This window comes from Streptomyces luteolus, from assembly GCF_029968015.1.
GTDB classification, from domain to species: domain Bacteria; phylum Actinomycetota; class Actinomycetes; order Streptomycetales; family Streptomycetaceae; genus Streptomyces; species Streptomyces luteolus.
This window is the reverse complement of sequence record NZ_JASCIS010000017.1, coordinates 115,344-169,276: the sequence shown is the minus strand read 5'-3', so window position 1 is coordinate 169,276 and position 53,933 is coordinate 115,344. Positions and strand designations below refer to the sequence as shown.

At 69.4% G+C, this 53,933-nt stretch carries 49 protein-coding genes and 2 tRNA genes (1 of these 51 only partly in view); 18 read left to right on the top strand and 33 right to left on the bottom strand.

Translation table 11 applies throughout. From position 1 onward, the window contains the following. Positions 1–154 precede the first annotated feature (154 nt). The 4 genes from QIT00_RS18910 to QIT00_RS18895 form a co-directional block, all read right to left on the bottom strand. A complete protein-coding gene (locus tag QIT00_RS18910) occupies positions 155–841 on the bottom strand; it encodes an HAD family hydrolase (RefSeq protein ID WP_282536464.1) in 687 nt (228 codons plus the stop codon). Between the two features lie 80 nt (positions 842–921). Continuing rightward, positions 922–1,902: an AfsA-related hotdog domain-containing protein gene (locus QIT00_RS18905; protein WP_282536463.1), complete on the bottom strand. Its 981-nt coding sequence runs from the start codon at positions 1,900–1,902 to the stop codon at positions 922–924. Between the two features lie 54 nt (positions 1,903–1,956). Then, the gene (locus QIT00_RS18900; RefSeq protein WP_282536462.1) at positions 1,957–3,156 is read right to left on the bottom strand and encodes an MFS transporter; all 1,200 of its coding nucleotides are present in this window, start codon (positions 3,154–3,156) and stop codon (positions 1,957–1,959) included. A gap of 53 nt (positions 3,157–3,209) precedes the next feature. After that, on the bottom strand, positions 3,210–4,490 hold the full coding sequence (locus QIT00_RS18895; protein WP_282536461.1) for an aldo/keto reductase: 1,281 nt from the start codon (positions 4,488–4,490) through the stop codon (positions 3,210–3,212). 174 nt (positions 4,491–4,664) lie between these two features. On the opposite strand from QIT00_RS18895, the gene QIT00_RS18890 reads away from it, so the two are divergent. The 3 genes from QIT00_RS18890 (at position 4,665) to QIT00_RS18880 (ending at position 6,935) form a co-directional block, all read left to right on the top strand. Then, a complete protein-coding gene (locus tag QIT00_RS18890) occupies positions 4,665–5,144 on the top strand; it encodes a helix-turn-helix domain-containing protein (RefSeq protein ID WP_282536460.1) in 480 nt (159 codons plus the stop codon). Positions 5,145–5,361: 217 nt separating this feature from the next. Next, a complete protein-coding gene (locus tag QIT00_RS18885) occupies positions 5,362–5,745 on the top strand; it encodes a toxin (RefSeq protein ID WP_282536459.1) in 384 nt (127 codons plus the stop codon). Beyond that, positions 5,742–6,935 (top strand): MAB_1171c family putative transporter, encoded by a 1,194-nt coding sequence (locus QIT00_RS18880; RefSeq protein ID WP_282536458.1) that lies wholly within the window; start codon positions 5,742–5,744, stop codon positions 6,933–6,935. Before QIT00_RS18885 ends, QIT00_RS18880 begins: the two co-directional genes overlap by 4 nt. Positions 6,936–6,944: 9 nt before the next feature. Here QIT00_RS18880 and QIT00_RS18875 read toward each other — a convergent pair whose 3' ends face one another. After that, a complete protein-coding gene (locus QIT00_RS18875) occupies positions 6,945–7,187 on the bottom strand; it encodes an SMP-30/gluconolactonase/LRE family protein (protein ID WP_408909802.1) in 243 nt (80 codons plus the stop codon). Positions 7,188–7,446: 259 nt separating this feature from the next. Next, positions 7,447–7,519 (bottom strand) — tRNA-Ala (locus tag QIT00_RS18870). Positions 7,520–7,678: 159 nt separating this feature from the next. Between QIT00_RS18870 and QIT00_RS18865 the strand changes: the two genes are divergently transcribed. Together QIT00_RS18865 and QIT00_RS18860 are read left to right on the top strand one after the other, a co-directional pair. Further along, complete coding sequence (locus tag QIT00_RS18865; RefSeq protein ID WP_282536457.1) at positions 7,679–8,227, top strand: helix-turn-helix domain-containing protein; 549 nt, start codon at positions 7,679–7,681, stop codon at positions 8,225–8,227. Positions 8,228–8,294: 67 nt separating this feature from the next. After that, positions 8,295–9,680: a serine/threonine-protein kinase gene (locus QIT00_RS18860; RefSeq protein ID WP_282536456.1), complete on the top strand. Its 1,386-nt coding sequence runs from the start codon at positions 8,295–8,297 to the stop codon at positions 9,678–9,680. 57 nt (positions 9,681–9,737) lie between these two features. Here the strand turns inward: QIT00_RS18860 and QIT00_RS18855 are convergent, their stop codons facing one another. Continuing rightward, positions 9,738–11,093, bottom strand: a complete 1,356-nt coding sequence (locus QIT00_RS18855) for a hypothetical protein (protein ID WP_282536455.1) — start codon at positions 11,091–11,093, stop codon at positions 9,738–9,740. Positions 11,094–11,342: 249 nt separating this feature from the next. Beyond that, positions 11,343–11,471: a DLW-39 family protein gene (locus tag QIT00_RS18850; RefSeq protein WP_010467770.1), complete on the bottom strand. Its 129-nt coding sequence runs from the start codon at positions 11,469–11,471 to the stop codon at positions 11,343–11,345. A gap of 303 nt (positions 11,472–11,774) precedes the next feature. On the opposite strand from QIT00_RS18850, the gene QIT00_RS18845 reads away from it, so the two are divergent. Both QIT00_RS18845 and QIT00_RS18840 read left to right on the top strand, forming a co-directional pair. Beyond that, complete coding sequence (locus tag QIT00_RS18845) at positions 11,775–12,158, top strand: DUF6344 domain-containing protein (RefSeq protein WP_282536454.1); 384 nt, start codon at positions 11,775–11,777, stop codon at positions 12,156–12,158. Positions 12,159–12,176: 18 nt separating this feature from the next. Then, positions 12,177–12,425, top strand: a complete 249-nt coding sequence (locus QIT00_RS18840) for a hypothetical protein (protein WP_282536453.1) — start codon at positions 12,177–12,179, stop codon at positions 12,423–12,425. 370 nt (positions 12,426–12,795) lie between these two features. Here QIT00_RS18840 and QIT00_RS18835 read toward each other — a convergent pair whose 3' ends face one another. Together QIT00_RS18835 and QIT00_RS18830 are read right to left on the bottom strand one after the other, a co-directional pair. Next, a complete protein-coding gene (locus QIT00_RS18835; protein ID WP_282536452.1) occupies positions 12,796–13,530 on the bottom strand; it encodes an SDR family oxidoreductase in 735 nt (244 codons plus the stop codon). 97 nt (positions 13,531–13,627) lie between these two features. Then, positions 13,628–14,134, bottom strand: a complete 507-nt coding sequence (locus QIT00_RS18830; RefSeq protein WP_282536451.1) for a nuclear transport factor 2 family protein — start codon at positions 14,132–14,134, stop codon at positions 13,628–13,630. Between the two features lie 125 nt (positions 14,135–14,259). Between QIT00_RS18830 and QIT00_RS18825 the strand changes: the two genes are divergently transcribed. Then, the gene (locus QIT00_RS18825) at positions 14,260–15,165 is read left to right on the top strand and encodes a LysR family transcriptional regulator (protein WP_282536450.1); all 906 of its coding nucleotides are present in this window, start codon (positions 14,260–14,262) and stop codon (positions 15,163–15,165) included. A 407-nt stretch (positions 15,166–15,572) separates the two neighbouring features. Here QIT00_RS18825 and QIT00_RS18820 read toward each other — a convergent pair whose 3' ends face one another. The 14 genes from QIT00_RS18820 to dnaA all read right to left on the bottom strand — a co-directional run bounded on the left by QIT00_RS18820 (position 15,573) and on the right by dnaA (position 33,772). Next, complete coding sequence (locus QIT00_RS18820) at positions 15,573–16,181, bottom strand: DUF6461 domain-containing protein (RefSeq protein WP_282536449.1); 609 nt, start codon at positions 16,179–16,181, stop codon at positions 15,573–15,575. A 77-nt stretch (positions 16,182–16,258) separates the two neighbouring features. Next, positions 16,259–18,052 (bottom strand): hypothetical protein, encoded by a 1,794-nt coding sequence (locus QIT00_RS18815; protein ID WP_282536448.1) that lies wholly within the window; start codon positions 18,050–18,052, stop codon positions 16,259–16,261. A 607-nt stretch (positions 18,053–18,659) separates the two neighbouring features. After that, positions 18,660–19,934 carry a LacI family DNA-binding transcriptional regulator gene (locus QIT00_RS18810; protein WP_282536447.1) on the bottom strand — a complete coding sequence of 425 codons (1,275 nt, stop codon included), beginning with the start codon at positions 19,932–19,934 and terminating at the stop codon, positions 18,660–18,662. A gap of 22 nt (positions 19,935–19,956) precedes the next feature. Next, positions 19,957–20,211 carry a DNA-binding protein gene (locus QIT00_RS38960; RefSeq protein WP_408909799.1) on the bottom strand — a complete coding sequence of 85 codons (255 nt, stop codon included), beginning with the start codon at positions 20,209–20,211 and terminating at the stop codon, positions 19,957–19,959. Continuing rightward, positions 20,099–20,632 (bottom strand): AAA family ATPase, encoded by a 534-nt coding sequence (locus tag QIT00_RS38955; RefSeq protein ID WP_408909798.1) that lies wholly within the window; start codon positions 20,630–20,632, stop codon positions 20,099–20,101. Before QIT00_RS38955 ends, QIT00_RS38960 begins: the two co-directional genes overlap by 113 nt. A 10-nt stretch (positions 20,633–20,642) precedes the next feature. Further along, a tRNA-Ile gene (locus tag QIT00_RS18795) sits at positions 20,643–20,716 on the bottom strand. Between the two features lie 99 nt (positions 20,717–20,815). Continuing rightward, the gene (locus tag QIT00_RS18790; RefSeq protein WP_282536446.1) at positions 20,816–21,457 is read right to left on the bottom strand and encodes a DUF3566 domain-containing protein; all 642 of its coding nucleotides are present in this window, start codon (positions 21,455–21,457) and stop codon (positions 20,816–20,818) included. 17 nt (positions 21,458–21,474) lie between these two features. Then, complete coding sequence (gene gyrA / locus QIT00_RS18785; RefSeq protein ID WP_282536445.1) at positions 21,475–24,093, bottom strand: DNA gyrase subunit A; 2,619 nt, start codon at positions 24,091–24,093, stop codon at positions 21,475–21,477. A 42-nt stretch (positions 24,094–24,135) separates the two neighbouring features. Next, positions 24,136–26,196: a DNA topoisomerase (ATP-hydrolyzing) subunit B gene (gyrB, locus tag QIT00_RS18780; RefSeq protein ID WP_282536444.1), complete on the bottom strand. Its 2,061-nt coding sequence runs from the start codon at positions 26,194–26,196 to the stop codon at positions 24,136–24,138. Between the two features lie 499 nt (positions 26,197–26,695). Then, complete coding sequence (locus tag QIT00_RS18775; RefSeq protein WP_282536443.1) at positions 26,696–27,274, bottom strand: DUF721 domain-containing protein; 579 nt, start codon at positions 27,272–27,274, stop codon at positions 26,696–26,698. Continuing rightward, on the bottom strand, positions 27,271–28,392 hold the full coding sequence (recF, locus tag QIT00_RS18770) for a DNA replication/repair protein RecF (protein ID WP_282536442.1): 1,122 nt from the start codon (positions 28,390–28,392) through the stop codon (positions 27,271–27,273). The genes QIT00_RS18775 and recF overlap by 4 nt, the downstream gene beginning before the upstream one ends. Before the next feature lie 168 nt (positions 28,393–28,560). Beyond that, a complete protein-coding gene (gene gnd / locus QIT00_RS18765; protein WP_282536441.1) occupies positions 28,561–29,436 on the bottom strand; it encodes a phosphogluconate dehydrogenase (NAD(+)-dependent, decarboxylating) in 876 nt (291 codons plus the stop codon). A gap of 148 nt (positions 29,437–29,584) precedes the next feature. Then, on the bottom strand, positions 29,585–30,715 hold the full coding sequence (gene dnaN, locus QIT00_RS18760; RefSeq protein ID WP_282536440.1) for a DNA polymerase III subunit beta: 1,131 nt from the start codon (positions 30,713–30,715) through the stop codon (positions 29,585–29,587). 948 nt (positions 30,716–31,663) lie between these two features. Beyond that, positions 31,664–33,772, bottom strand: a complete 2,109-nt coding sequence (gene dnaA, locus QIT00_RS18755) for a chromosomal replication initiator protein DnaA (protein ID WP_282536439.1) — start codon at positions 33,770–33,772, stop codon at positions 31,664–31,666. Positions 33,773–34,149: 377 nt separating this feature from the next. Here dnaA and rpmH point away from each other — a divergent pair, with 377 nt between their 5' ends. The 9 genes from rpmH to QIT00_RS18710 all read left to right on the top strand — a co-directional run bounded on the left by rpmH (position 34,150) and on the right by QIT00_RS18710 (position 41,112). Further along, a complete protein-coding gene (gene rpmH / locus QIT00_RS18750) occupies positions 34,150–34,287 on the top strand; it encodes a 50S ribosomal protein L34 (protein WP_016644655.1) in 138 nt (45 codons plus the stop codon). Positions 34,288–34,307: 20 nt separating this feature from the next. Further along, positions 34,308–34,679: a ribonuclease P protein component gene (gene rnpA / locus QIT00_RS18745; protein ID WP_282536438.1), complete on the top strand. Its 372-nt coding sequence runs from the start codon at positions 34,308–34,310 to the stop codon at positions 34,677–34,679. After that, positions 34,676–34,984: a membrane protein insertion efficiency factor YidD gene (gene yidD, locus QIT00_RS18740; RefSeq protein ID WP_282536437.1), complete on the top strand. Its 309-nt coding sequence runs from the start codon at positions 34,676–34,678 to the stop codon at positions 34,982–34,984. The genes rnpA and yidD overlap by 4 nt, the downstream gene beginning before the upstream one ends. Positions 34,985–34,987: 3 nt before the next feature. Continuing rightward, entirely contained in the window at positions 34,988–36,289 is a 1,302-nt protein-coding gene (gene yidC / locus QIT00_RS18735; RefSeq protein ID WP_282536436.1) for a membrane protein insertase YidC, read from the top strand. A 17-nt stretch (positions 36,290–36,306) separates the two neighbouring features. Further along, positions 36,307–36,822 carry a Jag family protein gene (locus QIT00_RS18730; RefSeq protein WP_282536435.1) on the top strand — a complete coding sequence of 172 codons (516 nt, stop codon included), beginning with the start codon at positions 36,307–36,309 and terminating at the stop codon, positions 36,820–36,822. Between the two features lie 97 nt (positions 36,823–36,919). Continuing rightward, positions 36,920–37,642 (top strand): 16S rRNA (guanine(527)-N(7))-methyltransferase RsmG, encoded by a 723-nt coding sequence (gene rsmG, locus QIT00_RS18725; protein WP_282536434.1) that lies wholly within the window; start codon positions 36,920–36,922, stop codon positions 37,640–37,642. A 368-nt stretch (positions 37,643–38,010) separates the two neighbouring features. Further along, positions 38,011–39,087, top strand: coding sequence for a ParA family protein (locus QIT00_RS18720; RefSeq protein WP_282536476.1), 1,077 nt, complete (start codon positions 38,011–38,013; stop codon positions 39,085–39,087). Beyond that, positions 39,084–40,184, top strand: a complete 1,101-nt coding sequence (locus tag QIT00_RS18715) for a ParB/RepB/Spo0J family partition protein (RefSeq protein WP_282536433.1) — start codon at positions 39,084–39,086, stop codon at positions 40,182–40,184. The genes QIT00_RS18720 and QIT00_RS18715 overlap by 4 nt, the downstream gene beginning before the upstream one ends. A gap of 310 nt (positions 40,185–40,494) precedes the next feature. Further along, a complete protein-coding gene (locus tag QIT00_RS18710; RefSeq protein ID WP_282536432.1) occupies positions 40,495–41,112 on the top strand; it encodes a GNAT family N-acetyltransferase in 618 nt (205 codons plus the stop codon). Between the two features lie 110 nt (positions 41,113–41,222). Here the strand turns inward: QIT00_RS18710 and trxA are convergent, their stop codons facing one another. The 7 genes from trxA to QIT00_RS18675 all read right to left on the bottom strand — a co-directional run bounded on the left by trxA (position 41,223) and on the right by QIT00_RS18675 (position 51,395). Beyond that, positions 41,223–41,549, bottom strand: coding sequence for a thioredoxin (trxA, locus tag QIT00_RS18705; protein ID WP_282536431.1), 327 nt, complete (start codon positions 41,547–41,549; stop codon positions 41,223–41,225). A gap of 47 nt (positions 41,550–41,596) precedes the next feature. Next, positions 41,597–42,559, bottom strand: a complete 963-nt coding sequence (trxB, locus tag QIT00_RS18700) for a thioredoxin-disulfide reductase (protein WP_282536430.1) — start codon at positions 42,557–42,559, stop codon at positions 41,597–41,599. A 217-nt stretch (positions 42,560–42,776) separates the two neighbouring features. Next, on the bottom strand, positions 42,777–43,820 hold the full coding sequence (locus QIT00_RS18695) for a hypothetical protein (protein WP_282536429.1): 1,044 nt from the start codon (positions 43,818–43,820) through the stop codon (positions 42,777–42,779). Continuing rightward, positions 43,817–44,566, bottom strand: a complete 750-nt coding sequence (sigM, locus tag QIT00_RS18690; RefSeq protein WP_282536428.1) for an RNA polymerase sigma factor SigM — start codon at positions 44,564–44,566, stop codon at positions 43,817–43,819. The genes QIT00_RS18695 and sigM overlap by 4 nt, the downstream gene beginning before the upstream one ends. A gap of 197 nt (positions 44,567–44,763) precedes the next feature. Next, positions 44,764–46,566 carry a protein kinase family protein gene (locus QIT00_RS18685; RefSeq protein WP_282536427.1) on the bottom strand — a complete coding sequence of 601 codons (1,803 nt, stop codon included), beginning with the start codon at positions 46,564–46,566 and terminating at the stop codon, positions 44,764–44,766. Positions 46,567–46,694: 128 nt separating this feature from the next. Further along, positions 46,695–48,908, bottom strand: coding sequence for a murein biosynthesis integral membrane protein MurJ (murJ, locus tag QIT00_RS18680; protein ID WP_282536426.1), 2,214 nt, complete (start codon positions 48,906–48,908; stop codon positions 46,695–46,697). Positions 48,909–48,956: 48 nt separating this feature from the next. Further along, the gene (locus tag QIT00_RS18675) at positions 48,957–51,395 is read right to left on the bottom strand and encodes a DUF6049 family protein (protein WP_282536425.1); all 2,439 of its coding nucleotides are present in this window, start codon (positions 51,393–51,395) and stop codon (positions 48,957–48,959) included. A gap of 320 nt (positions 51,396–51,715) precedes the next feature. Here QIT00_RS18675 and QIT00_RS18670 point away from each other — a divergent pair, with 320 nt between their 5' ends. Beyond that, positions 51,716–53,182 (top strand): CCA tRNA nucleotidyltransferase, encoded by a 1,467-nt coding sequence (locus tag QIT00_RS18670; protein ID WP_282536424.1) that lies wholly within the window; start codon positions 51,716–51,718, stop codon positions 53,180–53,182. Positions 53,183–53,312: 130 nt separating this feature from the next. Here the strand turns inward: QIT00_RS18670 and QIT00_RS18665 are convergent, their stop codons facing one another. Both QIT00_RS18665 and QIT00_RS18660 read right to left on the bottom strand, forming a co-directional pair. Then, complete coding sequence (locus tag QIT00_RS18665; RefSeq protein ID WP_282536423.1) at positions 53,313–53,780, bottom strand: LppU/SCO3897 family protein; 468 nt, start codon at positions 53,778–53,780, stop codon at positions 53,313–53,315. A 112-nt stretch (positions 53,781–53,892) separates the two neighbouring features. Further along, on the bottom strand, positions 53,893–53,933 hold the 3' portion of the coding sequence (locus QIT00_RS18660) for an MFS transporter (protein ID WP_282536422.1). It continues 1,222 nt past the right edge of the window; 41 of the gene's 1,263 nt are visible here — the last part of the coding sequence; its start codon lies off the right edge, out of view; it ends in the stop codon at positions 53,893–53,895.

The window sequence follows — 53,933 nt, the reverse complement described above, 5'->3', positions numbered from 1 at the left end:
CCCCCCCGGCCCCCCCCGGGCCCCCGGGGGGGCCCCCCCCCCCCGCGGGGGGGGGGGCCCCCGCCCCCCCCCCCCCCCACGGCGTTCTCACTCGGTCAGGCTCCATCCCCCTCGATCCCCCTCGATCCCCCTCGATCCACTGTGGCGGCGTGGGTCAGGCGGGGACGCCCGCCAGGCGCTGCCAGCCGCACCGGCCGGCCTCCGCCAGCAGCTCCGGGTGATCGCCGATGACGACCGAGTGACCGACAAGGCGAAGAAGCCCCAGGTCGGACACGTGATCGCCGTAGGCGTGGCACTCCTCGGGGAGGATGTCGCGCTGGTGCAGGAGCTCTCGGGCTGCCTGGGCCTTGGCGTCGCCGATCATCGTCGTCAGCACGTCCCCGGTGTACACCCCGTCCTGGATCTCCGGGCGGGTGCACAGCACCACGTCGGCGCCGACGTGGGCGGCCACGGGATCCAGGGCGGCGGGGAAGGAGCCGGAGACCAGGACGGTGGCCAGCCCTCGCTCCTGGTGGGCCGTGAGCGCTTCGAGGACGTCCCGGTGGAAGAAGCCGCCGTGCCGGAGGTGCTGTGCGAACCACGCCCGGCCGGCGGCCTCCGTCTGCTCGTACCGGTAGCCGGCGAATCGCCGGTAGAAGAGCCGGTTGCCCTGTTCCCGGGGCATGCCGGGGCGCAGCAGGTCGCGGGCGTCCTGGCGGAGCCGTCGCTGCTCCTGCGGGGTGTGCCCGACGGCTTCCAGGAAGAAATCGTAGAAGTCGAACATGGTCTTGACGGTGGTGAGCGTCTCGTCGACGTCGAAGAACGCGACAGCGTGCGTGGTCGTCGGCAGTGCCGTGGTCACGGAGGACTCCGGAGGCGAGAAGGGAAGAGGAAAGTGGAAGGGGGCGGGCAGAGGGGCGGGCAGCGGGGCGGCCGGAAGGCTCAGCCCAGCGCCACGCGCACTTCGGCCACCGTCTCGTCCTGCTGGACGGCGCTCATGCGGAAGGTCTCCTGGCCGCCGTCTCCCTCGCGTGCGGCCGTCAGACACACCGCGTCGTCCAGTTCGGCGAACTTCAAGAAGCGGCCGTGCAGCCGCAGCACGCGTCCGGCGTCGGTTTGCGGCGTGACGGTGTCCTCCACGCCGAGCAGCAGGGCGCACTGGCGGGCCGCCTCGCTGAAGACCATGGCCGGGACGTGGTCGTAGGGGTGGTCGTACATGCTGCGATTGCGGTGCGTGCGGGGGCTGAGCCGCGCGGTGAGAGTGCCTGGGTCCAGCTGTACGGCGTCGAGGACGGTGTTCGCCGGGTCGAGTCGGCGTACCCGGGCCGGGTCGACGGGCACTCCGGCGGGCTCGGCGGGCAGGGTGAACGCCGTGGGGACGGTGGTGCCGCGCTGCATATGGCGCAGTGCGTGGTACTGGTCGGTGGGGGTGCAGTTGGTGTCCATGGTGAGCCGGCCCAGGGTGCGGCCGTCGAGCGTGAGGTCCATGGCGAAGGCCAGTCGGCGCAGCCGCCCGCCGCGTCGGCCGCGTTGGGTCACCTCTGCGTCCATACGCAGTTCCCCGGGGCGTTCACCGCATCGGAGCGCTTCCGGCTCGGTGATGTCGAGCGTCCAGGACGTGACCATGAACGTGGTGTCCTGGGGCACCTCCTCATGGAGGTGCGAGGCGTAGGTGACTGCCTGGCGGCAGCTCTCCAGGACGAGCAGCGGGTCGTGGAAGCTCCGACCGGCCGCGTGGTCGCGGAAGTACCCGTGAGAGAGCGGAAGTTGCGCGGCGGCGGTGAAGGTGCCCTCACCGGTGGCGACGGAATCGGTGAGGAACACCTCGGACAGGGCCCAGCGGTGGACGAGCGCGCGGGACACGGTCCGGTCGTAGGCGGGAGTGGTGGGGCTGCGGGGCGCGTCGAGGACGGAGGCTTCCACGGTGACTTCCCTTCGTAGCAAAGGCGTTCAGTTCAAGGCCTCAGTTCAAGGCGTTCAGTGCGCGGCGGCGCTGCCGCTGGATGCGGGGACGGCGGGCGGCGTGGCGGCGCGCTCCTTGCGCTCCGCTGCCACACCGAGGCCGGCGAGGAGAAGTCCGACGAAGGTGACCAGGGCCCCGGCCCAATTGAGGGCGGGGTAGCCGAGGCCGGCGTCGATGATCGTGCCGCCGAGCACTGGGCCGGCGGCGTTGGCGAGGTTGAAGGCGGCGATGTTCGACGCCGACGCCAGTGTGGGGGCGCCGCCGGCCTTGGCCATGATCCGCATCTGGAGCGGGGAGATGGTGGCGAAAGTGGCCGCGCCGAAGAGGAAGACGGTCACGCAGGTGGCAGTTTTGTCGTGCACCGTGAAGGTGAACGCACCGAGGATGAGGGTGAGTAGCGCCAGTGCACCGCACATGGCGCTCCTGGGGGCGCGGTCCGCGACGCGGCCGCTGATCAGGTTGCCGACGAACATGCCGACGCCGAACAGCACCATGATCAGGGTGACGGCGCCGTCACCGAAGCCGGTCACCTCGGTGACCATTTCTGCGATGTAGGTGTACGAGGTCATGACGCCGCCGAAGCCGAGCACGGTGGTGAGCAGGACCAGCAGTACCTGCGGGCGGCGCAGCACCTTCAGTTCGGAGCGCAGCCCGGTGCCCTCGGGCGCCGGGGTCCTGGGAACAAGCGATGCAATGCCCGCCAGGCCCACCGCGGCGAAGAGAGCGACCATCCAGAAAGCCCAGCGCCAGCCGAAGTGCTGGCCGATGAACGTGCCCGCCGGGACGCCGAGGATCGTGGAGAGGGTGAGCCCCGCGGCGACCATGGACACGGCGCGCCCCTTGCGGTCCTGGGGGACGAGGTCGGAAGCGACCACCATCGCGACACCGAAGAATGCGCCGTGGGCGAGGGCGGAGAACACCCGTCCCGCCATGAGCAGCCCGTAGTTGGGGGCGAGGGCGGACAGAACCGTTCCGGCGAGGAAGACCAGCATGAGCCGGATCAGCAGGGCCCTGCGTTCGGTGCGGGCACACAGAACGGTGAGACCGGGGGCGCCGATGACGACGCCGAGCGCGTATCCGGACACCAGAAGTCCCGCGGTGGGGATGGAGACGGAGAGGTCGGCTCCGATGTCGGGGAGGATCCCCGCGATGATGAACTCGGCGACTCCGATGGCGAAACCGCTGAGGGACAGGGCGATGACGGCAATGGGCACAGCTGTGCTCCTGGGTTGAGCTTCGGCAGAACGATGAGGGGAGGCGGCCGCGGTCAGGGCAGGATGTCTCCGGGCAGATCCCGGTCACCGGCGATCGCACGCATGTGCCAGTACGGGTAGGGCGCGGGCCGGTCGCTCGCCGCGTCCAGGCGCTCCCGCTCCTCGGCGGTGATCTCCCACTCGACGGTGCCGAGGTTGTCCTGGAGCTGGCCGGGGCGGCTGGCGCCGAAGACCACGGACGTCACGGCGGGCTTGCTCAGCACCCAGTTGAGGGCGACCTGGGCAATCGAGACACCGCGCTCGCGGGCGATGCCGTCGAGCACCTCCACCACGTCGTAGGCCTGCTCGCGATCGGTGAGCGGGGCGATGGAGGCGGGGCCCTCGTGCGCCAGACGGAAGTCCGCGGAGACGTCCTGGCGGCGCCGGTACTTCCCGCTGAAGAAGCCGCCCGCCAGCGGGCTCCAGACGGTGATGCCCACACCCTGGTCGGCGGCGGCGGGCACGATCTCGTGCTCCAGTTCACGGGCTCCCAGGTTGTAGTAGCCCTGGTAGGTCGGCGAAGCGGACGAGGCTGCGGCGGTCGGAGATGTCGAGCCGTCGGTGTCGCGCAGTCCGGTCACCAGGCCGCGCGTGAGGGTGATGGCCTCCCGCAGAGCGTCGTGGACCGCCGCGAGGTGCCGGTCCGTTCCCCGGGCGTCCGCGTCCGCGGACGGGGTCTTGAGCCGGTGGAGCTCCAGGTGGCGAAAGGCCAGGGCGAGGCTGCCGCCCAGGTGGTCGTGGACGTCGCGGGCCATGCGACCGCAGCAGTCGTCGCCCGGCGCCGGCCGGTGCGCCCGCAGCCGGGTCGCATAGCCGTGGGCAGCGGCTCTGGTGCACCGGGCGAACACCCGCCGTGCGATGTCCGCCGCACCGGCGTCGCCCGTCTCCCGGCCCGCTTCTTCCACCGTCGCGACGAGCGCCTCCGTGAGCCGGTCCAGGGCAGCCAGACAGTCGGCGAGCCCGAGGTCCACGGCGGCCCACCGGGCGCCGAGCGCGCGGAAGGACACCTCCGTGCCTCGTACGTGGTCCGGATGTCCCCCCGCCTGGGACAGGCCGGGTGCGTCGAGGGCGCGGGAGCACTCCGCGACGGCCAGTGCCAGCTGGGCGCGGGTGTCCCGCCACAGCTCCGGGAGCTGCACGAACGGATGCCCCTCTGCCCGCAGGGCGGCCGCGCAACCGGCCAGCACGTCGGCGGCGGCCCGCCTCAGGCGCGCGCCGAGCCGGTCCGGCACAAGATCCGCACAGCCCGCCGCACGGTGCGTGACGGTCCGTTCCGACGCAGAAACGCTCCCCACCCAAGCCTCCCGAATCTGGCACCGCAGCAGCGGCCGACTGGTAACAGCTGTCAGCGAGGGCCTACTTGTCCATCTCAGCTGACGGTGCGACGGTAGGTGCGAGACGGAAGGCTGTCAACTACGATGAGCTGTCGCCACCTAGCCGGTTCACACTGGCGAACAGAAGGAGTGTTGATGCCCCCCTTGGCCGACAAGATCGACAAACTTTTCAGGACGATCCGCACCAACGGCCAGGAGTACACCTACGAGGAGGTCGCTCGTGGCTGCAGCGAACTGAGCGGCGGCACCTTCTCCAAGACGTACGTCTGGCAGTTGCGCACCGGCCAGCGGGACAACCCCACCAAACGGCATCTGGAGGCGCTGGCGGCGTTCTTCCGGGTGCCTGCCGCGTACTTCTTCGACGACGACACCGCCGAGCGGGTCGACGCACAGCTCGCCATCGCCTCGGCGATGGGCAACGCCGAGGTCCGTGACATCGCCCTGCGCGCCATGAGCATGGACGACTCCGGCCGGAAGCATCTGGCGCGCATCATCCACGAGGTCAGCCTGATGCGCTCGGCGGCCTCCTCCGGCGGGCAGTCGGGCGGCGGCAACGGAACGGCCGACGACCCGGAGGGCAGAGACACCAGCGGCACGGCGGGTGCCGGGGGATAGACCGCCGATGCGATTCCTGCAGCGACTCCGGCGCCGATCCGACCTCCGGGAGCCGATGCGATTCCTGCAGCGACTCCGGCGCCGGTCCGACCTCCGGACGCTGCGCCGGGAGAGCCGACAGCGACTGGCCGCCTCCGGGTTGCCCAAGTCCTACGACCTCATGACCCTGTGCGACCACCTCAGCAGCTCTCGGGGCCGACCCATCCATCTACTGCCCATGCCCTTGGACGCCGCCGGTCCGTGCGGGCTGTGGCTGGCCTTCTCGGACGCCGACTACGTCGTCTACGAGCAGCACACCAGCCGACACCACCAGGAGCACATCATCGCCCACGAGCTGGCGCACATGCTGTGCTGCCACCGCAGCGGGACCGCCGATTCGGCGGCCGTAGCCGAGCTGTTCCCGGACCTCGACCCGTCGCTGGTGCAGGACCTGCTGTCCCGGGACAGCTACTCCGACGCCCAGGAGCGGGAGGCGGAGGTGATGGCGTACCTCATCGGTGAGGGTCTGCGTTCGCACCCCGGCGCGGACGTCACCGAAACGGACGGGGTGCTCGGCAGAATCCAGGGGTCCCTCAACTGGCGCCGCCGGAACCGGACATGAACGGTGTCCGCTACCCGCTGGGCGCGGCGATCTGCTGCCTGGCGTTCGTCCGCACCCTCCCGCCCGCCCTGCGCCGCGGCTCGGAACAGGCGGTCGTCGCCCTGTGCGCGTCCTTCGGCTGCCAGGGCATGTACCTCGCCATGTCCGCCCCCACCAGCCTGACCGGGACACTCTTCGGCACGGTCACCTGGTACAACGTTTCCGTCCAGATGTGGATCATCGCGGCGATCGCCTGCCAGCAGGTGCTGCTCATCCACTGGCTGCATGCGCCGGAGGAGGCCCGGGTCCGCGCGCGCCGACGGCTGGCGCTGCTGGCCTGTGTGCCGTTGGCGATGGCGGTCCTCTTCGAGCTGTCCGTGCTGCACGGACACCCCCGGAACAATTTCGCACACCCTCGGGAACAGCCGTACTTCGTGGCCTACCAGGTCGTCTACCTCACAGCCTTCACCCTCGGGAAGGCCGTGGTGGCGAAGGCGTGCTGGTTCTATGCCCGGCTGACCGAGGATGTCTGGCTGCGGCTCGGACTGCGGACTGCGGCGGTCGGTGCGTGCCTCGACCTCGTCTATGCGCTCGGCCGCTTCGCGGACGTGTTTCTCGTACACCGCGGATGGGACCCGTCCACGTGGGCGGACGTCACGCGGACCTGTCTGACCCTGGGGATGATCCTGAACACCATCGGCTGGACCGCGCCGTTGTGGGGTCCGCGGGTGCGGGCGGTACAGGTGTGGTGGGCCGACTACCGCCGCTTCCGCAAGCTGCGCCCGCTCTGGTACGCCCTGTATCGGGCGCACCCCGAGACGTCCCTGCAGCCCGCTCCCCGCAGCGACCTCTTTGCCCTGTGGGACCTGCGTTTCCGCCTGCACCGGCGGGTGATCGAGATCAGAGACGGCTGTCTGGCTCTGGGCGGGCAGGTCTCCCCCGGACTGGCCACGGCACCGGGGCCGGACCGGAGCGCGGAGGAGCGGGCGCAGTGGGAGGCGGCACATATCGCGGCCGCCCTCGCGGCGCCGCCCGGACAGAGCGGCGGGGAAGCGGGAGAGAAGGCAGCGGGCGGCGCCGGACCCGCGCCGGTGATGAGCCCGGAAAATATGGATTTCTCCGCCGATGTGCGGTGGCTGGTCCAGGTCTCGCAAGCCTTCGCCTCCTCCCTCGCCGTACGGCCGGAGGGCGACCGCGCGGCCGCACCGTGACCGTCTTCCTCAGCCGGCGAACGCCGGGGGAGCGAGGCCGTGGCCCGCGCCGGGCACGACGAAGACGCTTCCCGCGAGCGGCTCGTCGTGGTCAGGCGCACGCCGTGCCGTGGTGACGTAGAGGTCGGTCAGGTCCGTCCCGCCGAAGCCGCACGCCGTGGTGAGCGCGGCGGGGAAGCAGATCTCCCGGTCGAGCGTGCCCCCGGCCGTGCAGCGGCGGGTCGCGCCGCCACGGTAGAGGGCCACCCACACACCGCCGTCGGCGGATCCCGACCACGCGAAGGGCAACAGGCTGCGCCTGACGGTCGACGCGGGGCTCCTCCCCGACGGATATACCGTCCGGGGCCAGGTCCGGTCCGTGGGTCCGTACGTGTGGACGACCGTGCTGCTCCAGGCCGGCGTCGGCCCCTCGTGAGCGCGCTCGACGTCACCGCGCGAGCGATACCCGTCGGAAACCGACACAAAAACACCCCCTGCCTGCGTTCCCGCAGGTCAGAGGGTTATGTGCAAGTGGAGCCTAGGGGAGTCGAACCCCTGACATCTGCCATGCAAAGACAGCGCTCTACCAACTGAGCTAAGGCCCCGGAAACGGCTGATCGACCGGAAGAACCCCGGTCGGCCGTGCACCGCAGACCAGAGTACCGGGTCTTCCCCCGAGTCTCGCAAAAAGATTGGGGGTCCCGGTAAACGACCACTCTCCGTAAGATGCTCGGCGAGGTTCGCAGCAGCGAAGGGGAGACGCCATGGACACCGCACAGCAGGAAGCCACCGCAAGAGCCAGGGAGCTGCAGCGCAGCTGGTACGGGGAGCCGCTGGGGGCGCTCTTCAGGCGGCTCATCGACGATCTGGGGCTCAACCAGGCCCGGCTCGCCGCGGTCCTGGGGCTCTCGGCGCCGATGCTCTCCCAGCTGATGAGCGGTCAGCGGGCCAAGATCGGCAACCCCGCCGTGGTCCAACGGGTCCAGCACCTGCAGGAGTTGGCCGGTCAGGTGGCGGACGGCAGCGTCAGTGCCGCCGAGGCCGCCGAGCGCATGGAGGAGATCAAGAAGTCGCAGGGCGGCTCGGTTCTCACCAACGGCGGTCAGACGGCGATCAGTTCGGGCGCTCCGACGGTCAAGCGCGTGGTCCGCGAGATCCAGTCGCTGCTCCGTTCCGTTTCGGCCGCGGGGGACATCATCGAGGCCGCGAACGCCCTCGCCCCGAGCCACCCCGAGCTGGCAGAGTTCCTCAAGGTCTACGGCGCCGGCCGCACCTCGGACGCCGTGGCCCACTACGAGGCGCACCAGAGCTGACCGAGACGCTCCTGCTGAACGGTTTCAGCACGCCCGGTCCAGGACGAAGGGGGAGTGCAGCAGGGCCATGGGTGAGGTCTTCGCCGGCCGGTACGAACTGGTCGACCCGATCGGCCGCGGTGGCGCGGGTGCCGTGTGGCGCGCCTTTGACCACCGTCGGCGCCGCTATGTCGCCGCCAAGGTCCTGCAGCAGAGCGACGCGCACACCCTGCTCCGCTTCGTCCGCGAGCAGGCCCTGCGCATCGACCATCCGCACGTCCTGGCCCCGGCCAGCTGGGCGGCCGACGACGACAAGGTCCTGTTCACCATGGACCTGGTCAAGGGCGGCTCCCTGGCCCATGTGATCGGGGATTACGGGCCGTTGGCGCCCGCGTTCGTCTGCACGCTGCTCGACCAGCTGCTCGCCGGGCTCACCGCGGTGCACGAGGAAGGCGTCGTGCACCGTGACATCAAGCCGGCCAACATCCTCCTGGAGGCCACCGGCACGGGCCGGCCGCATCTGCGCCTGTCCGACTTCGGCATCGCCATGCGCAAGGGCGAGCCCCGGCTCACCGAGACCGACTACGTGGTGGGGACGCCCGGCTACTTCGCGCCCGAGCAGATGCTCGGCGAAGAGCCCGACTTCCCCGGCGATCTCTTCGCGGTGGGCCTCGTCGCGCTGTACCTCCTGGAGGGCGCGAAGCCGGACTCCAAGGCGCTGATCCAGCGCTTCGCCGCCCACGGCACCCCGGACGCCCCGCAGGGCATCCCGGGACCGCTGTGGCAGGTCCTCGCGACGCTGCTGCAGCCGGATCCGGACGCGCGATTCCGTACGGCGGCGGGTGCGCGCAAGGCCCTGCTCGCGGCGGCCGAGCTGCTGCCGGAGCCCGGTCCCGACGACGAGATCGTCGAGGTCTTCGACCAACTCGGGCCGCTGCCCCCGGGATTCGGCCCCGAGGGCCCGCGGGGTCGCCCCGCCGCGGCGGCACCCCCGCCCCCGCCGCAGGCCCCTCCCGCCCCGAGCGCGGCACCCGCACCCCGCGGGCCGGCCGACGACTTCCACCTGGCACCGCCGGGCGGTACGCCGAGTGGGCACCCCGGTGCGGCGACCCCGGCCGCAACGCCCGTACCCCCGGCCCCACTCACCCCGCCACAGCCCTCGACGCCGCCCACACCGCTGCCGGTCCGGCCACCGGACCCTCCGGGCCCTCCGGAGCCACCGGCCCACCGGTTCGACGAGGACGGGCACACCTACCCGCTCACCCGCCCGTACACAGCACGGCCCGTCCCGGCCGGGGAACCCACGCCGCCGACGGCACCCGCGCCCGTACCCGTGGGAGCACTCGCGGCCGACGGTCCGCGCCCCCACCGGCGCAGGCGCCGCCCCGGCCCGCCCGCGAAGGTGGCCGTGCCGGTGCTGCTGCTCGCGCTGGTCAGTTACGCGGTGGGGTTCTGGGCCCTGAGCCGGCTCTAGGCCGCAAAGTTCGGGGAGGCGGGCCCTGGAACGGGCTCTGCACCGGTAGCGCCGGGCTCAAGCGCTCTCGTCGGCCGTCCGGCGCGCGGCGACGCGGCGGGCGAGCAGCGTCCACAGCACCAGGACGAGCACCAGTCCGGTACCCGTGCCGATCCCCGCCGTCGCCACCACGGACAGCACCCCGCGGCCCAGACCGAAGGCCGCGGCGTCGTCATCGCCTCCGGCCGCCCCGCCCGAGCCGCCGACCGGCGCGTCCGTGCCGTCCTCGGCGACCCGGAAGGGCCCCGCGTCACCCTCGTACGCGACATCCGTCTTCCGCTCGCCGGTCACGCCAACGCGCAGGGTCAGCGTGAGACCGTCCTCGCCGTACCGCTCCCGCAGTTCCGGGTCGAGGGTCACTTTCAGGTAGTACGAGCCGGGGAACCGCATCTGCTTGGTCTCGGGCCGTGCCGCGTACCGGTTCTCGTACGCCACCGGCGCCAGGGCTTCGAGGGCAGTGGTGACCGGGTCGCCGCGGTAGCTCTCCCCGTCCGAGGTCACCGTGGCCCTGGCCGGGTTGTGGACGCTCACGTTCAGCGCCTTGGGCACACTGCTTGGCACGCCGCCCCCGCCGCCCTTCGCGCCCTTCGCGCCCTCCAACTCGACCTGCGCGGAAAGCTGTTGACCCCAGCCCACCGGCACCCGGTAGAACCGCGTCCGGCCGGGCCGGACGCGGTCCTGCCACACGCCGTGCCCGAGGAGCCGCGCGTCGTTGAATCCGGTGCCGCCCTCGGCTTCCTCGGGCGCCCCGGTGGGGAGCGGCGGGGCGACCGGGTCCTGGGCCTCCGCCGGCGCCTCGGTGGGCGGGCTGCCCGCGAGCCGCGGCTCGGCGGCCAGGCTCAACTCCAGGTCCCAGGCGGCCCGCGACGAGTCGTCGGCGCTCCCGCGCTGGACGACGACGAAGTACGTGCCCGTCTCGCGGCAGCGCGTACCGCCCCCGTCGATCAGCCGCTCGGCGGTGGCCGCGAGCGGAGTCGCGTAGTCCGCCGCCCCGAACGAGGCCTTGTCGGAGCCGCAGGTGTTCCCCTCCTGGTCCTGAAGGGTCACCGCGATCCGGTCGCCGTACGCCACTTCCGTGCCGAAGCCGGGGACGGCGACGGCGGACGCGTAGACGCTGGAGTCCGAGTCCAGCTCGACGGCGTAGTACAGCGTCCGGCCCGGACCGATGGAACTGCGGTAGGTGGAACCGGAGTTGAGCTCCTGCGCTCCCGATCTGGCCTCGGCTCCCTCGACGCGCTGCGCGCCGGAGGCGAACACATACGGACGCGGATCCTCCGCCGCGTGGGCCCCTTGCGCCGGCAGCAGCAGTGAACCCGCCGCCAGCCCCCACAGCGCCCCGCGCCCTGTCCAGCGCCCGGTGCCGCGCCGCTCCATCCCGCCCCCTCCGTCGTCGCCCGGCCGCGACCATCCTGCACCGCGGGTCGCCGCGGTGTCTGCGCCGGGACGGAATCCCTTACCCCTTTGCTCCTGCAAGGAATTACTTAACGCAGGCAAATCGCCACGTGCTGTACGCCACAGACCGAACGGACCGAACGCGTACACCGCAGACCCGAACCCCGCCACCGCACCACAAAGCCCCGGCCGCTTGCGGCGACCGGGGCTTTGTGAAGAGTTTTTCGGGACTCACGAACCTGCGGGCACGGAGTCAGTCGCCTCCGTCCACAGATCCTGCTCGGCGCGATCCGCCTGGATCTGGCGGTACACGAGGAGCCCGCCGATGGCGGCCAGTGCGACCAGGAGAAGCTTCTTCACCGCGCTACCTCGTCTTTCCTTGACGTAGGGGACCTCTGGCGCCCGACTATACACACCGATCGATACCGATCGGTGACCTGCCGCCGACTCAACTCCCGCCCCGCGTACAGCAGTAGACGTCCTCACGATGCGCACCGATCCCCCCACGGAACGTAACACTTTGACGCTCTTGGGCGCTTTGAGCCCATACGGGTGGTGTTCATCGGAAGATCCGCGAATCACGGGTCGGGCTCCCGCACTTCTCGGGCCTCGTACACATCATGAGGAAAGTACGCAAATCCTCCGACCCGAAAGTGAGAGATCGTGGCTGCCAACAAGGTCACCCGTATCTGGTCCGTCGTCGTCGCCGCCCTCCTGGCCTTCTTCGCCTCCCTGGGCCTCATCACCACCGCCACCGCCGCCCCGGCCGCACCGCGGCAGGACACCGCCGGCAACAGCAGCACCGAGACCCCGGCCAGGGCGCCGTACGTGGCCCCCGCGCCGAAGGCGAAGCCGTACGAACTCTCCCGGCCGCCCACGATGAAGCAGCGCATCCGCGCCGAGGCGCACGGCACGTCCCCCAGCAGCCGCGGTCTGACGCTCGCCACGCCCCTCTCCGACGTGAACCAGGTCGACGCGGCCACGGAAGCGGACGTGGTCGACCGGGAACGCGTACGACCCGCGCACCCCGCAGAGCTGGCCTTCTGACCCGGGCAAGCGGCAGAGGTGACGTACCTCTCAACGCCCTTACGAGCAAGCCCAGTTCACGCCACCGGCACAGGACAACCCCGCCCGGCCCGCCTGAACGACCTGCCCCTCCTGATCCACCCGCAGTACCGGCAGAACCCGCAGCACCCGCAGCACCCGCGCGACCTGGACCACCCGTACGCCCTGAACCACCCGCATCACACCGGACAGACCGCCGACAGACAGACCACCGGCAGACGCCCGCAGCACAGCACCACCGGCCAGTGACCGGCAGCCCTTCTCCCCCACACAGGGAGCGCCACGGGGCCCCGCGCCACCGGTCCACCTGACGTTGCCCAGCAGCCTCCGCGGCCCCTGAAGGCGCCTCCGAGGACCACGTACACCAGGTACACCAGGTACACCAGGTACACACACCAAGCCCGTTCCGGCCACAGAGCCTCCGACGAACGGGCCGCTCGCATGCGCACCGCCCTCCCGCACGGGAACGGTGCGCTCAGCCATGTCCGGGCCAGGTGACGCCGCCCTGCACCGGACCCCGCACCGCGCCCCGCGCACCCGCCCCCAGGAACGCCGAAGACCCCCCACCAAGGTGGTTGGGGGCCTTCGTGCTGGTGGGGCTAACAGGATCAGATCGCGATCAGGCGGCGAGCCAGTCGCGGTAGTGCGTGGGGGCGATGTGCGCGCCATCTGTAGCGGTGAGGGCGTCGCCGGATGCGGCGGCGAAGGGACCAGCGGTGTCGTCTGTGAGGGTGGCACGGCCGTTGCCGTGGACGGCGAGGGTGATCCTGCCGAGCTCGTCCAGGGGGAGGACGTCGGGACCGGCGACGTCGCGGATGCCGTGGAGGGGCGCGCCGGTGGCGATGTCGGCGACTGCGCGCGCGGCATCGGCGGCGGCGATGGGCTGCAGCAGGGTGGTGGGCAGCCGGACGGTGTCGCCCTCAGCAGTCCAGGACATGATCTCGTCGATGTACTCGAAGAATTGGGTGGCGCGGACGATGGAGTAGGAGACCGGTCCGGCCTTGAACAGCTCCTCCTGCAGGACCTTGGCCCGGTAGTAGCCGAGGTCGGGCACCCGGTCCACGCCGACGATGGACAGCAGGACGGCGTGCTGGACACCGGCCACCTCGGCCGCGGTGAGGAGGTTGGCCGTCGCGGTCCGGAAGAAGTCGGCGGAGGCGGCGTCGGCGGTGGGCGACTGAGTCGCGTCGATGACGACATCGACGCCCGTCAGCGCCGGGACGAGCCCCTCGCCCGTGAGGAGGTCCACGCCGGTGGATCGTGCGTGCGGTACGGCTTCGTGTCCGTCCTTGGCGAGGGTCTCCACGATCTTGGACCCGATCAGCCCGGTTCCGCCGATTACTGCGGACTTCATGGCACACCTTCCTGGAAGAGTTGGGTGGAGTTAGCGAGGGGTATGGGGTCGGCCAGCAGGACGGGACTGCCCTCGCGCGGTCCTGCAGGTCCGGGGATCAGCCGAAGATGGCGGTGGGTTCGCCGACGAACCACGTGTTGTCGATGACGAGCCGGCGGATGACCCAGCGGTCGCCGTCGCGGACCAGGTCGACGGCGTAGGGGTTTTTCAGGAGCGCGTGCTTGGTGTGGTCGGCGCTGAGCAGGTGCTGGGCCTCCACCAGGGCGGTGAGGTGGGCGGTGTCGCCGTCGATGGTGATCCGCGCGTTGGTGATCTGGTGGGTGGTGTCCACCCGGCCGGTGAACATGCCCAGGATGGTGGTGACGATGGTGTCGCGTCCGGACATCAGCGGGGGCTTGGCGCCCCACTTGGCGGCGGCCGGGCGGAAGTCCAGCTCGGCGTCGGCGGCGAAGGCCGAGGCGAACAGTTCCTTGTCCTTGAGGTCCTGGCCGAGGCCGAAGCGGAGGAGCGCGTCGGTGATCTCCGTGCGGTCCCTGAGTTCCGCGACCACCGCGGCGCTGTCATGGGCGGGGGCGGTCAGGGCGCGGTCGCGGTTGACGTACATGATGTTCTCCGGTGCAGGTCAGGTGGTGTTCCGACGCCTTTGATACTGGTGCGGACCGGACGGGGCATCAATGCGCACCTGCGCAACGATCGTGAAGCCCGGGTTAACGATGGAGGGGTGCGGGGATGTTGGAGCGGTACGAGCTGGAGGCGTTCCTGACGCTCGCCGAGGAGTTGCACTTCGGCCGCACCGCCGAGCGGCTGCACGTGTCCACGGCCCGGGTCAGTCAGACGATCGCCAAACTGGAGCGGCGCATCGGCGTCCCGCTGTTCCACCGCACCAGCCGCAGGGTGGAACTGTCGCCGGTGGGACGGCAGTTGTACGAGGAGACGCGGCCCGCATGGGACCAGATCGCCGACGCGTTCGGCCGGGCCGTCGATGCCGGACGCGGCCTGACCGGAGTGCTGCGGGTCGCCTTCAACGGGCCGGCGGCGGGCCAGCTGCTGGTCGGGGCAACGCAGGCATTCCGCACCCGGCACCCCGACTGCGACGTCCAGATCCGCGAAGCACGACTGCCGGAAGTCCTGCCGTGGCTGCGCAACGGGGAAGTGGACATCGCGCTGACCTGCCATCCGATGCAGGAGGACGGCATCGTCATGGGGCCGGTCCTGGTGCGCGAAGCACGCATGCTCGCCGTCCCGACAGGCCACCCCTTCGCCCGCCGCACGACCGTCTCCATGGAGGACCTGGCCCGCGCCACCGTGCTACAGCTTCCCGAGACGCTGCCGAACTCCCTGCGCGACGATCGCACGCCGCGCCAGACCCCCGCCGGACGGCCGATCGCACTCGGCCAGTCGGCCATGACGTTCACCGAGATGCTGACCCTCGTCGGCGCAGGGGCAGGCGTCGCCGCTGTCGGCGCCCACGCCAGACGCTACTTCGCCCGCCCCGACGTCGCCTATGTGCCCTTCACGGATGCCGCACCAGTGGAATGGGGCCTGGTATGGCTCGCCGAAGGCGCCACCGCCCGTGTTCGGGCCTTCAGCAAGGCCGCACTCGACCTGGTGCAGGATCCCGCACTTGCCTTGTAGAGGTTGTTCGATCTGCTCGCCAAGCCCATCCGCTCGTCCATGAGGACCTTGGGTGTGCCCAGTTCCTCCATGTGCATCTTGTGGAGCAAGCACCACCCGGCCCACGTCGACCACCGCACACCAACGCAAACCAACACCGCTCACGAACCCGAAACGCAGAGAAGCCGTGTCCCACCAGGGGAAACGGCTTCTCTTCTCACACTTCGAAAGTGGGGCTAACAGGATTTGAACCTGTGGCCTCATCCTTATCAGGAACGGTCGGGCGCCATCCTGAACCCTCATATGCGCAGGTCAGGGGCATACTCTCCCATCCCAAGATGACCGTTTGGGAGAATTTTGGGAGAGTACAGCATCCGGCAGACTCTCGCCCGTCGTCCCGAGCCCGGCGGACCACCCCGCCGCGAGCGTTAAGCGTTCCCGATGATCGCTGTGGGCAGTTCCCCCTGCAGGACGGTTTCCTTGGGCAGCGTAAGCCCGAACCGCTCCCCGGCGATCATGAGGGACTTCTCGTGCGCCGTGCCTCGGTTTTCTTCCCTCGGGACGCCGGCCGCCTCAAGGTCGGCGCTCAACGCGCGCACCAGCTCGGGGCTGTCCCCCTGCACCTCGATCGTGTCCATGGAGAAGCTGCACAGGTACTCACCGTCGCGCATGTACGTGAATTCGGGCGGGGGCAGCTTCGGGTTCTCCGTCTCGTAGTAGAACTGGAATACCTCCACGCCACCGTTTGAGAGCCCGTCGGTGTATCCGGGGCCCATCTCCCCGGGCCAGGCTCCATGCGCCACAGCGAACGAAAGACCCCCATCCGTCTGCCCGTACCGCACAGCGAAACTCTCACTGCCATCGGTCTCCAGGCGGTCTTCCAGGTCATCAGCCGTGAGCTCCTCCAGTGCTTCAACCTCATAACCGTGCGCGAGCCGGGCCACCAGCTCCTCAGGGCCTATGCCTCGGGCCAGGGTCACGCAGTACCCGAACTCCGACAGGTCAGCACGGGCGATCCACGCAATGCCATCACTCATCTTGATCCCTCCAACGGAGACGGAAACGGGAACGGGGGGTGGCCCTCGGGCCGCCCCCCGTCATGCCTACCGGACTGCTAGCGGATGTCGCACTTCACCACGGCACCGGAAGCATCACACTTCTCGAAGCCGGGAGTCCTGACGAAGTACGCGTCCTGGTCCAGGAGGTGGAACTTCTTCGCGAAGGCCGGGAAGCGGCTCATCGACGTGGAGTTGATCCAACCCGACATGGTCGAGCGGCCGCACTTCTCGTTGAACGTCGGGGCGGCCTGGCGGTCGTCGTCGAACAGGTGCCAGTTGCCGCTGGACGTCAGCTTCCGTGAGAACGTCTGCAGGCACTCATCGCCCGAGCCAACCGGGGCGGTCTGGCCGCCCTCAATGTGCGCGGGTTTCATGGCCTTGGGCATGCCGCCGGACTGGTAGCTGGCCGCGAAGGTGAACTCATCACAAGAGGGCAGGTCGCCCGAGGAGATGTCCGTCACCGCGGTGGTCCCCGGGTGTCCGTGGTCCTTGGCCCAGCCGTCCGGGCAGATCACCTTGCGGTTCGCGTCCGGGTCACGGTCAAAGGCGTTGCGCTCACCGTGCACGCCGGTCGTACCTCGGCGGTCCGGGAGATAGTTCAGCGGAGCCTGACCGCGGATCTTCTCCTGCATCAACCATGCATGAGCAGCAGCCGCAGGGGTCTTCTTGGTGTTGAAGACGTAGCCGGGCATGTACTGCGGCATCACACACCCAGGCTTGGTGTACACCGTGTCGCACCGGACGTAGGCCGGGTTCCCGATCTGGCCGTGGCTCTCGCTCACGTCCCAGTTGCCCGGGACACTGGTGGAGAACTGACCGTAGGGCGCGAACGACATCATCAGCGTGCGCTTGATGTCCTTGGTGCTCGCCGCGTCCGTGACCGCCCCCGACCACGTCAGCGTTTCGGTGCCGGTCTCCTCGTGCGGGTCGATGTCGAAGGAGCCGCCCCACATCAGCTGTCCCGACCAGTCGTACGAGGGCTTGTCCTCGCAGCCCTCGCACTGCGGAGAGATCGTCAGCTTGATCGCTCCGGGCTGCGCCGGGAATGGCTTCTTGCCCTCAGGCATCGGCATCGGCGTGAGCCGGGACCACAGCTGGATCGACTTACCCGCCATGTCCGTCTGCATCTGGTAGGACGTGAGGAACCGCTGGAAGTGCTCTTCCTGGTTAGTCGCCTTGTCCTTGAGGCTGACATCGAGGACTTGGTACATGCAGGCGCGGTCACGCTTGAGAAGCGACAGGTACTTGCCGACCGAGACGTCCTCACACTCCGCGTGCAGGGGCGGAGTCAGGGCGCGGGTGGACTTCATCTTGGAGCGGGCTTCCTCCGCCACCTCCAGGTCATCCTTGGTCGCGGGCCGTGTGTTGAGGCACTTCTCGCTCTTGCCGTCCGTGGAGGTCTCGCAGTGTTCCTCCCGCTCGGGCTTGGTGGTCTTCCTGGCAGGGTTGCTCCAGTCGACCGTGCCCCAACCGGGCATGGGCTGCCAGGAGTCGTCGTGCGCGGGGTTCGGCGCGGCCTTGTCAGGGGCGGGAAGGATGATGTCCACGGCCCGCTCACGGAGCTTGAACTTGGCCCACGGGGACCATTCCGTCTCGTAGAGGCTTCCGTCATGCGCGGAGGTGTGGAACGTGTACGTCTGGCCCGGGCTCAGCTTGCCCCACGGAACCGTGATCTCCGCGTTCTTGCCCGAGGCGACGGGCTCCGAGACGATCACGCCGTAGGGGTTGTCGTTGTTCAGGTTGACCTTGGTCTTCGGCTTACCGGCCGCATCGGTCGTCCACACCTCGAAGGTGACGGTCGACTTGTCGCCGTCGGGGTCGGTGACCTTGTTCTTGAGTGTGGGCGTCATGTTGTTGACCTGCCACACGTCGCCGACCTGCGTGAACGCGGGTCCAGCCGACGGGTTATTACCCGACACCGGTCGGCCGCCACCTGCCTTAGTGTGCGATTCGGGCCCGGCGGCCGGCCGTGACGACGGCGGCGCATTCGGGTCGGGGTTGGATATGAAGCCATCGTCGGCTGCGCTCGCCACCCCCGAGCCCAGCAGAAGGGCGGTCGTGGCGGCACCTACAACGATGCGACGGACGGCCGTGGGTCTTCTCTTTCTGAAACGGGACACGAACACTCGGTCCTCTCACGCCGCGCCCCGCGATTCATCCTCCCGGGGTGCGGCTTCGTTGGTGATCTGTCGCGCCGTCAGACTGTCTACGCGGGCTTGAGACCAGCCAACAGGCCCTGAAAATAGGGCGATTGTGACCATCAGAACGCATCGGGAGTGACCATGAACACGGTTGCACCATGAGCGTGCGGGAGTTGTGAAGGTCCCGCCCGAAGACTCCGACAGGTAGCCCCCTGAGGCTGCCGCCGCCGCTTGCAACAGAAGAGGGGTGCTCCCAGTGGAAGCACCCCTCTACATGTGTCGACTGCTCTACCGAGGTTCGAGCTGCTCGGCAAGCTCATCCGCGCGAGCTAGCAGCAGCATGTCCAGTAGGCCAACGGCTGACCGTGGGCTCATGGCCAAGCGAGCGTCCAACGCCACGTTCCAGTTGGTGTCCAGCCCCCCCCCAAGAAGGCGGCTCCGCATCGCGTCCGAGACGTGCGAGTAGCGCGCCGAGACCGAGCCGTCGATGTGACCCATCCGCTCGTCCATGAGGACCTTGGGTGTGCCCAGCTCCTCCATGTGCATCTTGTGGGAGTGACGCTCGCCGTGCGGCGTGAGGCCCGGGGCGATCGGCGCCCAACAGGCCGTTGCCCGGGCCTCGGCCTTGCGGCCCTGAACCAAAGTGCCCGGCATGCACGGGGCGGCCTGGATCGGTACGAGCGGCCCGAGCTTGTCCCCCTTTCCTTCCTCGGGGAGGTACCTGCCGTGCGCGGCCGGATAGAAGAGGCGGATCCGAAGGACGAGCGGCGCCAGTGGGCCGCTGTCTCTTCGACGTTCGTCCCCTCATGTAGTCGAGCTCGGCGATCACCTCGGTCACACGGAGGCGGGTCTCTTCTCGGACGACCTCCGGGTGATTGAGCACGTTCGAGACCGTGCCCGTGCTCACGCCTGCCGCCTTCGCCACGTCCTTGAGCGTCGGCCCTCCGCCTCGCCCCCAGCGCCGGACCGTGCCGAAGCTGTCGAAGAGGAATGCCCTGCCGTGGCAGGGACAAGGCTTCGGCTGTTTCTGCGCGATGAAGGCACGGAGAAGGTCGACGAGCCAGGCGTTCGCGTCCAGCGTCCGGTAGCTGTCGTCCTTCGGCGGGACCAGTTCGAGTTCGCCGGAGTCGAGCTCGACGAGCTGCTGTTCGACGCGGATCTCGTCGTCTCGTACGTACTGGGGCTCCAGGCCGACGAGTTCGCCGTACCGCATCCCCGTGTACCCGATGGTGACGTTGGCGACGAACTCGTCATCGCGGCCGGAGAGCACCGCCATGCGCTCGGCGATGAGCAGGATTCCCAGCGGGGACGTGGTCACCTTTTCAGGGCCGCGGTTGCCGATCCGGCCGGCGCGGCGTCCTCTATTACGTCGGCGGGTGGCCGGATTGGCGTCGATCAAGCCCTCGTCCATCGCATCTGCCAGAACAAGGTGCAGCCGCGAGCGGTACGTCGTGATGCTCTCGTGCGCGTACCCCGCGTCCCTGGCCCTCTTCTCCCACGCGCTGACCTGCCGCGCAGTGATCGACTTGAGAGGGCTGTCTCCGAACTCGGGGAGCAGGTGCCCTTGGATGTCCCGCCGGTAGTTGTCCATGGTGGTCGACGCGAGGTCGACCTCACGCGGCGGTGACGCACTGCGCCTGGCGCATGCGTCGGGGAAGTCGGGCCACGAGGGGAGTCCCTGAAGCCGCTTCCGTCGGGCGGGGTTCCTTCCGGCGCGACTTGCGACGCCCGACGTCCGGACCGCCAACCCCGTTCTCAGGGCGCTCCTCGAAGAGCCGGACGATCTCCGCGAAGTGCTCCGCCGTGAAGCGGTACGCCCCACCGGGGCGAGTGAAGGGGATGCGCTTCTTCCTCGCCTGTTCCTTCACCCACCACTCGGAGACTCCGAGCGCATCGGCGACCTCGGCCGGGCGGTAGAGGTCGCTTGAGGACGAGCGTGGCGTCCGCGGCGCCCGCGAGGCCGTTGGTACCGGAGACCTCCGCGAGGAAGTCGTCCGAACCGGCCTTGCGGACGTGGTGGACGAGGACGATCGCGATCCCGTAGCAGTCCGCGATGCGCTTCGCATGGCCGACGGCCGCGTAATCCGCGTCGTATGCGGAGGAGCCCGGCGCCGACGTGCCGCGCATCTTGGCGAACACGTCGATCACGATCATCCGGGCCTGCGGATTGCGCTCGCACCACTGGGCGATCAGCCTGGAGTGAGCGCGGCCAGCGGCCTGGGAGACGCCCCACGAACCCCAAACGCAGAGAAGCCGTCTCCCACCAGGGGAAACGGCTTCTCTTCTCACACTTCGAAAGTGGGGCTAACAGGATTTGAACCTGTGGCCTCATCCTTATCAGGGATGCGCTCTAACCAACTGAGCTATAGCCCCGCCGCGCTCTGCGGTGTATGTCCCGCGCGCTGACCTCTGAAGATTAGCGCACGACGCGGCCAGTCCCAAAATCGGTAACCCAGGAGCCTTCGGGGACGCTCACTCGTCCTCGGCGAGCGTCAGCTCCACGCCGCCCACGAAACCGGCGGACAGGTTGTAGATGAACGCGCCGAGCGTCGCGAGGGCCGTGGCCAGGACCACGTCGAGCACGGCGATGATCGAGGTGAAGAGGAGCACGCGCGGCAGCGACAGGAAGGACTGGAGGTCGAAGCCGTTGGACTCGTTGGAGCCGGTGGCCTCGGCGATCGTGCCGCCGACCGTAGAGAAGACGCCCATGGCGTCCATGACCATCCACAGCACGGCGGCCGCGACGATCGTGCAGATGCCCAGGGCGATGGAGAGCAGGAAGCTGACCTTCATCACCGACCAGGGGTCGGCCTTCGCGACGCGCAGCCGTGCCTTGCGCGTACGCGGCGTCGTGCGCGCGCCCGTGCGGGGCTTGCGGGCCGTGCCGCCCTCGGAGGGGTAGGCCTGCGGCGGGTGGTACGCCGTGGGCTGCTCCTGGGCGGGCGTGCGCTCGCTCGGGAGGGCGCCCGCGCCGGAGGCGCCCGCGTACGCCTCCGGCTGTGGTTCGCGGGTGTCCGTCACGGTGCCCCCCTGAGCCCCTTGCGGGTCAGTGGCGGGGCCACGGCCGCCGTCCGATCCGTTGGTGCCTGCTGAGGCGCCCGTGGCTCCACTCAAGACCTACACTCCTCGCGCTACTCGGACTCGGTGCCTGCGCCCTCGTCCGTGCCGTCGACCGGGGTCGGCTCGTCCGACTCGTCGACGTCGCCGTCGACTTCCTCGGCCTCGCGTCCGGCCTCGGCGTTACGTGCGATGCCGACCACGGCATCGCGCTTGCCCAGGTTGATCAGTTGGACGCCCATGGTGTCACGGCCCGTCTCCCTGACCTCGTTGACTCGCGTACGAATCACACCGCCGGAGAGCGTGATGGCGAGGATCTCGTCGGTCTCCTCGACCACCAGCGCGCCCACGAGTTCGCCGCGGTCCTCGACGATCTTGGCGGCCTTGATGCCGAGGCCGCCGCGGCCCTGGACGCGGTACTCGTCGACGTTGGTCCGCTTCGCGTACCCGCCGTCGGTGGCGGTGAACACGAACGTACCGGGCCTGACGACATTCATCGAGAGCAGTTCGTCGCCCTCGCGGAAGCTCATGCCCTTGACCCCGGAGGTGGCGCGGCCCATCGGGCGCAGGGCCTCGTCCGTCGCGGTGAAGCGGATCGACTGGGCCTTCTTGCTGATGAGGAGCAGGTCGTCCGCGGAGGAGACCAGCTCGGCGCCGATCAGCTCGTCGTCACGGCCGTCCTCCATCTCGCGGAGGTTGATGGCGATCACGCCGCCCGAACGGGGCGAGTCGTAGTCCTTCAGGGCCGTCTTCTTGACGAGGCCGGCCTTGGTGGCGAGGACCAGGTAGGGCACCGCCTCGTAGTCGCGGATGGCGAGGATCTCGGCGATCTGCTCGTCCGGCTGGAAGGCGAGGAGGTTCGCCACGTGCTGGCCGCGGGCGTCGCGTCCGGCGTCCGGGAGTTCGTACGCCTTCGCGCGGTAGACGCGGCCCTTGTTGGTGAAGAACAGCAGCCAGTGGTGGGTGGTGGACACGAAGAAGTGGTCGACGATGTCGTCCTGCTTGAGCTTCGTGCCGCGTACGCCCTTGCCGCCGCGCTTCTGCGAGCGGTAGTCCTCGGTCTTGGTGCGCTTGATGTAGCCGCCGCGCGTGATCGTGACGACGATGTCCTCTTCGGCGATCAGGTCCTCGATGGACATGTCGCCGTCGAACGGGACGAGCTTGGAGCGGCGGTCGTCGCCGAACTTGTCGACGATCGCGGCGAGTTCCTCGCTGATGATCTGGCGCTGCTTCTCCGGCGAGGCAAGGATCGCGTTGTACTCGTTGATCTTCGCCTGGAGTTCGTCGTGCTCCTGGGTGATCTTCTGGCGCTCCAGGGCGGCCAGGCGGCGCAGCTGCATCTCGAGGATGGCGTTGGCCTGGATCTCGTCGATCTCCAGGAGCCGCATCAGGCCGGTGCGGGCGACGTCGACCGTGTCGCTGCGGCGGATGAGCGCGATGACCTCGTCGATCGCGTCCAGGGCCTTGAGCAGGCCGCGCAGGATGTGGGCGCGCTCCTCGGCCTTGCGCAGGCGGAACTTCGTACGCCGGACGATGACCTCGACCTGGTGGTTGACCCAGTGCCGGATGAAGGCGTCGAGGGAGAGGGTGCGGGGCACGCCGTCGACCAGGGCCAGCATGTTGGCGCCGAAGTTGGTCTGCAGATCGGTGTGCTTGTAGAGGTTGTTGAGGACGACCTTGGCGACCGCGTCCCGCTTGAGGACGATGACGAGGCGCTGGCCGGTGCGTGAGGAGGTCTCGTCGCGTACGTCGGCGATGCCGCCGATCCTGCCGTCCTTCACGAGGTCGGCGATCTTCTGCGCGAGGTTGTCCGGGTTGACCTGGTACGGCAGCTCGGTGACGACCAGGCACTGGCGGCCCTGGATCTCCTCGACCTCGATGACCGCGCGCATCGTGATGGAGCCGCGCCCGGTGCGGTACGCCTCCTCGATGCCCTTGCGGCCGACGACGAGGGCGCCGGTCGGGAAGTCGGGGCCCTTGATGCGCTCGATCAGGGCGTCCAGGAGCTCCTCGTGGGAGGCCTCGGGGTTCTCCAGGTACCACTGGGCCCCCGCGGCGACCTCGCGGAGGTTGTGCGGCGGGATGTTGGTGGCCATGCCGACCGCGATGCCCGCCGAGCCGTTGACCAGGAGGTTCGGGAAGCGGGCGGGCAGGACCGTCGGCTCCTGGTTGCGGCCGTCGTAGTTGTCCTGGAAGTCGACGGTCTCCTCGTCGATGTCCCGGACCATCTCCATGGACAGCGGGGCCATCTTGCACTCGGTGTAGCGCATGGCGGCCGCGGGGTCGTTGCCCGGGGAGCCGAAGTTGCCGTTGGAGTCGACCAGCGGCATCCGCATCGACCAGGGCTGGGCGAGGCGGACGAGGGCGTCGTAGATCGAGGAGTCGCCGTGCGGGTGGTACGTACCCATGACGTCGCCGACGACGCGGGCGCACTTGTAGAAGCCCTTCTCGGGACGGTACCCGCCGTCGTACATCGCGTACAGGACGCGGCGGTGGACGGGCTTCAGGCCGTCGCGGACGTCGGGGAGCGCGCGGGAGACGATGACGGACATCGCGTAGTCGAGATACGAGCGCTGCATCTCGGTCTCGAGTCCGACGGGCTCGACGCGCATGCCGACGCCGGGGACCTCGGGGTCCTCGGGCGTGGGCAGGTCGGGCGTGACGGGGTTGTTCGGGGTGGTCTCGTCGGCCATTGCTGGTCAAAGTCCTTTCGAGCTGCGGCTGGTGCGGCCGACTCAGATGTCGAGGAAGCGGACGTCCTTGGCGTTGCGCTGGATGAACGAGCGCCGGGCTTCGACGTCCTCGCCCATCAGGACCGAGAACAGGTCGTCGGCCTGCGCGGCGTCGTCGAGCGTCACCTGGCCGAGTACGCGGTGGTCCTGGTCCATCGTCGTGACGCGCAGCTCCTCGGCGTTCATCTCGCCGAGACCCTTGAATCGCTGGATGGTGTCGTCGCGGAAGCGCTTGCCGGCCTGCTTGCCGAGCTCGACCATGGCGTCGCGCTCGCGGTCGGAGTACGCGTACTCCACGTCGTCCTTGCCCCACTTGAGCTTGTACAGCGGCGGGCGGGAGAGGTAGACGTGGCCGGCCTCGACCAGCGGGCGCATGAAGCGGAAGAGGAAGGTCAGCAGCAGGGTGTTGATGTGCTGGCCGTCAACGTCGGCGTCCGCCATCAAGATGATCTTGTGGTAGCGGAGCTTCTCGATGTCGAAGTCCTCGTGCACACCGGTGCCGAAGGCCGAGATGAGGGCCTGGACCTCGGTGTTCTGCAGGATCTTGTCGACCCGGGCCTTCTCGACGTTCAGGATCTTGCCGCGGATGGGCAGGATCGCCTGGTACTCCGGGTTGCGGCCGGACTTGGCGGAGCCGCCCGCGGAGTCGCCCTCGACGATGAAGATCTCGCACTTCGTCGGGTCGTTGGACTGGCAGTCGCTCAGCTTGCCCGGCAGCGAGGCGCTCTCCAGGAGGCCCTTGCGGCGGGTGAGGTCGCGGGCCTTGCGGGCGGCGACGCGGGCCGTCTGGGCCTGGATGGCCTTGCGGATGATGTCCGCGGCCTCGTTGGGGTTGCGGTCGAACCAGTCGGTGAGGTGCTCGTGGACCACCTTCTGGACGAAGGTCTTCGCCTCGGTGTTGCCCAGCTTGGTCTTGGTCTGGCCCTCGAACTGGGGCTCGCCGAGCTTGACCGAGATGATCGCGGTGAGGCCCTCGCGGATGTCCTCGCCGGAGAGGTTGTCGTCCTTCTCGCGGATCAGCCTGCGGTCCCGCGCGTACCGGTTGACCAGGGAGGTCAGCGCGGCGCGGAAGCCCTCTTCGTGCGTACCGCCCTCGTGCGTGTGGATCGTGTTCGCGAAGGAGTAGACACCCTCGCTGAACTGCGTGTTCCACTGCATGGCGATCTCGACCGAGAGCAGGCGCTCCTTGTCCTCGGCCTCCACGTCGATCACCGTGGGGTGAATGACGTCGCCCTTGCGGGAGTTGAGGTACTTCACGAAGTCGACGATGCCGCCTTCGTAGTGGTACGTGACCGTGCGCGCCTGGTCGTCCTCGGCACCCTCGGCGGAGTCGGCGCCGGTGGTGGCCTTGGCGGACTCGCGCTCGTCGGTGAGGCTGATGGTCAGGCCCTTGTTGAGGAAGGCCATCTCCTGGAAGCGCCGCGAGAGCGTCTCGAAGGAGTACTCGGTTGACTCGAAGATGTCCGGGTCGGCCCAGAACGTCACTGTCGTGCCGGTTTCGTCGGTGGCCTCGTGCCGTTCGAGGGGCGCGGTCGGGGCGCCGCCCTTGTAGTCCTGCGTCCAGCGGTAGCCGTCGGTCTTGATGTCGACGGCCAGCTTGGTGGAGAGCGCGTTGACCACGGAGACGCCGACGCCGTGCAGACCACCGGAGACGGCGTAGCCGCCGCCGCCGAACTTGCCGCCCGCGTGCAGCACGGTGAGGACGACCTCGACGGCCGGCTTCTTCTCGACGGGGTGGATGCCCACCGGGATGCCACGGCCGTTGTCGACGACCCGCACGCCGCCGTCGGCGAGGATCGTGACGTCGATGGTGTCCGCGTGGCCCGCGAGAGCCTCGTCGACACTGTTGTCGACGACCTCCTGGACCATGTGGTGCAGGCCCCGCTCACCGGTCGAGCCGATGTACATGCCGGGTCGCTTGCGGACCGCGTCCAGCCCCTCGAGGACGGTGATGGCGCTGGCGTCGTAGGACACCGGTGCCTCGCCGTTCTCGCCGGCGGGAGACGGAATGTTCTCGTTGGGGTTGCCGGAATCGGCCACGAAGCGCCCTTTCTGGCACAGCACAAGCCGAGCTCCCGTGTGACGGGAGCGGCTGCGTCGTTCTGTGTGTCGACTGGTGGTCGGCTGAGTGGACAGCCTGGTGCAGCGTTCTCGCGTGTTTCCTGACCGCGCCCCACGAATGGGGCGAGATTAGGCTTCAGTCTACCGGTAGCGCCGACAGTGATGGGCGTTTGGCGGTACCTGAGTCCGCATGTGCCGCCCTGAATCGGCCGCTGCCGACTCCCCATATGTGGAAAGGGGCTCCAAGAGGCTCACAGCGGCACTCAGCGCTTCGGGCTGTCAACCTTCCGCTACGGTGCGGTAGCACCCGATTTGGCTGGCCGTGCGTGGGGCGTGCCGGGGGCGGTGCAAGGGGCCGTCGGTGCGCCGCCGCCGGGGTCTCCTCGGACCTCTCCGCCGGCCTCTCCGCGGACCTCTCCGTCGGCCTCTCCGCCTGGCCTCTGTCGGCATCGCTCGGCCGCGGTCTGCATCGATCGGCTTGCTCGGCCGCGGTCGGCCTCGGTCAGCCGTAGGTGTCGCCGGGGCCCGTGCTGCCGGGGGCGCGCAGCGGGCCGAAGCGGCGGGCGGGGCCCTGCGGGCCGTGCACCTTGATCAGCTTCACGGTGCCGTGGCCGAGGTCCTGGTTGAGCCGCGCCACCAGCTGCGGCGCGAGCAGCCGCAGCTGCGTCGCCCAGGTCGTGGAGTCGCACTGGACGGTGAGGATCCGCTCCTCTTCGTCGTACCGCTGCGGTACGCAGTGCTTCGCGAGGTCGTCGCCGACGATCTGCGGCCAGCGGCCCATGACGCCGCCGACCGCGGCCGGGGTCTCCCAGCCACGCTCGGTGATCAGGCGGTTGATGGCGGCGCCGAGCGGCTGCGGGTCGCGCCCGTCCGCGCGGGCGCCCGACCTGAGGCCGCCGCGCCTGGCCTGCTTCTTCTGCTCCGCGGCGGCGCCGCGCGCGCGGGCCTGCTCCTTCGCGGCGCGCAGCGCGACCCGGGCCAGGTCGACACCGCTGGGCTCGGCGGGCTTGGGGTTCTCCCCAGGCTGACCGGGCTGACCGGACTGGTCAGGCTGACCGGGCTGACCGGGCTGATCCGTCATGCCCGGGTCACCTCACCGGCCGCGACCACGTACCGCGTGCCCGCCAGGACGGCCGGGACGTCGTCGTCCACAGCGGCCGTGACCAGGACCTGCTCGCCCGGCGCGACCAGCTCGGCGAGGCGTTCGCGGCGGCGGGCGTCCAGCTCGGCGAAGACGTCGTCGAGCACGAGCACCGGCTCGTTCCCCTCCGCGCGCAGCAGGTCGTACGAGGCGAGGCGCAGCGCGAGGGCGTACGACCAGGACTCGCCGTGGCTCGCGTACCCCTTCGCGGGGAGCTGGCCGAGCTTGAGGAGGAGGTCGTCGCGGTGCGGGCCGACGAGGGTGACGCCGCGCTCGATCTCCTGCTTGCGGACTCCGGCGAGTGCCTCGATCAGCTGCTCGTACAGCTCTTCGCGGCTGTGGGCGGTGCCTTCCGCGGACGGGCGGTACTCGAGGGCGAGCGGGCCGCCGCCGGGGGCCAGCTGCTCGTACGCCTTGTCGGCCAGGGGCTGGAGCGTGGCGATCAAGTCGAGCCGCTGGGCGAGGAGTTCGGCGCCGGCGCGGGCCAGATGCTGGTCCCAGACGTCGAGCGTGGACATGTCCATCGAGCGGCCGCCGTGCCTGCGGGCCATGGCGGCGGACTTGAGCAGGGTGTTGCGCTGCTTGAGTACCCGGTCGTAGTCGGAGCGGACTCCGGCCATGCGCGGGGAGCGGGCGGTGACCAGCTCGTCGAGGAAGCGGCGGCGCTCGCCGGGGTCGCCCTTCACCAGGGCGAGGTCCTCGGGCGCGAACAGGACGGTGCGCAGGATGCCGAGGACGTCACGCGGTCTGACCTGCGAGGACCTGTTGATGCGGGCGCGGTTGGCCTTGCCCGGGTTGAGTTCGAGCTCGATCAGCTGCCGGCGCTCGCCCTGGCGGACGGCGGCGCGGACGATGGCCCGCTCAGCGCCCATGCGGACCAGCGGGGCGTCGGACGAGACGCGGTGGCTGCCGAGGTTCGCGAGGTATCCGACGGCCTCGACGAGGTTGGTCTTGCCCTGGCCGTTCGGCCCCACGAAAGCGGTGACGCCCGGTTCGAGCGGGACCTCGACCCGGGCGTACGAGCGGAAGTCGGCCAGCGACAGATGCGTGACGTGCATGGCCGTGGACCGACCTCCCCCAAGTGTGGACAGCCCTGTGGATCCGCGTGCTGCGGATCCACAGGCTGTGGATCCGTTGACTGTTCTCTGCGTACTACTGCGTCTGCGTCTGCTTCTGCTTCTGCTTCTGTGCGTACTACGGCTACTCCGCGTCCTGGTGCCGCGGTGCTACTTCTTCTCCACCGCGTGGCCGCCGAACTGGTTGCGCAGCGCCGCGATCATCTTCATCTGCGGCGAGTCGTCCTGGCGGGAGGCGAAGCGCGCGAAGAGGGAGGCGGTGATGGCCGGCAGCGGCACGGCGTTGTCGATGGCGGCTTCCACAGTCCAGCGGCCCTCGCCGGAGTCCTGTGCGAAACCGCGCAGCTGGTCGAGGTGCTCGTCCTCGTCGAGGGCGTTGACGGCCAGGTCGAGCAGCCAGGAGCGGATGACCGTGCCTTCCTGCCAGGAGCGGAAGACCTCGCGGACGTCGGTGACCGAGTCCACGGCCTCCAGCAGCTCCCAGCCCTCGGCGTAGGCCTGCATCATGGCGTACTCGATGCCGTTGTGGACCATCTTCGCGAAGTGGCCCGCGCCGACCTTGCCCGCGTGCACGGAGCCGAAGTCGCCCTCCGGCTTCAGGGCGTCGAAGATCGGCTGGGCCTTCGCGACGTTGTCGGCGGAGCCGCCGTACATCAGCGCGTAGCCGTTCTCCAGGCCCCAGACGCCGCCGGAGACGCCGCAGTCGACGAAGCCGATGCCCTTGGCGGCGAGCTCCTCGGCGTGCTTCTCGTCGTCCGTCCAGCGGGAGTTGCCGCCGTCCACGACGACGTCGCCCGGGTCGAGCAGCTCGGCGAGCTCGTCGACGGTGGACTGCGTCGCGGCACCGGCCGGGACCATCACCCAGACGACCCGGGGGCCCTTCAGCTTCTCCACAAGCTCCCGCAGGCTGTGGACGTCCGCGAGGTCCTGGTTGCGGTCGTATCCGATGACGGTGTGGCCTGCGCGGCGGATGCGCTCGCGCATGTTGCCGCCCATCTTGCCGAGGCCGACGAGACCGAGCTCCATCAGGTCATCCTTCAATTAGCGTGCTGGTGTTTCGTACCCACGTCCGAGACTACGCCCGGACCTGTCGGCACACCTGCTGGCCCGGGCCGCTCAACTGTGCGGCCCGGGGCCCGCGATCCGTCCGTGCTCAGCTCAGCCGCTCAGCTGCTCAGCCGCTCAGGCGGACGGGCATGATCAGGTACTTGTACGCCTCGTCCGCCTCGGCGTCGAGCGCCGGCTTGCCGCTGAGCAGCGCGGGCTTGGTGGACGTCGTGAACGACAGCTGCGCGGCCGGGGAGTCGATCGCGCTGAGGCCGTCGAGCAGGAACGTCGGGTTGAAGGCGATCGAGATGTCGTCGCCCTCCAGCTGGGCGTCGACCCTTTCCACAGCCTGTGCGTCGTCGCTGGAACCGGCCTCCAGGATCAGCACGCCCTGCTCGAAGCTGAGCCGCACCGGGGTGTTCCGCTCGGCGACGAGGGCCACGCGCTTGACGGCCTCGACGAACGGCGCCGTCTCGATCACGGCCACGGAGTTGAACTCCGTCGGGAACAGGGTGCGGTACTTGGGCAGGTCGCCTTCGAGCAGCCGCGTGGTCGTACGCCGCCCCGCGCCCTCGAAGCCGATGAGGCCCTCGCCCGCGCCGGAGCTGGACAGGGCGATCGTGACGCTGTCGCCGCTGGTCAGCGACTTGGCGGTGTCCTGGAGCGTCTTGGCGGGGACCAGGGCGACCGCGGAGGTGTCCGGCACCTCGGGCTTCCACAGGAACTCGCGGACCGCGAAGCGGTAGCGGTCGGTGGAGGCGAGCGTGACCGTGTCGCCCTCGATCTCGATCCGCACACCCGTGAGCACCGGGAGGGTGTCGTCACGGCCGGCGGCGATGGCGACCTGGGCGGCGGCCGCGGCGAAGACCTCGCCGGGGACGGTGCCGGTGGCGGTCGGCATCTGCGGCAGCGCCGGGTACTCCTCCACAGGAAGGGTGTGGAGTGTGAATCGCGAGGAGCCGCAGACGACCGTCGCGCGCACACCGTCTGTGGAGATCTCCACCGGACGGTTGGGGAGGGCGCGGCAGATGTCCGCGAGCAGCCGGCCGGAGACGAGCACCGTGCCGTCCTCCTCGACCTCCGCCTCCACGGAGACGCGCGCCGAGACCTCGTAGTCGAAGCCGGACAGGCTCAGGGCGCCGTCCTCGGCCTTCAGCAGCAGGCCCGCCAGGACCGGCGCCGGCGGACGGGCGGGGAGGCTGCGTGCCGCCCAGGCCACTGCCTCCGCCAGTACATCGCGCTCCACCCGGATCTTCACGTAAGCCGCCTCCTGCTGTTGCCTGGCTGCTCGCCCTGCTGGCCTGCTGAGCCCTCTGGGCTCTCGTCGGTTTGGTCGGTGCGTCCCCAGGGTGGGGAGAACACCGGGGACCAGTCTGACGCACGGCACCGACACTCGGTGCGGCTCGGGGTCAAGTCGTGATGAGCGGCAGTCGACCGACGAAGCGCGAGTTGTGCACAGCCCCGTCTTCGAGACAAGTTTCCAGGGTTATCTAGGTGGGAGTAGTAGTAGGGCCTGTGGAAACCGTGGAAAACCTCGTTTTCGCAGGTCAAGCCCCAGATTTTTTCCACTGGTCCTGTGGGTGGAGGCGGTGGATAACCCGGCTCCGCTGTGGACACAGAAAAGTTCTGCACACCCGATACACAGGACAGGGCCAGTTCTCCCCAGCGCTGTCCCCAGCTTTACCCCGGTTCCCCACAGGCCAACCAAGCACCTTGGTGTGACGCCTTTCACTCGACCGGGTGAGAGAGCGCGTTGTGTTGCCGAACAGTGGACAGCCATGTGGAGAAGCTGGGGAAAGCTGGGGACAACCGGCCTCAGCCTGTGGGTTGCCGGTGGACAACGCTTCCGGCGCCTTGTGGGCAAGATCGTTGTCCACAGCCTGTGGAGATCTTTCATCCACGAATCCACAGGCATCTGACCTGCGGTGATGATCTGTCACCAAGGCCGCCTGTGGACGCAGTATGGACAACTTCCCAGTCCCCAGGGTGTGGACGGGCCCAGACCCGCATTTCTGTGGAGAACAGCCTCCCGCAGACCTGGAATCGAACACTCGGCGACCCCCGGGAGAAGAGCGGCCGCTCCCCAGCGGGCTCCGGAGACCGCTCCACAGGGGTTCCGGACACGGCAAAGGGCGCCCGGAGCGGGATGCTCCGGGCGCCCTTGGGACGCTCTCGCTGCGGCTGTCAGCCGTTCCTGATGCGGCGGTCAGCCGTTCTTGATGCGGTTGGTGAGCTCGGTGACCTGGTTGTAGATGGAGCGGCGCTCCGCCATCAACGCGCGGATCTTGCGGTCGGCGTGCATCACCGTCGTATGGTCGCGGCCGCCGAACTGGGCGCCGATCTTCGGCAGGGACAGGTCCGTCAGCTCACGGCAGAGGTACATCGCGATCTGCCGGGCCGTCACCAGGACGCGGCTGCGCGAGGATCCGCACAGGTCGTCCACCGTCAGACCGAAGTAGTCCGCGGTCGCCGCCATGATGGCCGTCGCCGTGATCTCCGGCGCCGCGTCCTCGCCGCCGGGGATCAGGTCCTTGAGGACGATCTCCGTCAGACCGAGATCCACAGGCTGTCGATTGAGCGACGCGAACGCCGTGACCCGGATCAACGCCCCTTCCAGCTCACGGATGTTGCGCGAGATACGGGACGCGATGAACTCCAGGACCTCGGGCGGAGCGTTGAGCTGCTCCTGCACCGCCTTCTTACGGAGGATCGCGATCCGGGTCTCCAGCTCGGGCGGCTGGACATCCGTGATCAGGCCCCACTCGAAGCGGTTGCGCAAACGGTCCTCCAGCGTCACCAGCTGCTTGGGCGGCCGGTCGCTGGAGAGCACGATCTGCTTGTTCGCGTTGTGGAGGGTGTTGAAGGTGTGGAAGAACTCCTCCTGCGTCGACTCCTTGTCCGCGAGGAACTGGATGTCGTCGACGAGCAGGATGTCCATCTCGCGGTACCGCTTGCGGAAGCTGTCGCCCTTGCCGTCGCGGATGGAGTTGATGAACTCGTTGGTGAACTCCTCCGAGCTCACGTACCGCACGCGTGTGCCCGGGTAGAGGCTCCGCGCGTAGTGTCCGATCGCGTGCAGCAGGTGGGTCTTGCCGAGCCCCGACTCCCCGTAGATGAACAGGGGGTTGTACGCCTTGGCCGGTGCCTCGGCGACCGCGACCGCGGCCGCGTGCGCGAAGCGGTTCGATGCGCCGATGACGAACGTGTCGAAGAGGTACTTCGGGTTCAGCCGCGCCGTCGGCTCACCGGGACCCGTCGCCGGAGCCGGCTGAGCGGCGAGCGGACCGGGCGCACCGCTGGAGGCGGGCAGCGAACTGGCCCCGGGCCCTGCCCCGTGCACACCCCGTCCCACCGGACCGCTGTGACCGCCGTGACCGCTGTGCGTCGAGTGCCCCGGCCGCGGACCGCCGTGGTTCTGATGCCCGCCGGGGCCGCCGGGGCCGCCGGGGCCGCCGGGGCCGCCGGGGGTGCCGGGGGTGCCGTGTCCGGACTCGGAGTGCTCCCGGCGCTCCCCCCGCCCCTGCTGCTCGTACGGCGAGCGCTCCTGTTCGTACTGCGGACGCTCTTGCTCGTACGACGGCCGCTCCTGCTCGTACTTTGAACGGTCCTGGTCGTACGAGGGTCGCTCCTGCTCGTACTGCGGGCGGTCCTGGGGGCCGGGGCGGTAGTCGTGCTGGCTGGAGGGAGAGGCGTACGGGTCGCGCTCGGGGTAGCCGAGGCGGGGCTGCTGCCAGCCGTAGTCGTCCTGCGTCGGCCGCGGCCAGGCGCCCGGTTCCGGACGCTGATAGTCCGGGTAGGCGGGGCGGGCCGTCGGGAGCTGGTCGTTGTGCGATCCGTTGTGGGATCCGTTGTGCGATCCGCCGTGTCCGCCCGGGTGTTCGCCGCGTCCCGCGGCCACGTCCTCGCGGCGCCGGTAACCGTCGTACTGCTCGCGCTGGTCGCGGTCCTGGTTCGCGCCCGGAAGTTCCTGCTCCTCGTACCGCTGCTGCGGCTCCTCGTAGCGCTGCGGGGCGGGGGCGGGAGCGGGGGCCGGTTCGTTCGCGGAGTCGTCGACGGTGATCGCGATGCGGATCGGGCGGCCGCACTCGCGGCTCAGGGTCTCGCTGACCACCGGGGCGAGCCGGCCCTCGAGGACACCCTTGGCGAACTCGTTGGGCACGGCGAGCAGTGCGGTGTCGGCGACCAGTGCCAGCGGCTGGCAGCGCCGGATCCAGTGCTCGTCCTTCGCCTCGACACCCTGACCGCGGCCCTCACCCAGGAGTTGTTCAAGGACGCGTGGCCACACTGCGGCAAGATCAGCAGGTACGTCAGCCACAGGGCACGCTCTCTCATGGGTCCCACGAAGGTGTGGTTCTCGGGACGGGTCGTAACGGAAATCGGGTGGTGCGGGGGGAAGGGAACGAATCGGAGTTCAGCCAAGGTAGTCAGGGCGACGGGTGCGGTTCAAGTTGTTGTCCACAGGCTGTGCACAGTGTCCCCCGCGTACTCCCGGTTTGACCGGATGGCGTAGCCGCGCGTACCGTGACCAGGTCGAGTTGTCGATGGCTGCTGCCGCCTGCCTCCGATGGGCATGGATCACGGTCCGATCTGAACCGTGCAGCGGTGCACTCGGGCGTATGCGAGCTCCTCGCGGGCGCACGGTGACAGCCAGACGACACCCGCCGTCACCCGATTCATTTCTGGAGCCCCCGAGTGAGCAAGCGCACCTTCCAGCCGAACAACCGTCGTCGCGCGAAGACCCACGGCTTCCGGCTGCGGATGCGCACCCGTGCCGGCCGCGCCGTTCTGGCGTCCCGCCGCAGCAAGGGTCGCGCCCGCCTGTCTGCCTGACCGCAGCAGGTCATGACGTCGTGCTGCCTACCGAGAACCGGCTGAGGCGGCGCGAAGACTTCGCGACCGCGGTACGCCGAGGACGCCGGGCCGGCCGCCCGCTTCTCGTCGTCCATCTACGCAGCGGTACAACGGACCCGCACGTGCCTGGGGAGAGCGTTCCCCCGACGCGTGCGGGTTTCGTCGTGAGCAAGGCCGTGGGCGTGGCGGTCGTACGGAACAAGGTGAAGCGCAGATTGCGGCACCTGATGCGCGAGCGGCTGGCCCTGCTGCCCCCCGGTAGCCTGGTAGTCGTACGCGCGTTGCCCGGAGCGGGCGACGCCGACCATGCACAGCTGGCCCGAGACCTGGACGTCGCCCTGGAGCGGCTGCTGGGAGGGGGCGCGCGATGAAGTACCCACTGCTGGCCTTGATCAAGATCTACCAGTGGACCATCAGTCCACTCCTCGGCCCTGTGTGCAAGTACTACCCGTCGTGTTCCCACTACGGCTTCCAGGCCATCGACCGGCACGGTGCGATCAAGGGGACGGCGCTCACTGCCTGGCGCATCCTGCGGTGCAATCCGTGGTCGCACGGAGGCGTGGACCATGTCCCGCCGCGCAAGCGACCTCGGTGGCACGAAATGCTGCGCAACGCCTGGCGCAACAAGGGCGGGACCTCCGCCACTGAGACCCCGTCCCATGCTCAAGGAGCCTGATTAGTGGACACGATCGCCAGTTTCTTCAGTTTTATCACCACACCCGTCGCATGGGTCATCGTCCAGTTCCACAAGCTGTACGGGGCGGTCTTCGGCCCGGACACGGGCTGGGCCTGGGGCCTGTCGATCGTGTCTCTGGTGGTTCTGATCCGGATCTGCCTGATCCCGCTCTTCGTGAAGCAGATCAAGGCCACTCGTGGCATGCAGACGCTGCAGCCCGAGATGAAGAAGATCCAGGAGCGCTACAAGAACGACAAGCAGCGCCAGTCCGAAGAGATGATGAAGCTCTACAAGGAGACGGGCACCAACCCGCTCTCCTCGTGCCTTCCCATCCTGGCGCAGTCGCCGTTCTTCTTCGCGCTGTACCACGTGCTGAACAGCATCGCGTCGAACAAGACGGTCGGCTCCGTCATCGACGAGCAGCTGCTCGCGAGCGCGCAGAAGGCTCACATCTTCGGTGCCCCGCTGGCCGCGAAGTTCATGGACAGCGCCGAGAAGGTGGCGTCCCTCGACGCCACGCTGCTCAACGTCCGCATCGTGACCGCGGTCATGATCATCATGATGTCGCTGTCGCAGTTCTTCACGCAGCGCCAGCTGATGACGAAGAACGTCGACATGACGGTCAAGACGCCGTTCATGCAGCAGCAGAAGATGCTGATGTACGTCTTCCCCATCATCTTCGCCGTCTTCGGCATCAACTTCCCCGTCGGTGTGCTCGTCTACTGGCTGACCACCAACGTGTGGACGATGGGCCAGCAGATGTACGTCATCCGCCAGAACCCGACCCCGGGCAGCAAGGCGCAGGGTGCGTACCTGGAGCGGCTGCAGTCCAAGCTGACCCGCAGCGAGGGCGCCAAGATGCGCAAGGGTGAGCGCAACGTCGTCAAGGCGATCGTCGCCAAGGGCCGCGACCGCAACGACATCGAGCGCAAGTTCATCAACGGCCTGAGCAAGGCCGGATTCGCCGCGCAGGCCGACGGTGTGGTGGCGAAGAGCGATACGGCCGTAGCCGTGGCCGAGGGCGACGAGTCCGGTGCCGTCGGCGGTACGCCGAAGCGCCAGCAGCCCAAGCGCCAGAGCAAGTCGCAGCGGCAGTCGGGCGCCACGCAGGCGCAGCCCACGCAGAGCGACTCCGACGCCAAGACCTCGCTGCAGAAGTCGGGAGACGAGCCCAAGGACTCCGTTTCCAAGGCCAAGTCGGCGGGTGCCAAGCCCGGCACCGGCGGCGGCACCGGCAACCGCAGCAAAGCCAAGTCCGGACAGCGCAAGGGTCCGCAGCGGCCCAAGCACCCGTCCAAGAAGTAAGAAGAGGAGCCCATCCCGTGACGGAAGGCACCAACACCTCGGCTGCTGCTGAGGCCGGCGACACCCTCACCCACCTTGAGCAGGAGGGTGAGATCGCGGCGGACTACCTCGAGGGTCTGCTGGACATCGCCGACCTCGACGGCGACATCGACATGGACGTCGAGGCCGACCGCGCCGCTGTCTCGATCATCAGCGACTCCGGCGGCCGTGACCTGCAGAAACTGGTCGGACGCGACGGCGAGGTGCTTGAGGCTCTGCAGGAGCTCACCCGGCTCGCCGTGCACCGCGAGACCGGTGACCGCAGCCGCCTGATGCTGGACATCGCCGGTTTCCGCGCCAAGAAGCGTGCCGAGCTCTCCGAGCTGGGCGCCAAGGCTGCGGCCGAGGCCAAGAGCAGCGGCGAGCCGGTCAAGCTCAAGCCGATGACGCCGTTCGAGCGCAAGGTCGTGCATGACGCGGTCAAGAGCGCCGGTCTGCGCAGCGAGTCCGAGGGCGAGGAGCCGCAGCGCTTCGTCGTCGTTCTCCCCGCCTGAGCCCCAAGCAGTTCCCGGCCCCGTCTGTTTCGCAGGCGGGGCCGATCTTTGTCAGCCTGATAGTCAGCACCCAGTGCGGTACGGAAGGACGGTCCCCGTGACGGAGGCAGCAGAACTCCCCCCGGCGCCGGAGCAGGCCCGTGAGGTATTCGGTGAGCGCTTCACGGACGCGGTCCGGTACGCGGAGCTGCTGGCCGACGCAGGAGTGCGGCGCGGTCTGATCGGTCCGCGCGAAGTGCCCCGGCTGTGGGAACGGCACCTGCTGAACTGCGCGGTGCTGTCCGAGGTCGTGCCCCAGGGCGTGACGGTGTGCGATGTCGGCTCGGGTGCCGGGCTTCCGGGGATCCCGCTCGCCCTGGTCCGCCCCGACCTGAAGATCACGCTCCTCGAACCGCTGCTCCGTCGTACGAACTTCCTCACGGAGGTCGTCGAGCTGCTCGGCCTCGACCATGTGACGGTCATGCGCGGGCGGGCCGAAGAGGTGCTCGGCAAGTTCCAGCCCGTCCATGTCGTGACGGCCCGTGCTGTGGCTCCGCTGGACCGCCTCGCCACTTGGGGCGTGCCGCTGCTCCGTCCATACGGAGAGATGCTGTTGCTCAAGGGCGACACCGCCGAGGAAGAGGTCCAGGGGGCCAAGGCCGCGCTGAGCAAGCTCGGTGCGGTGAAGACCTCCGTGCTGCACGTCGGTGAGGGCGTGGTCGACCCGCTGTCCACCGTGGTGCGGGTCGAGGTCGGGGAGAGCCCCGGCGGCGTGCGGTTCGCGGCGAAGCGGGCCAAGGCTGCTCGGCCCTCGCGGGCTGCGCGCGGACGTCGTCGCTGACGCCTATCGGGGACTCGCTTGCGTGAGCGGCCCCCTGTGGTGGTCACGGTTCATTGCCAACGGGTTCTTTGCCAACGGTTCTTTGCCACCGAACGCCCGGACCGCTTGAGCGAGTTGAGGCACCTTCACGTCCCGCCGCCTTCGGTATGGATAAAGCGGGCAAATCGGAGTGTCACGGGTTAAACGGACGCCGCCCTGGCATCGTGTTTCACGTGAAACGTCGCTCACTGCTGCAGGGGATCATCAACCGAGGTCGCGCCGCCGCCACCCCGCGTGACCGGAAACCCCCCGTAAGGGGGGCGGAGTTTTCCACAACGGCGGATTCATCCACAGAAGAACGGGCCTCGCTGGTTCGCGACCCCAAGGGCATGGGAGGCTCTGTTCATTGCGAGCCTGAAGTCGAGGAGAGTGAATCCTTGCGGTCCGACGCCAACATCGCGGGACCGATGACCGATCCGGTCCCCGGTCCCCGTACTGAGTCGGCGGGGGAGGATGTTTCACGTGAAACACCGCCCCCGATGGACGACACCCCCATTGGTCGTGCTGCCCAACTGGCGGTGGAAGCTCTTGGCCGCGCCGGCGAGGGGCTCCCACGGCCCGAGCAGACCCGAGTCATGGTGGTCGCCAACCAGAAGGGCGGGGTAGGGAAGACGACCACGACGGTCAACCTTGCCGCCTCGCTCGCGCTGCACGGTGCGCGCGTTCTGGTGATCGACCTTGACCCGCAGGGCAACGCCTCCACGGCGCTGGGGATCGACCATCATGCCGAAGTCCCGTCCATCTACGACGTGTTGGTGGAGAGCAAGCCGCTCTCCGAAGTGGTCCAGCCCGTCCCCGACGTCGAGGGTCTCTTCTGCGCCCCGGCCACCATCGATCTTGCCGGTGCGGAGATCGAACTGGTGTCGCTGGTCGCGCGCGAGAGCCGTCTGCAGCGGGCCATCCAGGCCTACGAGCAGCCGCTGGACTATGTCCTGATCGACTGCCCGCCGTCCCTGGGCCTGCTCACCGTCAACGCCCTGGTCGCCGGAGCAGAGGTGCTCATCCCGATCCAGTGCGAGTACTACGCACTGGAGGGCCTCGGCCAACTGCTCCGCAACGTCGATCTCGTACGCGGGCACCTCAACCCCGACCTGCATGTGTCGACGATCCTGCTCACCATGTACGACGGACGGACCCGCCTTGCCTCCCAGGTGGCGGACGAGGTGCGCAACCACTTCGGCGAAGAGGTGCTGCGGACGAGCATCCCGCGTTCCGTACGTATCTCGGAGGCTCCGAGCTATGGGCAGACCGTGCTGACTTATGATCCGGGGTCGAGTGGCGCACTCTCGTACCTCGAAGCAGCCCGCGAGATGGCGCTGCGTGGGGTGGGCGTACGGTACGACGCACAGCAGGCCCACTCGCGTATGCAGAACGGGCAGCAGAATATGGCGGAGGGGATCCAGTGAGCGATCGACGTAGGGGGCTGGGCCGGGGACTGGGCGCACTGATCCCTGCCGCCCCGACAGGAGAGAAGCCGGCAGCGTCGGCCGAGGGCGAGGGCTCGAACTCCCCCAGCTCGGTGCCGCTGCTGACAGCTGAACGGGGCGTTCCCGCAGCCAAGTTGGCGTCACTGCCGCAGAGCATGCCGCAGGGCAATGTTTCACGTGAAACGGAGCCGGCGCCGAGCGAGACCGTCTCGACGCCGGAGCCGCCCGCGGGTGCGCACTTCGCCGAGCTTCCGCTCGACAGCATCACGCCCAACCCGAGGCAGCCGCGTGAGGTCTTCGACGAGGACGCGCTCGCCGAGCTGATCACCTCCATCAAGGAGGTCGGTCTCCTCCAGCCCGTCGTCGTACGGCAGTTGGGGCCCGCGCGCTATGAGCTCATCATGGGTGAGCGGCGCTGGCGGGCGTGCCGTGAGGCGGGGCTTGAGCGGATTCCCGCGATCGTGCGGGCCACGGATGACGAGAAGCTGCTCCTGGACGCGCTCCTCGAGAACCTGCATCGCGCCCAGCTGAACCCGCTCGAAGAGGCCGCGGCGTACGACCAGTTGCTGAAGGACTTCAACTGCACGCATGACCAGTTGGCCGACCGGATCGGGCGTTCGCGTCCGCAGGTCTCCAACACTCTGCGGCTGCTGAAGCTCTCGCCGGCCGTGCAGCGTCGGGTGGCGGCCGGGGTGCTGTCGGCCGGGCATGCTCGGGCGCTGCTGTCGGTGGAGGACTCGGAGGAGCAGGACCGGCTCGCTCACCGGATCGTCGCCGAGGGGCTTTCGGTGCGAGCGGTCGAGGAGATCGTCACGCTGATGGGTTCGCGGCCCAAGAGCGCGCCGCGCAGCAAGGGTCCGCGTGCCGGTGGCCGTGTCTCGCCCTCGCTCACCGATCTCGCCTCCCGGCTGTCGGACCGCTTCGAGACGCGGGTGAAGGTGGACCTGGGGCAGAAGAAGGGCAAGATCGTCGTTGAGTTCGCCTCGATGGACGACCTGGAGCGCATTCTCGGCACGCTCGCTCCGGGCGAGGGGCCGGTCCTGGACAAGGGGCCGGCGCAGGACGCCGACGAGTAATGGCGTAGCTGAGAGGCCGATGCAGAGCAGGCCGTGTCCGGTGTGTACCGGAACACGGCCTGCTCTTTGCTTTCCGCCGGTATCGGTGCAATCGCTGGGTGGATACGATGCGATCGAGTAGGGCGCATCCACCTGGCAACACCTCAGAAGAAGGGGCGGGGGCCATGCGATCGGTGAGCCGGACGGGCCTGGTGACCGCAGGGCTTGGGCTGGGAGCTGTCGGCGGTTTCGTCGGCAGTCTGCTCAGGGAACGGAGCGTTCTGACAGCCGCCCGTGCGGCGGCGCGTCAAGAAAGTGAGGAATCGCCTTCATGGGGCGTCGGCTCGTACCGCTCACGCTGGACAATCTCCCGGATCTCCCGAAGCGGTGCCGTACATGTGTCTTCTGGGAGCTCGATCCGGTCAGCGGACAGGACGCGGTAAAGGCAGGCACTCCGGAGCTGGAGAAGGAGGCCTGGATCTCCGCCGTGCTCCTGGAGTGGGGCTCGTGCGGCCGTGTCGTCTACGTGGACGACGTGCCGGTGGGCTTTGTGCTGTACGCGCCGCCGGCCTATGTGCCGCGCTCCACGGCGTTCCCCACGAGCCCCGTGTCCCCCGATGCCGTGCAGCTGATGACGGGCTTCATCATTCCCGGCTATCAGGGCCAGGGGCTGGGCCGCGTGATGGTGCAGACCGTCGCCAAGGATCTGCTGCGGCGGGGCTTCAAGGCGATCGAGGCCTTCGGCGATGCGCGGTGGAAGGAACCCGGGTGTGTACTGCCCGCGGACCATCTGCTGGCGGTGGGCTTCAAGACCGTACGACCGCATCCCACGTATCCACGGCTGCGGCTTGAGCTGCGTACGACGCTCTCCTGGAAGGAAGATGTCGAGCTGGCCCTCGACCGCTTGCTGGGAGCGGTGCAGAAGGAGCCGGCGCTGCGTCCGCTGTGAGGCATCGGGGAGCGCATGACCGGGAGATGCGAACGGGCCCAACCCCTTGGAGGGTTGGGCCCGTTTCACGTGAAACAGAGAGGCGCTGATCGTGCGCCCGCGCGGGAGGACTACTTGATGAAGTCCGCGAGGTCGCGCTCGATCGCGGCCTTCGGCTTGGCTCCGACGATGGTCTTGGCGACATCGCCGCCGTGGTAGACGTTGAGGGTCGGGATCGACATGACGCCGTACTTCGCGGCGGTGCCCGGGTTCTCGTCGATGTTGAGCTTGGCTACGACGATCTCGTCGTGCTCGGCCGCGATCGCCTCCAGGGAGGGGGCGATCTGGCGGCACGGGCCGCACCAGGCGGCCCAGAAGTCGACGAGCACGGGCTTGTCGCTCTTGAGCACCTTCTCGTCGAAGTCTGCGTCCGTCACGGTGATCGTGGCACCGGCCATGGCTTTGTTCTCCTTAACTGAACTGAGGGTGGGGCGAAGCAGTGGGGTCAGACAGCGGCGGTGGCCGCGGTCTCGTTGTCGGCGAGGGCGGCCAGGTAGCGCTCGGCGTCGAGCGCGGCGGAGCAGCCGGTACCGGCGGCCGTGATGGCCTGGCGGTAGGTGTGGTCCACGACGTCGCCCGCCGCGAAGACACCCGTCAGGTTGGTGCGCGTCGAGGGGGCCTCGACCTGGAGGTAGCCCTCGTCGTCCAGGTTCAGCTGGCCCTTGAAGAGCTCGGTGCGCGGGTCGTGGCCGATCGCGATGAACAGGCCGGTGACCGGCAGCTCGGAGGTCTCACCCGTCTTGGTGCTGCGCAGGGTGAGGCCGCTGAGCTTCTGGTCGCCGTGGATCTCGGCGACCTCGCTGTCCCAGGCGAACTTGATCTTCGGGTCGGCGAAGGCGCGGTCCTGCATGGCCTTCGAGGCGCGCAGGCTGTCGCGGCGGTGCACGACCGTCACGGACCTGGCGAAGCGGGACAGGAAGGTCGCCTCCTCCATCGCGGTGTCGCCACCACCGAGGACGGCGATGTCCTGGTCCTTGAAGAAGAACCCGTCACAGGTGGCGCACCAGGAGACACCGCGGCCGGAGAGCGCGTCCTCGTTCGGCAGGCCGAGCTTGCGGTGCTGGGAGCCCGTCGTGACGATGACGGTCTTGGCCTGGTGGACCGTACCGGCGGTGTCGGTGACGGTCTTGATCTCACCGGAGAGGTCGACGGAGACCACGTCGTCCGGGATCAGCTCAGCGCCGAAGCGCTCGGCCTGGGCGCGCATGTTGTCCATGAGCTCGGGGCCCATCACGCCGTCCTGGAATCCGGGGAAGTTCTCCACCTCGGTGGTGTTCATCAACGCACCGCCTGCGGTGACGGCACCCTCGAAGACCAGCGGCTTCAGCGAGGCGCGCGCGGTGTAGAGCGCGGCCGTGTAGCCGGCGGGCCCGGAGCCGATGATGATCACGTTACGGACGTCGCTCACGGGTTGATTCCTCGTCTCTGCGGACTGCCTAATGCCTCGGGAGGAGCCCGCCTTCCGGACTCTCACCCCACCCAACGGATCCTACGGGGCGAGCATTCCCGCTGTGTCCGCGCACATGGTGTTCGTGCGCACGGGGTCGGCGTACGGGTCGGCGTACGGGGAGGGCATACGGAGAGGTGTACGGAGAGGTGTACGGAGAGCGCGGGGCGTCGCCGACTCAGGGGCGCGGGTACGAGTGGGAGACCAGGACGTCACCCTTGCCCCCGGAGGAGTTGTCGACGCAGGCCGCATCGACGACGTACGCGGTGACGCGCGAGCTGTCCGTGGTGTCGGGCAGCACGACCAGATAGGCGGCCTTGCCGTCATACGTGCCGCGCTTGGCGGCGAGCGGCGGGGCGTCCTCGTCGATGCCGAGCGCGATGCACCGCGGTACGTCGGGATCGTCGCCGCGCATGGGGGCGTTGGTCTTGGGCGTGCGCCGGGAGTCCTCCTCGGCGGACTCGGTGCTGGACTCCGTACCGAACGAAGGCTTCGACGCCTCCGGGGCCGGGCTCTTGTCCTTGGCGAGCAGCGAGGAGACCTGGTCGTCGAGCGCGCTCCCGGAGAAGGTCTGCGTTCCGGCCAGGTCCGACGCGTTGTTCTGGCCGGAGTCCGCGCCGTTGCTGCCGGGCTGGAGCATCAGCGTGCCCAGGCCGATCGCGGCGACCGTGGCCACGGCACCGATCACGGCTCCCGCGATATTGCGGCGACGTCGACGCGGACCGCCCGCACGACGGCCGGGGCCGGTCGCGGCACGCGGATGTCCGGCGGGCCGATCCGGAGCACCGGCCGCGGGAGCGCTCGCCGTTTCACGTGAAACATGCGGCTCGGCGGGCTGGTCGGCCGTCCGCTCGGAAGGCTGGTCGGCCGCTTGCCCGGAGGCTTGCTCTGCCGCCCGCTCGTCAGGTTCAGACGGCTGCCCGGAGAGCCGTGCCGGAGCGTGGACTGCCCCTTCCGCAGGGCGAGTTGCGTCGAGGAGTGCCTCGGCGGCCAGTGCCGCGTCGATGCGGCCCGCGACATCGGCGGGCATCTGTGGCGGTCCGGGCAGTGTGCCGAGCAGCTCGCGGATCTCCGTCAGCGAGTCGAGTACGTCGGCGCAGAGCTCGCAGCCGTCGACGTGGTCGCGTACCTCGCTCTTGCGGGACGGCGGGAGCAGGCCCTCGGTGAGTTCGGAGAGTTCTGACACGTCCGGGTGCTCGGCCGCGCCGGTCGTGGCTGTCACGCTCGCCCACCTCCGCCCTTCACGGCTGCTGAATCGCCTGGGTCTGTTCCCTGTGTCCTTGCGTCTTTCGCTGGTGCTTCCGGTGGGACGGATGTCTCCTGCGTCCGGTTCCTTCCGGCGCCGCGGTTCTTTTCCTCCGAACCGGCTCGGCCTCTCTGCCGCGGGCCCGAGCCCTCCGCCCGGAGGTGGCTGAGCAGCGGCAGCAGGCGGGCTCTGCCGCGGGCGCAGCGGCTCTTCACGGTGCCGGTGGGAACACCGAGCACCGCGGCTGCCTCGGCCACGGGGTAGCCCTGCATGTCGACGAGGACGAGGGCGGCCCGCTGGTCCGGCGGGAGCGTGCCGAGCGCCTCGATGAGCTGGCGGTGGAGGTCGTGCCGCTCGGCCGGCGCGGACGCCGACTCATGGGGTTCGAGGAGCTGCTCCAGGCGTTCCGTGTCGTCGACCGGTGAGGTCTTGCGGGAGGCGGCCTTGCGCGCGCGGTCGAGACAGGCGTTGACGGTGATCCGGTGCAGCCAGGTCGTGACCGCCGACTGCCCACGGAAGGTGTGCGCGGCGCGATAGGCGGAGACCAGGGCGTCCTGCACCGCGTCCGCGGCTTCCTCCCGGTCCCCGAGCGTGCGCAGCGCCACCGCCCACAGCCGGTCGCGATGGCGTCGTACGAGCTCGCCGAAGGCGTCGGGGTCCCCGTCGACATGGCGGGCCAGGAGCGTCGCGTCAGGGGCTCCTGAGATGTCCTCCGCCTGCACCTGCTCCCCCTACCTCGGTCGAGGGCTCAGCGTATCGGGGTCCCGGAGAGCGTGTAAACGGTCCGGAATGTCCCAGGGGAGGTCCGGAATGTCCCAGGAGAAAGGAGGTCCGTAATGTCCCAGCAAAAAGGGGAAAGCCCAGGAGGACATCGACTCTTGGGCCTTCCCCGAATTGCACCGGTGATCGCGTAATGCCGCTATTCCTCGCGCGCCGTTCCCAGGACCTTGATCTCGGAAATCCCGCCCCGGAAGAGCTCCGCCGAACCGTCGGTCGCCAGGGAGGTGATGTGCACCAGCAGGTACCGGGTGCGCACCGGTTCGTCGAGGGTCTTCTCGAGCCGGTTCCCGGTCTGGCCGAGCTTGCTGAGCTCCTTGGAGAACTCCGCGAGCGAAGAGGGCTGCGAGGCGTCCTCGGGCGCGGCGAGAACCTCCGCCTTCTGCCCCGCGCGATACAGGGCGATATCGAACCCGGAAACGTCCTGGACGCTGCCGAGATCGACGATTATGCCGCTGCCCTGCTTACGGTTCGGAAGGTTGCCGAAGTTCGCGAAGCCCTTGTACTGCGGTGTGATCCAGGCGGTGCCGGCGTCGCCGTCCACGGCCTGCGGCACGTCCTGCTCCTTGATGCCGCTGCCGCTGGGGGCGAACTCGTACGCATCGCTGATCTTGAGCGGCTTGCCGGGGGCGGTCTTGGGCCCGTCCCCTTCCTCGCCCGGCTGCGAGGTGCCGGGTCCGCTGGGCTGGTCGCGCTCCATCAGGGCGTCCGCGAGCTGCCAGCTGCCCAGGCCGAGCGCCGCGATCAGCAGCGCGGACACGGCCCACTTCAGGGCCTTGCCCGTACGGCTCTGCAGCGGAGCGGGCGGTGCGGCCGGCAGGGGCTGCGGGCCCTGCGCCGCCGTGGCGGGCCGGCCGTACGTGCCCTGCTGGTACGTCGTGCGCTGGTACTCCGGCGGCGCCGTGAACGTGGGCTCCGGGGGGCGGATGCGCGGCATCTCCGAGACGGCCTTGGACAGCTCCTCCGGGGTGGTGCACGGCTGGTCCTCCCGGGAGGCCGTCGCCCCGTCGTTGACCAGGGCGCGCATCGCCAGCTCGGACAGGCCCCGGTGGACGCCCGCCCGCACCTGGTCCGGTGCGATCAGTCCGATGTCCTTGGGCAGCCCCGACAGGCCGTACGCATCCTCCTCGTACGGCCAGCGCTGGGTCAGCGAGGCGTAGAGGAGGGCGCCGATCGCCTCCGTGTCGGTGCGCTGCGGGGTGTCGCTGCTGATGCCGCGCAGCGCGGCGTTCACGGCGAGGCCGCGGATGCGGTACTGGCCGGAGGAACTGCGCAGCACCGCGCTGGGCGTGAGCCGCAGATGGGACAGGCCCTCGCGGTGCGCGGCGGCCATGGCCTGGGAGACCTGGCTGACCAGCTGGTACGCGTCGTGCGCCTCGAGCGGGCCGGTGGCGAGCAGGGTGGTCAGCTCGGTGGCGTCGGGGAGCCACTCGTGCACGACGTACACGAGGTCGTTCTCCTCGACCGCGTCCAGGACCTGCACGAAGCGCGGGTCGCCGAGCAGCGCGGAGGAGCGGGCGGCGGACAGGACGGTGCGGGCGCGCGGATGATCGGCCGGAAGCAGATGGACGCCGACGGCGCGGCGCAGCTTCTCGTCGACGGCACGCCAGCTGCTGAAACCGTCCAGACGGGTGACGCACTCCTCGAGGCGGTAGCGGCGCGCGAGCTTATGGCCACTGTGCAGCTCCGGTGGCGCGGCCTGCGCCGTCGCGGGCGGTGCGGCCTGCGGTTCCTCCGGCGGTGTGGGCTGCGGTTTCTCCGGCGGTGTGGGCTGCTGTTCCGCGGTCTCCGCCGCGTCGCCGGCGGGCTGCTCCGCGCCCTCGGCAGCCATCGTCTCTCGGCTCTTGGCCGCCCCGTCGGCCGTGGCCTGGTCCGCCTTGGCGGTCAGCGACTCCTCGTCGCTCCCTGCTGCCACGTCGACGGCAGCCGTGCTCCGTTCCGCCACCGTCGTTCCTGCCTCCCCATCCGTTGCACGCTGTCCCACGCCAAAGCCAATTGTGCCCACAGTCTGCCGCTATCCACGACACGCGATGGCCGGGGATGGTTGTGCGAGACCTGCGGCAAAGCGTCGGATCAGCGGCCGAGCCGACCCCGGACCATGCCCACGAGCGCGTTCAGCTCCTGGACGCGCATCCGGCGGGCGGCCAGGAAGAAGACCCCGAACAGCACCACGGCACCGCCGAAGAGCGCGGCCAGCGAGCCGCCGACATCCTGGCCCAGGCCCTGAGTGATCGCGTACGCGGCCCCACCACCGGCGAGTGTGGCCGGGACCGAGGCGATGGCGAGGCGGGCGTAGGTGCGCAGCACCTGCGAGCCGTCCAGGTCGCCGCCGAGGCGGGCGCGCAGCCTCCGCCAGGCGAGGCTCACGCCGATCGCGTACGCGATGCCGTACGAGGCGGCCATGCCCACGACCGCCCAGCGGGCCGGCAGCACGAAGAAGCAGAGGGCGGAGGCCCCTGCGTTGACCACCGCGACGATGACTGTGTTGTAGAAGGGCGTGCGGGTGTCTTCGTACGCGTAGAAGGCGCGCAGAACGACGTACTGGACGGAGTACGGGATCAGGCCGAGGCCGAAGGCCATCAGCATGTACCCCATGTTCGTGGCTTCGGCGGTGCCGGAGGAGCCGAAGATCATCGTGCACATCGGGATGCCGAGGGCCACGAAGCCGAAGGCGATCGGGACGATCGCGACGGACGTGGTGCGCAGGCCCTGCGAGATGTCGTCGCGCACCGCGCCGGTGTCGTTCTCGTGCGCGGACCGGGAGAGCCGCGGCAGCAGCGCGGCCATCAGGGAGACCGTGATGATGGCCTGCGGCAGACCCCAGATCAGCTGGGCGTTGGCGTACGCGGCGAAGCCGGTGCCGTCGACGGCGGAGTCCTTGCCGGCCGCAGTGGACAGCTGGGTCACGACGAGCGCGCCGGCCTGGTTGGCGAGCACGAACAGCATCGTCCACTTGGCGAGCATCGCCGCCTTGCCGAGGCCGTGGCCCTTCCAGTCGAACCGCGGCCGCAGCCGAAAGCCGGTCTCCCGCAGGTACGGGATCATCGCCAGCGCCTGGACGACCAGGCCCAGGAGCACACCGATGCCGAGGAGCCGCTCGCCCTCCGGCGGGATCGTGTCGACCTCCATGCCGGAGGTCGCGGCCGAGCCGTACACCCAGATGAACAGGCCGAGCGTGGCGATGATGACGATGTTGTTGAGGACCGGGGTCCACATCATCGCGCCGAACTTCCCGCGGGCGTTGAGGATCTGGCCCATCACGACGTGGATGCCCATGAAGAAGATCGAGGGCAGGAAGTAGCGGACGAACGTGACGCCGACCTCGTTGGCGGCCGGATCATCGGCGACCGAGGTGGACAGCGCCCGGATCAGCAACGGGGCCGCGACGATCGCGAGGACGGTGAGCGTCCCGAGGGCGACCATGACGAGGGTCAGCAGACGGTTGGCGTAGGCCTCACCGCCGTCCTCGTCCTCCTTCATGGCCCGCACCAGCTGCGGGACGAAGACCGAGTTGAGACCGCCGCCCACCGTGAGGATGTAGATCATTGTGGGCAGCTGGTAGGCGACCTGGAAGGTGTCACCGAGAAGGCCGACACCGAGCGCCGAGACGATCAGCGCGGACCGGATGAAACCCGTGAGCCGCGACACCATCGTGCCCGCCGCCATCACCGCGCTCGACTTCAGCAGGCCCGCGGCCTTGCCGGACTTCTTCGGCGGTGCGGCGGGTGCGGGAGCCGGGGCAGCCTGCGCGGGCTCAGGGGCGCTCAACGGCGCGCCCGGAACCGGCGGCGCCGCCGGGGCGGGGACCGAGAGCGGGGTGTCGCCCTGATCGCGGAAGCCCGGCTGCTGGTCGCGGAAGAGGTGCGCGAACGCGTCCGGCTCGTGGCGCTCCTCGGCGGCCCGGCTGACCAGGTCGTCGACGCCGACGAACTGCGTCGTACGGACATCGTCGCCGTACGGGAGCCGGCGGGACGGGCCGTCCGGCTCCGGGGCCGGGGTCTGCGCCCACACCTGCGGGTCCGGCGCGTTCTGCGGCGGGGTGGGCTGCGCGTACAGGGACTGCGGGTCCGCGTACGTGCCCGGGGGCGGCGGCGGGTGCGCGGACCGGTCGTAGAGGGCCTCGGTCACCGGGTCCTGGGCGGCCAGGTCCTGGGCGCGGTACGGGTCCTGGGCGTAGGCGTCCTCGACGTACATGTCCGGCGTGGGCTGCTGCGGGGGTACGTGCCCACCCGAGGGGTCGCCGCTGCCCGCGCCCTGGCCGCGGTCACCGTCGTACGGCGCATTCATGCTTACCCCACCTCATCGGTCCCGCGGCCCCAGTGGCCACGTCATCGCTCAACGGTCCACTCTCTCACCCGTGCCGGACGGGTCGGTGCTTTCCGGTGCGGTGTCCGGTGTCGGGTCACTCGGCTGCTCGGGGGCGGGAGGGCCGGACTCGGGGCTGCCGTCGCCCTTCTTCCGACCGTCGCCGTTCTCGCCGCCGTCCTCGTCTCCGTTCTCGCCGTTCTCGCCGTTCTCGGCCTCGGCCTCTTCCTCCTCGGCCCGGCGGGCGGCCGCCTTGCGCTGCGTGTACATGCGGAAGCCTGCGAGGACGAGCAGCAGGATGCCGCCTGCGATGACCAGCATCACGGTCAGGGTGATCTCGGTGACGTCGACGTCGAAGCGGATCTCCTTGCCGTACGGAGTGCCGTCCTCGGTGTAGAGCTGGGCGACGACCGGGACCGGGCCGTTGGCGTTGGCCGTGGTGGTGAACTTCACGGTCTGGCTGTGCCCGCCGGAGACCTTGATCGGCTGTTCCTCGTACGGGCCCGGCTGCTCGCCGATCTTGAGTCGGGTCGGCTTGGTGGAGGTGAGGCGCAGCGTCAGGTTCTCGACGCCCTGGACCAGATTGTTCTGGACGGTGATCGGGATGGTCGCGCTGCGCCCCGAGAGCTTCGCCTCGGTCTTCTCGATCAGCTGGACCTGGCCGGTGAGCGTCGTGAGGTAGCGCTGCACGCTGTTGCGGTACGCCTCGGCCCCGTGGGCGCGGCCGCGCCAGGACGTGGACAGCTCGCGGTCCATGGCCCGGCCGAACGGCGTGACCACCCGGTCAGGCTCGCTCAGGATCACCTTGAAGCGGCCCAGGGTCTCCTGCGTGGTGCGGACGGATTCGAAGGCCGCCCTCGGCAGCTCCTGCCTGCGCAGGTTCGCGGGGTACGCGCCGGTGCCGGGGACCTGCGTCGTGGCCTTCGGGTCGGGCGTGGCCTTGGCGGCGGAGATCAGGTCGTCCGGCTCGGTCCAGCTCTCGGAGTCGAGGGCGCCGAGGGCCTGGGCCATCGTCTGGGCCTGGCTGGCCGTGGGCATGCGCTGCGGGGCGACGACGATGCTGCGCTGCCTGTCCGGGTCCTGCAGCGTGATCATCTGGCTCTGGGCGAGGAACTCCTGCACCGCGAGCGTGGAGTTCTCGGCGCGCGTCATATCGCCCTGGAACGCGGTCGACAGGCGCGCGTCGGCGACCACGGCCGTGGTGCCGCCTCCGATCGGGCGGGCCGCGGTCGGGGTGTAAGGCAGGGCGCCCGACTCGCGGAGGCTGTCGCTGCGGGCGATCACGGAGTGCGCACCGGCCGAGGTGGCGACGTCGACGACGGACGGGTCGACCGCGCCTTCGGCAGGCCAGGCGAAGTCCGTGCTCGGCTCGACGTGCAGGACCATCTTCACGGTCTCGGCGGCGACGTCCGTGGCGGGCTGCAGATGGCTCAGCGAACCGCCGACCGCCTTGCCCTGGTGCGCGAGCGAGGCCAGGTCCGGGTCGGCGAACGGCAGGGCGACGACCTTCTTGCCCTTGACGGCCTGCTGCAGTTTGTTGAGCCACTGCTTGGCCAGGGCACGGTTCTTGGCGGATCCCGGGACCGGGTTGCCGCCGTCCGGGTTCTCGACGTTGTAGCCCTTGGTGGCCATCGCGTCGAGGGAGGCGAGGAGGTCCGGATCGATGACCCAGGTCACCGGCAGGTCCTTGCCGAGGGACAGCATCTGCTCAAGGCGGCCGCCGGGGGCGATCTCCTCGGCGAGCTTGTCATCGGCGAACACCGGGGTCTGCTGCTCGTCGGAGGCGGTCTCCGCGGTGAGGTGCGTGCGGGAGATCAGCGGCCAGAGGAAGCTGACCTTCGTCTTCTCGCTCGGGGCCTCCGACTGCCAGGGCAGGAAGGTCCGCTCGACGCCGAGCACCTGCGCGTACGGCTGGGCGGCGCTGCGGCCGGTGAGGGAGACGCCCAGCTGGTACACGCCGTCCGCGGAGAGGTCGAGCTCCTTGACGGGGACCGAGAGCCGGAAGTTCTGCGTCGCCCCGGGCGCGATCTTGTCGAACTCCTCGGTGTACTTGCCGTCCTTGCCGCCGACCTCGCGGCCAAGGGCTCCCTGCAGCGAGTCGGACCGCTTGGCGGCGTTGTCGACGGAGGAGCGGTTGTTCAGCGTCGGGCCGACGCGGAGGCCGACGTGCGCGTCGGTGACCGTCTGCCTGCCCTCGTTGGTGACCTTGCCGGAGACCGTGACGGTGTCGTCGTCCGTCGGCGTGCTCGGGGACATGCTGTCCACGGAGACGTCGACGGATCCGGTGCCTGCGGGGGCCGACGGGGCCTCGGGTGTCTTGGCGGCAGGCGTGGCCGCGCCCGCGGGGGCGGCGGGGAGCTGCAGCAGACCGGCGAGCAGCGGCGCTCCGGCCAGGAGCGCTGCCGTACGCCGGAACCGCCGGCGGGCAGGTGAGGGAGTCATCCCCTGGAAGTCTGCCGCCTCGGCCACGCGCTCGCCCGTCCCTCGTCGTCGTCAGTGGTCGTCCGCATTTGCGTCCCCGCATGGTAACGAGGCGCGCTGTGCCTGAGTGCCGGGGTGCGCTCCCGCAGCCCTCCGGCAGGTCAGCGACGGTACGGGCCACTTCGCCGGGCGTCGAACCGGGCCGGTGAGGCGGTACGCGGGACCGGACCGGAACCGGACTGGGACCGTCCCGGGGGCGCACGGCAGCGTGTCGGGGTGCGTGGGGAACGGGGGAGCCGGGGTGGGTGAGGTGGCCCACCGGAAAACGGGGAAGCCGGTGCAGCTCAGGCCCCGTACCCTTTTCTGTTGTGCCGAACGCCAATGAAGACAACTCCAGTGCCCTCAGCCAGGTGCAGCGCCGCGCGGTGAGCGAGCTGCTGCGCGTGTCCCCCGTCGCCGACGAGCTCGCCGAGCGCTTCCGCGCGGCCGGGTTCTCGCTCGCCCTCGTCGGCGGCTCGGTCAGGGACGCGTTGCTCGGCCGGCTCGGCAACGACCTGGACTTCACGACCGACGCCCGCCCCGAGGACGTACTGAAGATCGTCCGGCCCTGGGCGGACGCGGTGTGGGAGGTCGGGATCGCCTTCGGCACGGTGGGCTGCCAGAAGCAGGCCAGGGTCGGGGACGCCGAGCAGGACTTCCAGATCGAGGTCACGACGTACCGCTCCGAGGCGTACGACCGCACCTCCCGCAAGCCCGAGGTGTCCTACGGCGACTCCATCGAGCAGGACCTCGTGCGCCGCGACTTCACCGTCAACGCGATGGCCGTGGCGCTGCCTGAGAAGGAGTTCATCGATCCGCACGGCGGCCTGGACGACCTCGCCACGCGCGTGCTGCGCACGCCGAGCACGCCGGAGGAGTCCTTCTCGGACGACCCGCTGCGGATGATGCGGGCCGCCCGGTTCGCCGCGCAGCTGGACTTCGTGGTGGCACCCGAGGTGGTCGCCGCGATGACGGCCATGGCGGAGCGCCTGGAGATCGTCTCGGCCGAGCGGGTGCGGGACGAGCTGAACAAGCTGCTGCTCTCCGCGCACCCGCGCAAGGGCCTCGCTCTCCTCGTGGGCACGGGCCTCGCCGACCACGTCCTGCCGGAGCTGCCCGCGCTGCGTCTGGAGAGCGACGAGCACCATCGGCACAAGGACGTCTACGAGCACTCCCTGACCGTCCTTGAGCAGGCCATCGCCCTGGAGGACGGGGAGCCGGACCTCACGCTGCGGATCGCGGCGCTGCTGCACGACATCGGCAAGCCGAGGACGCGGCGCTTCGAGAAGGACGGGCGGGTCTCCTTCCACCACCACGAGGTGGTCGGCGCCAAGATGACGAAGAAGCGCATGACCGCGCTCAAGTACTCCAACGAGCTCGTGAAGGACGTCTCCCGCCTGGTCGAGCTGCACCTCCGCTTCCACGGCTACGGCACGGGCGAGTGGACGGACTCCGCGGTACGGCGCTACGTACGCGACGGAGGCCCGCTGCTCGACCGGCTGCACAAGCTGACCCGCTCGGACTGTACGACGCGCAACAAGCGCAAGGCGGGCGCGCTCTCGCGGGCGTACGACGGCCTGGAGGAGCGGATCGCGCGGCTGCAGGAGCAGGAGGAGCTGGACGCCATCCGCCCCGCCCTCGACGGCAACGAGATCATGGAGATCCTGGGCGTCGGCCCCGGTCCGGTGATCGGCAGCGCGTACAAGTTCCTGCTCGAACTGCGCCTGGAGCACGGGCCGATGGAGCGGGACGCGGCGGTGTCCGCGCTCAAGGAGTGGTGGACCCAGCAGGACTGAGTCGCCCGTCGGGCACGGGGAAGGGGTCGTGTTTCACGTGAAACACGACCCCTTCGGCATGACCGGACGTACGCGGAAGGGGCGCTGTTTCACGTGAAACAGCGCCCCCTCGGACTGGTCGGCCGCGTACTTACGGCGTGTAGTCCTCCAGGCAGAGGGTGAAGTCCTCGCCCTTGCCGGTCTGCGTGTACTCCGAGTAACGCGTGCGGTCGCAGCCGCCTGCGGAGCCTTCCTTCTTGTCGGCGACCTTGTACTTCGCCTTGGAGTCGCCGCAGTCCACGACCTCGAGGCCCGGGTCCGTGGTGCTGGCCTCGTCCTCGACGCTCATGCAGTCGCCGACCTCGGCCGCCTCAGCGTCGTTGAGGCTGGTTATCCCGCCGACAATCATCATCGCCACGACGATCACGGCCATGGCGATGTTCTTGGGGGTGGCGAGCTTCGACCTGTTGCTGGCCGGGGGCGGCGGCGCGGCCGGCCCGCCCTGCATGTACGGCGAGGGCTGCTGCTGCGGGTAGCCCTGCGGGGCCTGCCCGCCGTAGGGGTTCCCGCCCTGGGGCTGGCCGTACGGATTCTGGCCCTGAGGCGGCGGAGTGGTCACTGGGTTCCCCCTAGAACTGGAAAGACTTGGCGCGTAGTTGACGAACGAAAAGCTATCCGCCCGCGTCTGCGCCCCAGAACCCCGGGTCATGTCTGTGTCATTGATGTGACACTTACTGAGGGGTACTTCGGGACATAAGCCCAGCAATCCCCG

What these genes read in the sequence shown, in the direction of transcription:
- QIT00_RS18865 (WP_282536457.1), top strand. Translation starts at nt 7,679, where the DNA reads ATGGACACCGCACAGCAGGAAGCCACCGCAAGAGCCAGGGAGCTGCAG.
- QIT00_RS18880 (WP_282536458.1), top strand. Translation starts at nt 5,742, where the DNA reads ATGAACGGTGTCCGCTACCCGCTGGGCGCGGCGATCTGCTGCCTGGCG.
- QIT00_RS18890 (WP_282536460.1), top strand. Translation starts at nt 4,665, where the DNA reads ATGCCCCCCTTGGCCGACAAGATCGACAAACTTTTCAGGACGATCCGC.
- QIT00_RS18815 (WP_282536448.1), bottom strand. Translation starts at nt 18,052, where the DNA reads ATGACGCCCACACTCAAGAACAAGGTCACCGACCCCGACGGCGACAAG.
- QIT00_RS18710 (WP_282536432.1), top strand. Translation starts at nt 40,495, where the DNA reads ATGGGGCGTCGGCTCGTACCGCTCACGCTGGACAATCTCCCGGATCTC.
- QIT00_RS18720 (WP_282536476.1), top strand. Translation starts at nt 38,011, where the DNA reads ATGGGAGGCTCTGTTCATTGCGAGCCTGAAGTCGAGGAGAGTGAATCC.
- QIT00_RS18830 (WP_282536451.1), bottom strand. Translation starts at nt 14,134, where the DNA reads ATGTACGTCAACCGCGACCGCGCCCTGACCGCCCCCGCCCATGACAGC.
- yidD (WP_282536437.1), top strand. Translation starts at nt 34,676, where the DNA reads ATGAAGTACCCACTGCTGGCCTTGATCAAGATCTACCAGTGGACCATC.
- QIT00_RS18820 (WP_282536449.1), bottom strand. Translation starts at nt 16,181, where the DNA reads ATGAGTGATGGCATTGCGTGGATCGCCCGTGCTGACCTGTCGGAGTTC.
- QIT00_RS18775 (WP_282536443.1), bottom strand. Translation starts at nt 27,274, where the DNA reads ATGACGGATCAGCCCGGTCAGCCCGGTCAGCCTGACCAGTCCGGTCAG.
- QIT00_RS18860 (WP_282536456.1), top strand. Translation starts at nt 8,295, where the DNA reads ATGGGTGAGGTCTTCGCCGGCCGGTACGAACTGGTCGACCCGATCGGC.
- QIT00_RS18835 (WP_282536452.1), bottom strand. Translation starts at nt 13,530, where the DNA reads ATGAAGTCCGCAGTAATCGGCGGAACCGGGCTGATCGGGTCCAAGATC.
- QIT00_RS18825 (WP_282536450.1), top strand. Translation starts at nt 14,260, where the DNA reads ATGTTGGAGCGGTACGAGCTGGAGGCGTTCCTGACGCTCGCCGAGGAG.
- murJ (WP_282536426.1), bottom strand. Translation starts at nt 48,908, where the DNA reads ATGAATGCGCCGTACGACGGTGACCGCGGCCAGGGCGCGGGCAGCGGC.
- gnd (WP_282536441.1), bottom strand. Translation starts at nt 29,436, where the DNA reads ATGGAGCTCGGTCTCGTCGGCCTCGGCAAGATGGGCGGCAACATGCGC.
- gyrA (WP_282536445.1), bottom strand. Translation starts at nt 24,093, where the DNA reads ATGGCCGACGAGACCACCCCGAACAACCCCGTCACGCCCGACCTGCCC.
- QIT00_RS18810 (WP_282536447.1), bottom strand. Translation starts at nt 19,934, where the DNA reads ATGGACAACTACCGGCGGGACATCCAAGGGCACCTGCTCCCCGAGTTC.
- QIT00_RS18885 (WP_282536459.1), top strand. Translation starts at nt 5,362, where the DNA reads ATGCCCTTGGACGCCGCCGGTCCGTGCGGGCTGTGGCTGGCCTTCTCG.
- QIT00_RS18855 (WP_282536455.1), bottom strand. Translation starts at nt 11,093, where the DNA reads ATGGAGCGGCGCGGCACCGGGCGCTGGACAGGGCGCGGGGCGCTGTGG.
- trxA (WP_282536431.1), bottom strand. Translation starts at nt 41,549, where the DNA reads ATGGCCGGTGCCACGATCACCGTGACGGACGCAGACTTCGACGAGAAG.
- recF (WP_282536442.1), bottom strand. Translation starts at nt 28,392, where the DNA reads ATGCACGTCACGCATCTGTCGCTGGCCGACTTCCGCTCGTACGCCCGG.